Raw genomic sequence first — 57,671 nt, forward strand, 5'->3', positions numbered from 1 at the left:
GTTACTTTACCCCCACGCTTCAAACCCAATATTTCTACTACGCTTGGTGGTTGGCTACAAGGCTTCTTGGCAATTACCTTGACTGGACTTTCACCAGCTAGTATGGTCCAGCTTAGCTGGACGCACGGGGACAATGTCATCAACTTAAAAATACACAAACTGGAAAAAGTAATTTAATGAAAATTTCAAAAACATTGATTTTATTAATATACCTCTATAATTTAGTAAGGATACCTTTTAATAGGTATATCTTATAGATTATGAGGTGTTTTTTTATGAAACAAAAAAATTATTTTTCACAAGGAATAAAAATTACTAATAGACTTATTGATGATATACTATTCATGTGTGAAACAAGAAGGAAAGAAACATATTTCACAAGAATAGGGAGTAATATAATGACATTTAAAAGTATACTAATTTTTATTTTGAATTTTGTGAAAAGGAGTCTTCAATTAGAATTAGATGATTTTTTCAACGATATAAGTGGGACAAACTCTTATGTCACAAAACAAGCATTTTCAAAGGCTAGACAAAAGATATTGCCTACGGCATTTATAAAAATGAGCGCTGAAATAATCAAATGGTTTTACAAAGATACAGATTTCAAAAGCTATAGAGGATATAGGTTATTAAGTATTGATGGAACTGTATTAGAAATAAATAATACTGAAACCTTAAGAAATGAATTTGGTTATATTGAAAACCAAAGCATAAAAGTTGCTCGTGCTAGAGCTACAGGATTGTATGATGTTGAAAATGATATGATTATATCCTCAGTAATAAATCACTATAGAACAGGGGAAAGGGCGTCAGCCCAAGAACTTATAAATAAATTAGAAGATTTAGGATTTTGTAATGATTTAATTTTATTTGATAGAGGATATCCATCAAGAGATTTCATTTCCTTTATAGAAAGTAAAAATATAAAGTATTTAATGCGTGTATCAGGTGCTTTTTTAAAAGAAGTGGTTAATGCGAAAAATGAGGATCAGATAATAGAAGTAAAATATAAAAAGAAAATTATTAAAATGAGAGTGCTTAAATTCCAATTAGACTCAGGTATAACAGAAATTTTAATAACAAATATATTCGATAAAAGCTTTAGTGTAGTTGATTTTAAAAAACTATATTTTAAACGTTGGGGAATTGAAGTAAAATATAATGAATTAAAAAGTAGATTACAAATAGAAAACTTTAGTGGAGAAACTCCAATTGCAATCAAGCAAGATTTTTATGCAACTATGTATTTGTCAAATATGGTATCTCTAGCAAAACTGGATGCTAACGCAATTATTCAAGAAAATAATGATGATAAGAATTTAAAACATGAATACAAAGTAAACACTAATATTCTTATAGGGAAATTAAAAAATTCATTAGTTATTATGCTTCTAGAAAAAAGCCCTAGAAAACGTTCTAAAATTCTTAATAAAATAATGAAAGAAATATCAAGAAATATTATACCTATTCGGTCAGATAGACAATATGAACGAAGAATGACTGTACGGGCTAATAAAAATTCAATGAACACTAAAAGATCATTATAAATAAAGTATACAATTGCAATCAACAAATATTTTTAACTCAAAAATATCTGTAGGCTTATTAAGTGAACTCAAAAATATTAATAATTGCAAGATTAAATCGGCTCGCAAATCAAAATAAAATTATTAGAAGTTCAAAATAATTTAAGATAAATTATTTGAATTTGTAATTGTAAATAATTTGAATTATAAGTTGATGACATTGCGCACGGGGAATAAAAGAATGTTGCGTCGCAACATTCTTTTATATTGAAATAAATCTAATTTTTGGTTATTCCCCCTCAAGTCTACTAATGATAAACTGCTAATTCTCATCGATAATATATATAAAGTTTTATTTTCACAAAGGAGGACTTTTTAATATGAAATCGAATAGACTGGCAGCAATTTTTACAGCGTTATTTTTACTTGTCACAGCTTCAACTGCTAAAGCTGCTGTAATAAATTATACTGTTAAAAGCGGTGACTCATTATGGACAATCTCTCAGTATTATAAAACAACTATTTCCAGTATCTCAGCAATGAATAATTTGAATTCTTCAAGCTACATCTATCCTGCACAAGTATTGAAGCTGGAAGACAATAGAGTTTCAACTTCCACTTATACAGTAGTTTCTGGTGATAGCTTATGGAAAATATCCCTTAAATTCAATACAACTGTGGATGCAATTATGCAAGCAAATAATTTAACAAATACAACTATTTATATTGGACAAGCATTAACTATTCCATCTTCCAGTCCTACAACAACTTCACCAGCCCCAGCAGTTGAAACTACTAATTATAAAGTAACATCTGGTGATAATTTATGGTCAATAGCTCAAAAATTCAATACATCTATGGATGCCATACAAAAAAGTAATATGCTGGCTACAAATATACTAATGCCTGGTCAAGTTTTAACTGTTCCTGTTAACTCAACACAAATTGTAAAACCTGTAGGAATTATAATGCATAAAGCTAGAGTTACTAGCAATTATGGTGATATTTACACTTGGGAAAATGGAAGAAGATTATTTACCGTTGGTGCAACAGGTACTTTAAGAGATTTAAAAACAGGGATAAGCTTTAACGTAAAATATTATGGAGGTTCTAATCATGCTGATGTAGTTCCTCTAACTAAAGATGATACTGCTAAGATGAAACAGATATACCCTGCATGGTCATGGAGTGCTATGCGTCCTATGGTACTTAACTTTAACCAAGGAGGTACAAATCATCAAATAGCAGTAAGTGTAACTGGTATGCCTCATTCTACAACAGATATGTATGCTGCTAACGGAATTGATGGACATTTTGATATGTACTTCTATAATAGTACAAGCCATGTTTCTAACGAAATATCTCCTACTCACCAAAAGAATATTCTAATAGCAAACGGACAATAGAAAAGTGCTTCGCACTTTTCTTAAATATAGAATATAATCTCTTTCCCTCACATAATTATTAATGTTATCAATTCTGTGAGGGAAACTATTTATGAAGAAAGATAAATTCCTAAAAAATTCTATATTACTTACAATTTCCAATTCAACTACAGGAGTATTAAAATTTGTCTTTTCCATAATCCTGTCCAGGGAATTAGGTGCTGAAGGTATGGGACTTTATGCTTTGATTATGCCAATATACGATTTATTCTCCTGTCTGGTATGTGGAGGTATGCTGACGGCACTTTCCAAAGAATCCTCTTCATATCAAAGCAAAGGGGATTACACCAGTTTGCATAAATCAATACATGTTACTTTGATGTTTGATTTAATTTGGACTTTATTTATTGTAATCTTTGTTTTTTTTAATTCAAAATACATAAGTACAAATATAATAAAGGACAGCAGAAGCTTATACAGTCTCATATTCATATGTCCTGCTTTAGTTTTTGTTGCTTTATCTTCCATAATAAAAGGATATTTTTATGGAACTTCAAATGTAAATATACCAGCAATAATCGATATACTTGAAAAAGGTGTAAGAATATTTGTAACTATTTATGCAATAAGACTTCTTGCTTTTAAAGAAGTTGAAAGTACCGTATCAGTAGTATATGTAGCTCTAGCAGCAGGCGAATTTATAAGCTTTATACTTTTATATATTTTCTATAAGATAAATAAACATAAAGATTTTTCTTATAGAAATATACCTTTTTTTCCAGATGGCAGTGCTCAATTGTTATTTAATGTTTTAGTTATGGCTGTGCCTCTATGTGTAAATGGTTTTTTATCGACAGCCCTTTCTACTGTTTCAACCTTAATATTACCTAGAAGACTTTTGCTTGCTGGTTTTACCCACAGTACAGCTCTTGAAATGATAGGTAAATTTTCTGGAATGGCTTTGAGTATAATATTTTTTCCACTTGTTGTTGTAATGTCCATGTCAATAGTTCTGATTCCTGATATTGCAGAAAGTATGGAGAAAAAAGACTATTATAATGTTGAAGAAAGAATATACCAAGTTTTAAGAATTTCTTTTTTACTTGGCATTTCTACTTTAATCATTTGTTTTAGTATTCCCAATTCTCTTGGAAAGCTGTTTTTTGCAAGAGATGACCTGACAATTTATATTAAGTTTGCAGCTCTTTCTGCACCATTTTCTTATATTTCTGCTACAACCTTCAGTATATTAAATGGTCTTGGAAAGCAGGGTATTCTTCTTAGAAACTCAATAATCGTATCAGTAGAAGAAGTCATACTATTATTTGTACTAACATCTATACCTAGCATAAACATTTTAGGATACGGACTAAGCTTAATGATAACCTCTTTAACCAGTTTAGTTATGAATTTATATGAAATAAAAAAGAAATGTTATATAGCACTCTCTTTTGAAAATTTCTTTGTGGATATGCTCATAAGTTTATTAATCTATTTCTTATTAAATATTATAAACAGTATAATTCCAAACACATATTTCAAAAGTAAAACCATATTTATAATCTTCTTTGGATTTTTAGCATTCTTCTTTTTATCTTCTTTCATTAATAAAAAAATTAAAAAAGAAAGTGTTTACTAAATTCACTTTCTTTTTATTATTACTGTATTTTTTTTGAGATTACACCAGGTATAAACCTTTTTATTCTAGCTGGCAAAACTCCCATATCTTTTTGAGTAATGCCACCACTTAATACTAATCCGTACATATATGCAAATACACCTATTCCTATTGCTGCTATACAGGAAATAGCATTATTCAAATATCCTTTAGTAAAATTATTTAGTAAAGTACTAAGTCCTAAGTATGAACCATAGGCCATTATCCCCATTACACCAGAGGCCATTAAAGGCTTTGCAGCATGATAAAATATACTTAATTTAATCTTTAACGCTTTTCTGATAAAAATGTAGTTTAATACTAGCGGAATTGCAAAACATATCATATTTCCAAATACAGCCCCAACAATATTTAGCTGAGGTATACCAACCAAGAAATAATTTGCTACAATTTTTCCTATAACCCCTAATATCATAAAAAATGTAGATAAATATAATTTATTTATACTTTGTAATATTGTCATTTGAATTTGAACTACAGCAGTTAACACCAATACTATTGAACCTAAAAGCATCAGCTTCCATCCTTCTTCAAAGTCTGGAAAAATCAATTTAAAAATTGGATGACTTAAAACTGAAAGTCCAACTGCAGATGGTATTGCTACTAATAAACATAATCTGAAAGTATAATTAATTTTATTCTCCAAGCTCTTTCTATCCTTTACTGCAAAAGCTCCTGACAAAGATGGAAGGACAGACGCTGATAGTGCAGAAATCAAAGCTATTGGTACTCCTAAAAGCGCTCTATACTTTGTATATACTCCCCACTTAATATCAGTTAGCTTTTGAGTATATCCTGATGCATGAATAAGTCTACTTTTAACTATGGCTAAGTCTGCAAGTTCTCCAGCATTTTGAAGACCAACACAAATTATTATAGGAAGACCATAATAAATTATCTTTTTTAATATTTGTTTGTTAGAATATCTACTATGTTTTTCATGTTTATACCCCTTAGATACAACAATTCTTTTATTTTTTTTATAAGCTATTATTAAATAAATAACAGCACCTAAAGAACCTATGGCAGTACCAATAGTACCCCCTGCACAAGCAGCTTCTATTCCATATTTTAAAAGTACAGCTGCAAAAACTAAAGTAAAAATAGTATTTAGAACCTGTTCTATAACCTGCGACACTGCTGTTGGAGTCATATTCCCTCTTCCTTGAAAATATCCCCTATATGTAGAAACAATAGATGTTAAAAAAATTGTTGGTGCTAAAGCCATAATTGCAAGAGTTGAACTTTCACTGCTAGTTGCTAATGCAAGCGGCTTTGCAAGTACAAACATTAATACAGCCATAACTGTACCTACCGACATCATCAACATCCTGGCAATTTTAAAGCTTTTTACTGCATCTTCATACCTCTCTAATGCCATAAATTCGGACACAGATTTAGATATTGCAACAGGTATTCCTGAATTAGTAAGAACATATACAAAAGCGTAAATTCTATAAGCAGAGGAATATATCCCCCATCCTTCTTCACCTATAATTCTCCCCAAAAAAGGTATATATAGTAAAGATAATACTTTTACAATCATACCTGCCGCAGACAAAATAGCAAAACCTTTAGTGGTTGACTGTTTTTTCATAATTATAAAACTCCCCCATAAAACAGTTGAGAGTTGAAAGTTGATAGTGGGTAATTATTCACTGCTATCATCGTTGCTTCATTTTTCAACTCTCAACTTTCACTTTTCAACTCTCAATTAAAATTTAAGTACATCTTTCTTAATTTTCTTAAATATAGGCGGTAGTGTTTCTGTAATTGTTTTATTTTCCATGTAAGCTAGTTCTTGCGGACAGTTTTTAAAAACTAACTTATACGCATATAAAAACTGATAATTCAATCCATACTTATTGTTAAAAAAGCTATTTAACTTCTTGTTTCCATACTTGTCATCACCGATTATATAATTTCCCAAATGAGCAAGATGTGTTCTCAATTGATGACTTCTCCCTGTAATTAAGTCAAGCTCTAGAAAAGAATAACTTCCTACTGAATCTATAATACTAACTTCCATAGCAATTCTTTTTGTATTAGGCTTTTCAACATCAAAAACTTTAGACAGGTTGTTATCTTGATCTTTAGAAATATATGCCTCATAATGTCCTTCTTTGATCTTTCCTTTAACCAAAGCATTATAGTATTTCTTTATCTTTCTCTCTCTTATCATCTCATTCAAAAGTTTTAAGCTTTGATAATTTTTCCCAAATATAACTAATCCAGAAGTGTTTCTGTCCAATCTGTTACACGGGGCTGGGGTAAAAGTAATTTCATTTTCCGGTATGTATTCTTCTTTTTGATGTAAATAAGAAAGCACATAATCAGTTAAGGTCGGTTCTCCATTTTTTTTATCTGAATGTACTAATACCCCTGGCCATTTTTCTACAATAACCATATTCTCATCTTCATAGGTAATCTTCATGGCGCTGTAATCTACATCTTGAAACTTTTCTTCCTTTACTTTAGGTTTTGCATCAGAAGTCATATATTTTGCTTCCACAATATCTCCTTCTTGCAAGAAATAATTTTGTTTTATCTTTTTTCCATTAACCCTTAAATCGCCTTTTCTAATACCTTTGAATATAGCTCCTAAAGGCACATCATTTAACCATTTTCTAACAAATTTATCTATTCTTTGTCCTGCTTCATTTATTCCAATTTCTATTCTCATTTTATACCTCCATAATATTGCATCAGATTACGTAAAATACCAACATTTTTCGACGCAACATTAAAAATTATATACCAACAGCGTTCAATTGACAATGGACAATTAAACTCTGGGGATTATATTCTTACTCAAAGTCTTCTTATTCCATCTAAAAATGAAGATTTATCATAAAGTCAAACTTAATTATTAACATTATTTAAAAAGTTTATTACTGTTTCACAATTTATCGCTACTCCAACAGAGATGCATTCTTCATCCACGTCAAAGAAACTGCTGTGCAGTGGATATGTTGTATCTTTTTCTTTGTTACCAGTTCCTAAATAATAAAAAACAGAAGGTCTTTCCAATGAAAAATATGCAAAACTTTCAACACCCATAGTTGGTTTTTGAAGCATAACTATCTCTTCATCTTTTATAACATTTTTTGCAGCATTCTTTAAAACATCCACCATATTATCATCATTATAAAGACATGGATAGCTTTCTTGAATATTTACTTCACAGCTTCCTCTCATAGACTCTGCTACACCTTTTGTCACTTCTACAAGTCTTTTTTTCACATATTCTCTGTCTTCCAATGTCATAGTTCTAATTATGCCTAAAATCTCAACTTCATCTGGTATTATATTTTGAGTTGTGCCTCCATGTATTGAGCCTATAGTTATAACTGCCGGATTTGTTGGTTGAATTTCCCTGCTAACTATAGATTGTACTGCAGTAATAACATTTGCACTTATTGTTATAGGATCAACAGTGCTGTGAGGATAAGCACCATGTCCTCCCTTTCCTTTTATCTTTATATTAAATGGATTAGAAGCTGCATTAACTACATCTCTTTTTATTCCTATCTTTCCCACTTCCAAGTTTGGTTCTACATGCAGTCCTATTACCGCATCAACTTTAGGAGTATCAAGGACCCCTTCTTTTATCATGTGTGCTGCACCACCAGTAGTTTCTTCTGCAGGTTCAAAAATTAATTTAACATTTCCATTTAATTGTTCTTTTATATTATTTAAAACTTTCGCAGCCCCTAAAAGAATTGTTGTATGTACATCATGTCCACAAGCATGCATTCTACCTTCAACTTTAGAAGAGTAATCACATTTTCTTTTCTCAGCCATAGGAAGCGCATCCATATCTGCTCTTATGCCTATTGTTTTTTCTCCTTTTCCTCTTATGATGCCGCATATACCACTTTTGGAAGTTTGAAAATATTCTATGCCCTCTCTGTCTAAAAATTCCTTTATTTTTTCTATAGTTCTCTCTAAATCAAAATCTACTTCCGGATACATGTGAAAATCTCTTCTTATTGTTATTAATTCATCCTGTATATCTTTAGCCATTTTTAAAAAATTCATTTATCTGCCCCCATTTTATTATTATTTATCCCAAAATATTTTAATTACATCTCCATTTTTCAGTTTATCATAATACCCTGCTTTTTTATCATTTAATGTAAGAACTAAATTACCTTTTAGCACTGACAAATCAAAATCAACCTTTGTAAATATATCTACAAACACATATTCCTCTTTTCCCTGTAAAACCACTGGTTTGTCATTTACAATAACTTCAATCTGATTAACATCTTCCTTATTTATTTCATTTTCTATTATATTATTATCTCCATCTTCCATTGAAGTATCTATATTGACTTCTTCTTTCTCATTATTTATAGTCTTATCCTCTTCTTTACCTATGTATTCAGCTTTTTCTTTATATATTCTGTCTCCTTCTTTAATTACATAGTCCTTAAATATTTCTTTATCTCTTAAATAATATTTATATCCCATATTATCTTCATTAAAATACTTTATATATTCCCCTAAAGTAGAAGGAAAAATAATTTCAACCTCATCGCCTTCTTTTATGTACTCTTCCATTTCCACTATTTTATTATTTATAATACCTACTGGATCTAAATTCTGAATTATATCATTCAAATAAAAGCTTATGGAATTTATTTTCTTTACATATTCAATTAATTTAGGAACAGCATCTTTACCATCCTTGGCAAAAACAACTTCAATCTTATCTCCCTCTTTTATTTCCGTATCAATATTTGCCACCTTGTCATTTAGCTTTATAATTGCACTTTCAGCTAAAGAACCAAATGCTACTCTTTTTATTCCATTTAATACAAATCTGATATTCTTACCGTTCTTGCCTATAAGAACCTTATGATTGATTCCTGTCTGTATCATAACATCCATAATTGTATGCTTATGAGAATTAAAAAGACTAACTACTTCATTATTTAAAATAACATCAATAAAATCATTTCCTGCCTGTCTTATTCTTACAAGAGCAATACCTAAAACTGTTACTCCTATACTTCCTAACCCATTATCAGGACTTGTACAATCAATTACAGCATCTCTACCTTTTATACCTACTCTTTGAGGAGATAAATTTAATTTTTCTGCCAAGTATTCTTTTAAATTAGGAGTATGAGCTCCACCGCCTACTAAAAACACTGCATTAGGAGACTTTCCACCATTTAATTCTATAATTCTGTTAGCTACTTCTTCACATATTTTTTGAATAACAGGATTTATTGTTTTAATAATTTCTTCTGAAGAAACTTCATTTTCAAGTCCTAAAACGTCCATATACTTTACAGTTTCTTGAATTGTACACTGCTTTTTCATCACTTCAGCAGTATTAAAATCAACTAAGTAATTTTGAACTATGCACTCTGTAACCTCGTCTCCAGCCATAGGTACCATACCGTATGCACTGATAGTCTCCTTACTGCTTATAGCTATATCTGAAGTACCTGCTCCTATATCTACTAATGCCAAATTTAAAAGCCTTAACTTTTTAGGTACAGCAGCTTCCATAGCAGCAATTGGTTCCAAAGTCAAGGTACTTACAGTTAAATTAACTTTATTCATTACAGAATAAAGGCTGTCTACAACTGACCTTGGAAGAAAAGTTACAATGATATCTGCTGAAATATTCTCACCTTTTTGAGAAAGCAGATTAGATATTATATATCCATTCAAATAATAGTTTTTAACACTGTAACCCACACAATACAATTTTCCTTGAGTTTGCTTATTAATTTCCTCTTCTGCTTTCTTTACTGCCGTAAGCTCTAAACTTCTAATAATCTCTTTATCTATCTCTTTATCTTCTTCTACATCTATTTCAGCATTTACCTCTATAGTTCTTAAAAACCTACCTGCAGCTGCAATAGCAACTTCTTCTAAAGTTAAATTCAAATCTTTTTCCAGTTCCTTCTTAACTTTATTTACTGTATTAGCCACCAGAGTAATATCATGAATTTGTCCATCTACCATTGCTCTTTCATCATGTTCAAGATATTTTTCACTAATAACTTGAAATTTTTTATCCTTTATAATTCCAACAGTTCCAATAATAGAACGCGTACCTATATCTAAAGCAAAAATAATATCTTTAGGGTTTATGTTTAATAAATTCATTTTTTTCTCCCTCTTCAACACATAATATAAAGGCTCATATTCTAAGAATATGAGCCTATTAAAATTATATAATATTGTTTTACTTTATTCAATAAACTATGGAACAACTTATATTATTGTTCAACTAATTTTAGTACACCTGAGTTTTCACTTATATAAGGAAGATTTTTAATAACTTTATATACATACTTAAGTCCATCCTGTTTATTTGCTTCTTCTCTTGAAAACTCATTATAGCATAGCATCCTGCACCAAAAATCTACAAAATCGTCTTTTGTCACAAATTTAGTATTTCCTTCTTCTCTAATAACAAATCCTGTTTTATATTTTTCTATTATATCTATATCTTTAACTTCATCTTTAGAAATCATAATAATTGCATCTTCCCACATCTTTTTAAACGGAATCACTTTACCCACTCCTTATTTTAATTTCTTACACTATTTTTTCTTTAAAGTAACATTTTATTAACACTATTATAATAATAATTTAACATATATAAATCAAATGTGTCAACATTTATATGTTGTTTTCTTGAAAAATAGTATATCACATATTTATTTGTGCTTCACAATATACTTTATTAATATTTTTTATTAATATTTTCTTATTAATCCATTACTATAAATTATCATAACATCAAAAGTCCTAATAAATTTATCCTCAAACTCTATTTGGATTTTCTTTTCATCAATATATTTAATCTCACCCTTTCCAAAAGTTTTATGTACTATTATTTCTCCAGTATTATAGGTATTTTGAAATAACGAAGTTAATTTACATTCTTCAATAAACCTAGATACTTTTTTATTTTTGCCTCTTATTTCATTAGATATACATAGCCACAAATTTTCTATAGTTCTTGTAATACCTACATAAAATAGTCTTCTCTCTTCTTCTATGTTCTTATCCATATTGTTCAGGTGTGGAATATTTTCTTCATTACAATTGATAATAAATATATTTTTAAATTCCATACCTTTAACTCCATGTATTGTACTCAATATAACACTATTCTTATTATCATCTTTTTTATTATTTATTATTTCCTCTTCAACCTGATCTACATGTGCTAAAAAAGTAATTATTGTTTTATATTCTTCTGCTGCCGCTTTAAATTCTTCAACAATTTCTTCAATTTCTCCTATATCTATCTTAAATTTAGAACAATATTCTTTCAAATGATCATAGTATCCCAAATGAGTTAGAATAGTATTTATTGCTCCACTTAGAGACATTCTATTTAAACTTTGTATATCTCTTTTTAATTCATCTATACTCTTAAGCTGAAATATAGGGATATCATCTACATTCTTTAATTTTTCAAAACAATCTTCACTAGTATTATTTTTTTTCACCTTTTCAATGTTTATCTTGCTTATATATCTAAAAGGCTTATTTATTATTCTGATGAAGCTCGCCATATCTCTATTGTCTATACTTAATTTAAGATATGCTAGGATATCCTTACATATAAAATGCTGAAAAAAATTGTATTCCTTATCTAATAATTTAAATGGAATTTTTTTTCTGATAAAAGCATCAATAATACTCCTGCTTTCAACATTAGTCCTATATAAAATAGCATTTTCATTGTAGTCACATTGATTTACTTCCTTTAATTTTAGTATATTCAAAGATATATCTTCTGCTTGCATATTTTCATTATTATAATTCATAATATTTACTTTAGATGAATATTGTTTCTGTGCATACATATTTTTTTCATTTCTCATTTTATTATTCTTTATGAGATTATTAGATATTTCTACTATGCTTTGTGCACACCTATAGTTCTTTCCAAGAAAAAGCTTTTTCCCTTCTTTAAAATGCAGTTGAAAATTAACCATGCACTCAGGTTTTGCTCCTCTAAAGCTATAAATACATTGATCCTCATCACCTACTACAAAAATGGAAGTATCCTCATTTAAAAGCTTTAGTATATCTATTTGTATTTCATCACAATCTTGAAATTCATCTACCAGTACATATTTGAATAAATTTCTATATCCCATTAAAATTCTGTTATCCTGCATAAATAATTGTTTGCATCTAATCTGTAAATCATCAAAATCCAGAAGATTATTTTCACTTTTATAATTTTCATAGGTTCTATAGCATTCTATAAAAATATCTTTATCAATATTAGGATTGAATTCTTCCATACTTATATTATTAGTTTTATAAAAAGAAATAGAATTAATAGTCTCTTTTACTTTTTCATCACTAATTTGCTCCAAGTAGGTAGCTAGTACACCTTTTATCAATCTATAAGTTTTGCTGCTATCAATTATATTTATATTTCCATAAGTTCTATTTAAAATCTTATAAAATAATCCGTGAAAAGTTCCAAAAAAAGGACTGTCTTCACGTTTACTCATTTTTTTGTATCTTTCTTTCATATTTAATGCAGCTGCCCTTGTAAAAGTTATTACAATTATATTTTTAGGATTTACAGCTCTATATCCTAAAAGATAATTTATTCTTGAATTATTGTTAACTTTTTTGTATATATATTCTCTCATAATTTCCATATCTTGTAAAGATAAATCTTTAGGAATTTCCTTAGTTTTATATACATTTCCAAAAGTCACTAAATAATCTATTTTTCTAATAAGTGTACTTGTTTTACCTGCCCCCGGACACGCTATTAAGGCTAGATTTCTATCATTGTTTATAACTGCTTCTCTCTGTTCTTCATTTAATTCCTTATATCTCTCTTCAATTATCCTATCTCTAATCTCACAAAATTCCTTTGCAATATCTGAATTCATAATATACTCACCTACTTAATCACATTTATAATTTTATGCTTGCTAACTTAAATTATATACCATTTTTTTGATTATAATCACATTAGAATAAAATTGTGTAACAATTTTATTCTAGTAACCAGTGACCAGCAGCCAGTAACCAGTAGTTTAAGTTTTGCTAAGGCAAAACTTAAACTTAAGTAAAAGAAAGAACAAGAACATAGGAATTTTCTATATTCTTGTTCTTTTTTATGTTTATTTTTACTGAATTTAAATTCTTTAATTTTCTTTTCTTTTTTCTTTCTGGCTACTGGTTACTGGTCTCTGGTTACTAAAGAATGTTGTGCAGCAACATTCTCAAAAGGTGTTGTAATAATTTTAATAAGGTATTAAAATATATGTATTAAATGTATACACACTTTAAAAGTTAGAGGAGAAAAACATGACTAATAGTAATTTTTTGAATATTAAAAACGGTAGAAATCTTACGATGTTAGTTGATTTTTATGAGCTAACTATGGGAAATGGTTATTTAGATAATAATGTAGGCGATAAAATAGCATATTTTGATATGTTCTTTAGAAGAGTTCCTGACGGTGGAGGATACTGTATCATGGCTGGTGTTCAGCAGCTTATGGAATATCTGTCAAACTTGCAATTTACAGAAGAAGACATAGAATACTTAAGAAGCAAACATTACTTTTCAGAAAAATTTCTAGATTATTTAAAGAACTTCAAATTTGAATGTGATGTTTGGGCAATACCAGAAGGAAATCCAATTTTTCCTGGAGAACCTTTAGTTACTGTTAAAGGACCTATTCTTCAAGCTCAATTTGTAGAAACAATGCTCCTTTTAACAGTTAATCATCAAACTTTAATTGCAACAAAAGCCAACAGGATTTGTAGAGCTGCAGAAGGAAGACCTGTAATGGAATTTGGGTCAAGACGTGCACAGGGATATGATGGTGCTATCTATGGTGCTCGTTCGGCAATAATAGGAGGCTGTGTTGCAACCGCTTGTACAATAGCAGAGCAAATGTTTGAAGTTCCTGCTTCCGGAACAATGGCTCATAGTTGGATTCAACTTTTTGCAACTGAATATGAAGCTTTTAAGGCATGGGCTAAATCTTATCCTGATAATTGTTATTTCCTAATAGACACATATAATGTATTAAAATCAGGATTACCAAATGCTATAAAAGTTTTTGATGAAGTTTTAAAACCTATGGGCTACAGGCCTAAGGGAATAAGAATAGACAGTGGTGATATAACATATTTGAGTAAAAAGTGCAGAAAAATATTAGATGAGGCTGGCTATTCAGATGTTAAAATTGTTATATCTAACTCTTTAGATGAGCATATAATCACTGACGTACTTAGTCAAGGAGCTAAAATTGACAGCTTTGGAGTAGGTGAAAGATTAATAACGGCGCGTTCTGAACCTGTTTTTGGAGGAGTTTATAAGCTTGTTGCTGTAGAAGAAAATGGAGAAATTATTCCTAAAATTAAAATCAGTGAAAACGAAGAGAAAATAACGAATCCAGGATTCAAGAAGATATATAGATTATTTGATAAATGTACAGATAAAGCTATCGCTGACTTAATATGTATTCATAATGAAAAAATAGATGATACTAAACCTCTTGAAATATTTGCTCCTGTACACACTTGGAAAAAGAAAAAATTAACTAATTATTATGCTAAAGATTTAATGGTAAAAATATTTGATAAGGGTATACCTTGCTATAAAAATCCTCCAGTAAAAGATATTCAAAAATTTGCCCAAGAAGAAACTGAAAAACTTTGGGAAGAAGTTTTAAGATTTGAAAATCCTCATACTTATTATGTTGATCTTTCAGATAATCTTTGGAATCTAAAACAAAGTTTACTTAATAAATATTCTGATTTATACGAATAAAGTGAATAACATATAAAAGCAGAGTGACTAAAATCACTCTGCTTTTATATGTTATTCGCAATATTATAGTTAAAAAACTTAGTATAATTATTTTGTTGATATATATCCTCTAAAATGCCAACATTTCTATCTTCTAAACTATCATATTTATAGAAGAGCTTTTTACTTAACATCTTATCTGTTGAAAGAGTTTTAAATGGACAGCATCCCTCTGTATCTTGGCATTCATGAAATGGACATTCTTCAAAGCAGCTTACTTTTTTATCAATGGTTGATAAAAATGGACATCTAGACATTATAATTCCTCCCCCTGCATATACTCATGTAAATATATTATAAACCATTTTTTGTAAAAAATGAATATGTTTTCATAAACTTTCTCTTTTTTTTGATAAAATTTTTAACTTGTTAAATTTCACTAGATACTTCTCTATATACTAGGGCATACTAAAAGCAAAGAGGCATGAACAAAAATATTAATAAGAGGTGTTGTTATGGAAATAACTAGTTTTTCATTGTCCTATCTTTTTTTAGGTATTTTTTTCATATCCTTAATTTTCTTTATATATTTTAAAGTTTTAGTAGTTAAAACAGAACCAGATAACAAATCTAAGAAAAAAATTGTTGGAACTATGAAAAATCTAGATATGTGGAGAGATAAAAATAATAAGATGTCTTATGTATCAGCGTTTTGGACTGTATTATCTCTTATACTGTTTATTTATTTTAAATTCTTTTATAAAGCTAGTTTAGTTAATATAATTTACTTTTTTGTATATATAGCAGTAATAGTTCTTTCTGTAGTGCTTTTTGGAGTTAAAAACAATAATAAAATAAAAGTATGAAGACTATGCTTAATGAACTGCCACCTGTCAAGTAGACAGGTGGCAGTTCATTTAAAACATAGTCTTTATACTTTTTTTCTACTTTCTTCGTACTTGTAAATCTCTCTGCCTAAGTTGGCTAAAAAAGGCATACCAACTTTATAATATTCATATTTTCCATCATTAAAGACTTCATTCTCATTTGAATAAATTACGCTGGTAAGTAAAAACTCAATTCCCTTATCTTGATCAACAATGTATGCATTATCTATAAGATATCCATAGGCACATCCTATCTTATTGTATATTTTTATATTTTTAGAAATAGGTTTATTTGTGTCCCCAAACATAAAATACTTTACATGACTGTCTTTAAAATTGTACTTAGGATTGTTACATTCCCTGGGAAGCATACACATATACTTCCTTAGAAATTCATAATCGTCCTTATTTAAATTAAAACGTTTTTCTTCAGACACTGCTTCGGGAAGCATAACCGCTTTTAGTATTTCCTGAAGACATTCAATTGAAAAATAATTTGATTTTGAAAAATCCTTTGGCTCATTTATATATCTTCCTTCATTTATATATGCTTTACCCTTTTTAATATTCCTTATATTATTTATATAAACTTTCTTATTATATAACATTGGTTGACTGTATAGTACCTTATCTCCATTATAGAATGTAATGGGATTGGTATATCTATTTTCTTGATAACTCATTGGATTTCCAAGTCGTTGAAGTATCAATATATCCTTATATCCCTTTTTCCAAAGGGTTTCATTATAATATTCCTGCCCTAAAAACTCATATAATCTATCAAAACCATCATTATCACTTACCACAAGAACCTTTTTTATGTAATTACCTATAGTTGGAACTTTACTTTCTGAACTGTAATCCTTGTATGCTGATTTTTGAGATGGACGTCCCTTTTCTATTTTTAAAGGAGCATCTTTATTTATTCCTAAATTGTTAAGCTTCTCCAAGGATAAAGCACATGCCGAAAGCTTTACAGAACTTGCTGGATAAAAATATTTATCTTTATCTACTCTATACTTAAAAGATTTTAAGCTAGGAATGTTACTTTCCTCTCTATCTATTTGTGTATATAAAATTTGCACCTGATATTTATCTGGATTTTCTAGTACTTTTGCAAATGCTTGTGGATTCCTTTTTAAAATTTCTTCAATTAAATTATCATTCTGTTCCTGAACTTGAACAGCTTTAACCTTCATTTTAAAGGCAACTAAACTTAACATTTCTGCAATCATACATATAATCAAACCTTTTGTAATTAACTTTAAGACTTTTTTATTCATTTAAATACTCTCCTTGCTTTAACTGATATCCCCAAAGATAATGTACCCTTAATATGATTTTTTATTACAAATCTGTAAAAAATGAGACTGTTTCCTATCATCTTCTCTAAGAAAAAAAAGAAAAGATAAGGTGGAAAATATTGAAAAAGCAAAGAAACATATAGGTTAAGATTTTGTGTATTATAGAATTCTGTTATATTAAAACCTTATATTACAGATAATATAATTGAATCAGCACAATTAAGAAATGAGGGATTAATTATATGAAAGTCAGACTTGGTTATGTTGCAATTTCATTAAAGCTTCCTAAAGTAACATCATCTAGCAGCGTAACTTTTAAAACATATTCAAAATTATCTTTTAAAGAGGAACAACTAAATAAATTAAAAAAGGTAACTCTGTCAAACTTAAATGATTTATATAAAATATTACAATACAACATAAAAAATCAAATACATTTTTATAGGATAACCTCTGCATTGATTCCATTAGCAAATCATCCTGAAGTTGAAGACTGGGATTACAGAAAAATATTTAATAAAGATTTTCAAGCTCTTGGTAAATTAATTAAGGAAAATAATCTTAGAGTAGACACTCATCCTGATCAATTTAATGTTATAAACAGTGTTAATGAAAATGTTGTGGAAAATACAAAACAAAATTTATGGTTTCATGTACATCTATTTCAAGATATGAATTATGAACTGGGTAAAATGGTAATTCATATAGGTAGTGGTCAAGGTGGAAAAGAAAAAGCTATGAATAGATTCATAAATAATTTCAACAAATTTCCCAAAGAAATAACTGAAAAGCTGATACTTGAAAATGATGATAAAACCTTCACAGCAAATGATGTGTTAACCATTTGTAAAACACTTAACATACCTATGGTTTTAGACGCCCATCATCATATATGCAACAATGATAATGAACCCCTTTCTCATATACTTGAAAATATCTTAAATACATGGGATAAAGACATACTTCCACCTAAAGTTCATTTTTCCAGCCCTAAGAATGGTGAAAAAGACAGAAAACATGCAGATTACATTAATGCTGAAGACTTTATAAAATTTATTGATGAATGCAAAGTATTTAATAAAGATTTAGATGTAATGATTGAAGCAAAACAGAAAGACTTAGCTCTTTATAAACTAGTTGAGGATATTAAAGAGTTAAAAAAAGATTGGAAATGGATTGATAAAACCACATTTGAAACATAACAGAATAAAAGTGCGTGGCACTTTTATTCTGTTATGTTTTCCACAAATTTTTTAATTATAAGTGCCGTAAATCCCCATATTACATAATCACCATAAAGATAAAAGTATTGCTCAATTTTTCCTCTGCCAAATTTGTAATTTCTTCCACCTTCTATAAGATTAAAAGGAAAATTATCTTTTAAGTTTGGTCCAATTTCTAATTCATAACACATAGGTTCGTTTTCTAAAAAAAACTTGAGAGGTACTTTAAATACATGATCTACTTCTTCTTTGTTTGGTTCAAAATGGTTAGTATGTAGTTCCGCTACAAATGGATACATTATATTCCTGTAAGGACTTATAAAATAATCCATTGGACCAATTAACTCAATATCATCCCTATTCACATTTAATTCCTCTTCAGTTTCTCTTATAGCTGCTTCCATTGGGGTTTCATTTTCTTCAATAGCTCCACCTGGCAGGGAAATATCGCCTGGCTGCCTTTTTAAGGTTAGTGCCCTTTTTTCAAATATTATGTATGTTTCTCCTTCTTCTTCCATCAATAATATCATTACTGCACTCTTCTTATATTCACCTATGAGTTTAGCTTTTCTCCCAGTAAAAATACTTTTAATTTTCTCCATTTTTTACCTCCTGCACAATATGAATTTTATGTAAATTATGATTTTTTCTTTCATTTATCATCCTTTTTTTAGTTGTTCTATATATATTAAAATGGTATACTAAAATAGAATTAAAATCTATATTAAATTTAAAACTAGGAGAGATGAATCTTGAGACGTAAATTATCAACTTTATTACTTACAATGATTTTTTTACTATCATTTTCTATGACAGCATTTGCAAATAATGCTGATTTACCACAAATTTATGGAAAAACAGCTGTGGTAATCGACGCTGATACAGGAGAAATAATATATGCAAAAGGTATAGATGAATCTCCAATGTATCCCGCAAGCACAACAAAACTTTTAACAGCATTATTACTTGCTGAAAACAAGAAACCTACAGATACTATTAAATATACTCCATCTGCTGCTTCACAACCTGAATATTCTTTGTACAACCTTGTAGGGAAAAGTAAAATTAGAGTTAATGACACTATGACTGCTGATGATGTAATGAAAGCACTCCTTTTATTTTCAGCAAATGACTCAGCATATATGATAGCTGATAGTGTTGCAGGAAGCCCAGAAAAATTTGAAGAAATGATGAATAACAAGATAAAAGAATTAGGATTAAAAAATACCCATTTTGTAACGCCAAATGGATTGGACTCTGGTATAAGTGATCATTACACTTCTGCTTATGACTTAAGTGTAATAACTAGAAATGCTTACAAAAATCCATGGGTAAGAAAAATTATAGGCACTAAAAAAGATAAAATTGAGATTTCTAATGGTACTCTAGCATATGTAGACAATAGAAATAAACTATTAGGAGTTAAAATTGACACAGCTTATGCTGATAAAACAGGTATTGATCTAAATCAAATGCCTGCCTCTGATGCTATTTGTGTTGGTGGTAAAACTGGATACACTTCAAAAGCTGGAAGATGCCTTACAACTGTTTTTCAAAAAGATGGCAAGACCCTTATTGGAGTAGTGTTAAAATCAGTATATGACGCAAAGGATTCTTATGTTTTTAATGATATGACTAAAATAATCAATTGGAGTTACACTGCTAAAAAAGCTCCTCTATATAAGGCTAATACCCAATTAAAAAATATTACTGTGAAATATAAACCTCTTAAAATTATAGGTCCTGAAAAAGAAATAAGCATACCTGTAATATTAAAAGAAGATGCTTTATATTATGAAAATGAAGTTAATAAAGCCGAAGTAAAAAGTGAATTTAAAATTCCTGATATAAATATTGGAAAATTAAGTACGGATAAAAGTATAGGAACTCTTGTGCTTAAAGAGAGAGATACTTCCAAAAATTATGAATTATATCCAACAATTTCATCAAGTGATGTTATGAAACAAAACCTTCTTCTATATGTTGGTGCAGCAGTTGCTGTAATAGCAGCAATTTTAGTAATTGTTCTTTTAGTGAAGCTAATAGCTAGAAGTGGAAAAAAACGTAGAAGAAGATTTTAAAAATTACAAAACAAATTAACAGTGACTATCAAAAGAACCGAAATATGTAATTTACTTATATTTAGGTTCTTTTTTTGTTTAAGTTTTGCATTAGCAAAATATCCTTCACTATGAATTATATATTTTTAACTATTAATTAAATTTAAAATATTGTTAACCATTTGACAACTATATTCATATATTGTAATATATGAATATAGTAATTATGTGTTACTTGTGAGGTGAAAAAAATGAATAACAACTTTGAAAAATACAACGAAACAGCTGAATTATTAAAAGTAATTGCACATCCTGTGCGTTTATGCATAATTAGAGGTTTGTTGCAAAAAGGCCAATGTAATGTAACAACAATGCAAAATTGCCTTGATGTTCCACAACCTACAGTGTCAAGACATCTCCAAAAACTAAAGAACTTAGGCATCATAAAAGGTGAAAGAAACGGACTTGAAATCAATTATAAAGTATGTAGTGAAAAGGTAATTAAATTGATTAATTTATTATTTGAAGAAGAAATTTAATTCGTAGGGAGGATTTTTTATGAGTAAAAAAATAGTAATCGTAGGCGGAGTAGCTGGTGGGGCTTCAGCTGCTGCTAGACTTAGAAGATTAGATGAACAAGCAGAAATCATCTTGTTTGAAAGGGGAAATCACATTTCCTTTGCTAACTGCGGATTGCCATACTACATTGGAGGTACTATTCAAGAAAGAGGAAATCTTTTAGTATCTACACCACAGGATATGAAGGAAAAATTCAATATAGATGTAAGAATTCAAAGCGAAGTTATTAAAATAAATACTGATAAAAAAGAAGTTACTATTAATAGTTATGATAAAGGAACTTATACAGAAACTTATGATTCTTTAATTTTATCCCCTGGTGCAAAGCCAATAAAACCTTCTATTGAAGGTATAGATAATGAGAGAATATTTACATTAAGAAATATGGATGATACAGATAAAATCAAAGCTTATATAACTGAAAACAATATTTCTTCTGCAGTTGTTATTGGCGGTGGGTTCATAGGTGTTGAAATGGCTGAAAATCTTAATCATCAAAATATTAAGGTTACTCTAGTTGAAGCTGCTCCTCATATACTTGCTCCTTTTGATTATGATATGGTAACTATGGCTGAAAAAGAATTAGAAGATAATCACATAAATCTAGTTTTAAACAATGGTGTGAAATCTTTCTCAGACAATGGATATAAAGTTGATATCGCTCTAAACAGCGGTGAAAAATTAACTGCTGATATGGTTATTCTTGCTATAGGTGTAACCCCTGATGTGAAATTCCTTAAAGACACTAAACTGGAATTTGGTCCAAAAGAACACATCATAGTTAATGAACATTTAGAAACTAATATAAAAGATGTTTACGCGGTTGGAGATGCTATAGAAATTGTTGACTTTGTAAACGGAAAGAAAAGTGCTGTTCCTCTAGCAGGACCTGCTAACAAACAAGGTAGAATTGTTGCTGACAATATTAGCGGAATTAAAACTACTTATAAATGCACACAAGGCACTTCTATTCTTAAAGTATGTGACTTGACTTGTGCAAGTACAGGTAATAATGAACGAACTTTACAAAAAAATAACATACCTTATAAGGTTATATATGTTTATCCTCAAAGCCATGCTTCATATTATCCTGGTGCAATGCCAATAACCTTAAAATTAATATTCAATGATCAAGGTAAAATATTAGGCGCACAAGCAATCGGATACGAAGGTGTCGATAAAAGAATTGATGATATTGCAGCGGTAATGAGATTAAATGGTACTGTAACTGATCTTACAGAACTTGAATTATGCTATGCTCCACCTTATTCTTCTGCAAAGGACCCTGTTAATATTGTGGGATATTATGCTGAAAATATTATAACTGGTAAATCTGAAGCTGTGCTTCCACGTGATATTGATGGAAGAGATAGAAATTCTATAATTCTTTTAGATGTTAGAACAGATTTAGAACAAGAAACTGGTTCTATCGATGGTTCAGTTCATATTCCATTACAACAGTTAAGAGCCAGATTAAATGAACTAGATAAGAGTAAAGAAATTTGGACTTACTGTCAAATAGGTCTTAGAGGTTATTTAGCAGAAAGATTATTGAAACAGCTTGGATTTAAAGTTAAAAATGTTACAGGAGGATTTAAATTGTATATGTCTCAAAAATTCAAACCTAAAAAAATAAATACTTCAGAAGAGTTAGTTACCAATATTGAAAATCCTGAAGTAGCTGCTGGTGTAGTTAAAACTCTAGACGCTTGCGGTCTTTGCTGTCCTGGACCTTTAATGAGAGTTAAAGCTGCAGTTGACGAATTAAACCCTGGAGATATCTTAAATGTTTCAGCTTCCGACCCTGGTTTTTACGAAGATATTAAATCATGGTGCAAAAAAACAAATACAAAACTTATAGACCTGGGTAAGGAAAAAGGTATAATTAAAGCTACTTTAAAGAAAAATTGCGAAACTCCTTTAGTAGCAGCTAAAGAAATCACACCTGCTCCTGCACAGGATTCTCAAACTATGGTTGTATTTAGTGGTGATCTTGATAAAGCTATTGCTTCATTTATTATAGCTAATGGTGCTGCTGCAATGGGCAAAAAAGTTACTTTATTCTTCACCTTCTGGGGAATAAATATTTTAAGAAAAAATGAAGCAATATCTGTTAAGAAAAACTTCATTGAAACAATGTTTGGTAAAATGATGCCTCGCGGAAGTGAGAAATTAAAATTATCAAATATGAATATGGGTGGAATGGGTCCAAAAATGATAAGAGGCATAATGCAAAAACACAACGTAAATTCTCTTGAAGAACTTATGCAATCTGCTATAGACAACGGCGTTGAATTAGTTGCTTGCCAAATGTCTATGGATCTTCTAGGACTTAAATCAGAAGAATTAATCAATGGTGTTAAGTTTGGTGGAGTTGGCTATTACCTAGGTGAAGCTGATCAGTCTAATATAAATCTATTTATATAACACCAAAAAAATCAAGGAATAAGGTACGAGGTACTAGGAAAAGATGTTTTGCTAAAGCAAAACTGCACTCAAATAAAAATAAAGTGTAAAGATAAAATTTTTCATCTTTGCACTTTATTTTTAGTATTAAAGTTCTACAAAGAAGTCATTAAAGGGCTCTCTCGTTCTGGCAATTCTATATAAATTTCTAAAGCTTACAAACAAAATTATAATTCCTATTGTAGTATAAATAGGTATATAGAACCTTGTTACTCCTTTTGAAAAGTTTATAAGTAAAGGCATGATAATTAATCCTAAAAGATTAAAAATTCCATGTGTTAATATAGATGTCCAAATTGAGTCACTCCATGTATAAACAATGGCCAGTATAACACCTAAAACTCCTGTATAAACTGCTTGAAAAGCATTTCCATGAAATAGTCCATAAATCAAAGCCTGAATTATTATTGCAGAAAACACATCAATGTTTTCTCTTAATTTATTATAAATTATACCTCTAAACAGAATTTCTTCAAAAATGGGAACAAAAATCAACAGTCCTAAAAATCCAATAATACCCTCTTTGCTCATAGAGTATATATTTACCTCAAACTTTGATATGGGACTGAGCATTAAAGTAAACCCAATAGTTAAAAAAATTATAGGCAGAATATACTTATACTTAAATTTTCTAAAATCACAGTATTTAATTAAATCTTCCTTTTCAAATTTAAATAGCAGATAATAAACAATAAAAGTTACTATAATACTTACAGGCAGTGTTGTATAGCTGTATTTAATTACTAAATCATCAACTCCTTTTAAATCTTTTATATACAATTCTTTTTCCATGAACAAAATAGCGGCTGTAGTCACTAAAGACTGTAATAAAACATAAATAAAGAGATACTTTACAGTATAAAATACTAAACACAAAAACTTTTTCACTATATTCCTCCTAAGCTATAATATTAAAACTCATCTTAATACTTAATAATATTTTATTCATTTCATTAATAATACACCTTTAAGGATGTTTTGTAAATATTTTACATTTATTTCGTATCTCTTTTCTTATAGAACTTAAGTATTTTTAATGACCTTATTCTTATACTAAATATTTAACCAAGCTATCCTTATCAGTCAATGCAAATTTTCCCTTCTCTAATTTCCAATACTGAACTTCTTCAGCTTGCTTATCTATATACTCTACTATCTGTGGATGGCAGGTTGTTATGAAAATTTGGTTAGTTTTTGATAGTTCTAAAAGAATCTTAACCGCTTGTATAGTATGCTTCTCATCAAAATTTACAAAAGAATCATCTAATATTAGCGGGAGTGGAGGATTAATGTCCTTTATTCTACTTAGTCTTACAGCCAAAAACAACTGCTCTTTTGTAGCCCTGCTTAAAACGTCTGGAGTATTCTGAATACTTCCATCTTGCAAAATAGTTTTAAACTCTAAATTTGTTAAATCCTCCGGTGGAAGTATGTCTGTATACTCCCCTTTTGTAATTTCATATATATACTCACTAGCACCCTTAAGCAGAAAATCTTTAGTTTTTTCTATAAAATTACTTTGCAATTTTTTCAGTATATACTCTGCTGCTCTTAAAGAAGCATATCTCTTTGCCAAAGGCATTAATCCCTTTCTTCCATTGTTAATATTCTCTTCTGCAATTTCAATATTCTCTTCAGCTCTTAGAACTTCAAGTTTGTATTTTAAGTTTTGATGGATTTCCTTAAGCTTTTCTATTTGTTCTTTAATATGTATACATTCTCTTTCAGTCTTAACATATTCATCCTGAATTTCTGTGGATAATTTATAATTTTCAAATATCTTTTTATAGTCGGCATCATACTCTGGATAATTATTTATAAAAGAAGCATCAAATACACTCTTAAGTGTATTCTCAAGTATTTCTTTTTCCTTCTTTAAGTGAAATATTTCTTTAGCTTCTTCACTTTTTCGTATATACTCTTCCAAAGCTGTTAAAATTTCTTCTTCCTTATATTTATCTCCAATAACTTCAAATATCTTATCTTCCAATAACGCCTTCCTCTCTTGTATAATTTCAAATTCCTCAGCAAGTGCTATATGACTGTTTAAAGTTTTAATCATACCACATAACCTATCAGCATTTTTTATCAAATTTCCATCTAATACTTCTGTCTCATCTTTACTAAAAACTTCACTAAATTGATATATTAAGCTGAACATTGAAGTTAGTTCCTCATTAATACCCTGTCCGAATTTTGTACATTTATTTATCATTTCTTGAAGGTTTATAATTTTATTCTTACTCTCCTTAATTCTTCTAAAATACTCTTTTAGGGTCTCACCAGAGACTTCCCTCTGAAGATTTAACAAACTTCTATAATTATCAATCTTATTTTTATTATTTTCAGTTTTTTCGCATAAATCTTTATAGGTTTCTTTCTTGTTTTTTATATCATTACTTATACTTTCTGCACTAGTTCTTAAATCTTCACTGCTATCAATTTCTCCAACATAGGAAGTATACTTTATTACAGCAAACATACCTCCCAAAACGGCTCCCCCTAAAGCTAATATGATTCCAGCTCTATAGTTTAAAAATGATAACATAACTCCTAATATAATAATTATTAGGGAAATAGAGAAATATTTTTTTATTAACTTGTCTATCTCCTCATTAGTATTTTTAGAATTTGTTTTATCCATAACTTTTCTATTTACTTCTAGTGACTTTAATTCATCTTCAATTGCATTTTTTTTATATGTAAGTTTCATATATTCATCAATATTATTATTAATATCTTCCAGACTAATAATATCAGTCTTTATACTCAATACTTTATTAAAATCATCAATCCATTCCTCATTGATATCTCTTATTTCTTTTATTATTATTTCTTTTTTCTCAATACATTTTTCCTTTAATCCTTTATAATTTTTTATCTTTTCAAGTATTCCAGAAATATTGTTATAAAAATACTGAATCTTATGTTTATAATTAAAGAGATTGTCTCTTAATTCTTTATCTCCTCCAGTGCGTTTCTTAAATATAAATATATTTTGTGTATATTCATACAGTAAATCTTCATACTCCTCTTTAAGACTTATACATCGCTCTGAATCTCCATACTTAAAATTCTTAATATCCTCATCTTTCTCAAAAATCTTAATTTTAAGCTCAGTTTCCTTTAACCTTTCATATGAGCTAAAATTACTTTTGATCATTCTCAGAAGGTGAATTCTTTTTTCTTTATTTTTAAGTTTGTCTTCCTCTTTGCATATTTCTTTATCAATTTCTTCTAATTCTCTACTTTTATCGTAATACTCTTTAACATCACTTGCTGCTTTATCTCTCAACTGAATACCTTTTTTGATAAGTTTATTATATTCTTTAAATTGAGCTGTGGAAGGGCTCCCATTTTTACCACCTGTTTTTACAGCTTCTTTCTCCATCTCCTTTAATATTTGTGGAACTTGAGCAATTTCCTTAAAGCCTGCTCCTAAAAATATGGTCTGCATATCATTTACTTCTCTTAAACTTTTTACTCCTGTATTTTGCAATTCATCCAAGCTTATTGTAAAAAGCTGTTTATAAGTAAAATAATCTATATTGCTGTATATGGTATTGATTGAAACTTCTTTATCCACATTTATGCCTTTAACAACAGGATTTTTATTTCCTCTTATATCAATGTTATATATCTCTCCCCCTATAGTTTCAATATCATAATTAACCTGATATTCCACATTGGCAGGAGGCAGTTCTCCCTTATTTGAAAAGAAACCGAACCCCAAATGTCTTAGAAGCTCCATAAAAGATGATTTTCCAGCTCTGTTATATCCTCCTATTACAACTATTCTTCCACTTAATTCATCAAGCTTTTCATCTCTAAAGATACCAAAGTCCTTTATATATATCCTCTTTATCCTCAACCCTCTTCACCTTTTTCTACCAATTTTTCTATTACAATTTCCCCAGCAGCTCTAATAATTTCCTCAATAATTTTTTCATCCAGTTGAATCTTTTCCTGATTAAAATCTTCTTTATCGTACTTTTTTTCAAAGACACCACCAAAAGTATTTACTATATCTTTATTCATATTTTCATCTTGAAAAATATCCTGTATGATTTTATCTATTTCTTGAAATACCATATTAGTTTTCCTTAAGTTTTCAATATCTAAAATTTCCATTCTAGTATTAATTTCTACTGAATCCGTATACATAAATAAATTATTGTCCATGAAATGACTATTCAAAGTCTTGATTAAGTACTGACTAATATTCTCCTCGTCTTCTCTCAAAATTTCATCTATTTCTCCTCTGCCTTCTATACTCCATTGAACTACATATCCTCTGATAATTTCTGACACTGGATATGTACACTTTAAATCTTCAGGAAGATTTGGAATATTATCCAGGATAGTTTGTCCTTTTTCAAGTATAATTTCTTCAAGTTCACTAAGATTACTAGGCTTTTTATCCTTACATTCATCTATATTAAGTGTAACTTTTCTCCATACAACTGATGATGCAGGCAAAAAACTGATACTGCTTGAAAAATCCTCATTAACTTCTACAAGCAAGCACCCACCTACCCCTTCTTCTCCCATATCTCTTCCCTGAGGAATACCAGAATAAGCTATAACAGGCTTTACACAGTTTATCAGTTTGCATTTATGAATATGTCCAAGAGCCCAATAGTTTATATTTTCTTTTTCTTTTAATTCTTCCAGAGTACATGGAACATACTTTTTATTTTTAGCCTCTAATTGGGTATGTAATAACCCTATATTGTATACAGAATTATCTAAAGGTTTATAGGAGTTAACCATTTTTCTTCCCTCCCATTTGCCTCTATATGATTGTCCTAAAATTCTGGAGACTAATCTTTGATTTTTATATACTTCCAAGATTTCTGCTTCCTCACTATCAAACACATGTACATTTTGTGGTAAATTGAAAAGCCCTTCGGATTTTTCATAGGGGTCATGATTACCTCTTATCATATATACATGAATATTGTGTTCTTGTAATCTTATACACTGCTTATAAAAAAGTTCTCTTGATCTTACTGTTCTTATATCCATGTCATAAGTATCTCCAGATAAAAGCATAAAATCCACTTCATATTTAATAGCACAGCTGCATATTCTTTCAAAAGCTTCATAAACGGCATCTTTAAATATTGTCTCAAATTCTTTTATGCCTTCATAATTTGTATGCAAAACACTTCCCAAATGAATATCTGCAGCGTGAATAAACCTTAGCTTATGATTGATTAATTCTTTCATTTTTTTCTCCTTTATATTCATCCTGCCTTTGAAATTTTCTCACTTATCATAAAAAGTTCATCTTTTATTGACAAACTGTCTGTCCACTTCTCACTTATATTATCGTATCCATAATATACTCCTGCAATACCACCAGTAATTGTTCCAATAGTATCCTTATCCTCATAAATTTCTATTGACTTCAATACAGCTTCTTCATATGATTCGGTATTTAAAAGACACCATAAAGAACATCTTAAGGTATCAACTGCGCATTCTCTTCTAGTAAGTTTACTTTCATCTATATCCAATATATCTTTATACAATGGAAATTTTTTTAAAACTTCTTTCAGCACATCAATTTTATTTTCTCCTCTAATATATCTGTATACAAGTATATTATAAAGTATACATGCCTCTGAAGCAGTTTTACTGTAATGAGTTAAATTTGATTGTTTTTTTGTAATCTCTATCATTCTATCTAAATTATTATAATATAAAGCTATTGGAAGAGTTCTCATTAATGACCCATTTCCAGCACTTCTTCCACCTAACCTTAAATGAGCTTTTAATGAAGCTTTTTTCCAATCCTTATATCTTTCATATTCAGCTAACGCTATTCTAATAGTCAATCCTAAATTTTCAGGATTATCATGATAAATTTTAAGAAAAAACTTTCCTATGGAATTAGTTGGCTCTTTCGGAGACTCTATAATACCTTTTGCAGTTGCCAACATCATCCTGGTATCGTCGGTTACTTCTCCACCAATATCTTCAACAAAATATCTCTTTACACCATTATATATTTTTTTGTATCGCTCTTTATTCGGTAAATATTTCAAAAGCTTATTTAACGAGTCTCCACAAGCTGCACCAAACATTCCTCCTCTTATTCTATTTATATGCTTCATTTACTCCCCTCCTTATATAATCTAGTTGTAACAACTACTATTTATTGTATTAAAACTTCGTTGAAGTTTTTTGACAAATTGATCATTGAACAATAAATATTGATGATTGCAATATATATCAACTTATAGCAATTTTAAATTTAATTTGGATAACTTATTATGTATTTATTTTGTATAATTTATATTTTATACCTTTTGTATATTTTTAACAATATATCTATTAATTTCATTCCACTGTCTGTTATATATATATTTATTCATTATTTTATTCACATATTGTTATCAGTATCATATCTTATATATGTAGAAATAATTTCGAAAGGTGACAAACTTATGTATTTTTATCCTCTATTTAGAACAACAATGAAATCTTTTATAAGAATATTTCACGCTTCTCCCGATGCACCTCCTGTAGATGTCTATGCAAATGGTAAATTAATAGCTAGAAATTTGCCTTATAAACGTTTTACAGAATATTTAGAAGTTCCTGCTGGAAACTATAATGTTAAAGTATTTCCTGCTGGTAAAACCATTAATCCAGTTATAAATACTAACTTAACTGTTGAGCCTGAAACTATTTACACAATAGCTGCTGCAGATATGTTGGCTAATATTAAACTGCTCCCATATGTTGATTCAATTATGCCTAAAGTAAGAAATAAAGCTTATGTTAGATTCTGTCATCTGTCTCCTAATACTCCTAAAGTAGATATTACTCTTGCAGATGGCAAAATATTATTTGGTGATGTAGGCTTTGAAGATATGACAAATTATATTGCAGTAGACCCTGGAGTATACACACTTCAAGCTAGACCTGCCGGAACTGACAAAGTTGCACTAATCATACCTAACATAAGATTTAAAGAGAACAGATTCTATACAGTTTATGCAGTAGGACTTTTAGGAAAAAAACCTCCTCTGCAAGTTTTGATACCGCTTGACGGAAACACATACATTGAATTTTAAGAATGTTACGACATAAATCATAAGAGTTAATAGGTGTTTTTAGCTATCAGTTTTGGTGTAAGTCTATGCCAAAACTAAAAAAATGCACTAAAAAACAGCCACCTCAACCGGTGCCTGTTATCTAAGAAAGAATATTTTTTCGTTTATTGAAAAAATCAATAACTTTAGCATAAGTAGAATAATTAAAAAGAAGCAAGTTGACCCTTTATTCTATGAGGATCGACTAGCTTCTTAAAAGAACAGACCTTTTGACTTTCCAGTTTAGTATTTGTATTTCCTATACACAACCAACACTATAAATACCCATATGGCAGAAAAAGCCCATCCAGCAACTACATCACTCAAGTAATGTACTCCTACATATACTCTACTTATTCCAACTAGCACTGCATAAATAAAAATAAAAATACTACCAAGTACAGCTAAAACCTTATTCTTTGCCATGGATAAAATGAAATAAATAGCTAAAAGAGCTCCAGACATAGCTAACAAAGCATGTCCACTCGGAAAACTGTATTGTCCAATATGAGTATATTTTGTAATATCTACTAACCAATCTCCTTGTGGTCTTGGTCTTCTGACTATATACTTTAATCCCTGACTCATAACTGCAGCTCCCAGCATATGTGCAGCATACACTACCGCTTCAAAAACTTTATTTCTATAATATAAAATTCCAATAACACTTAAAGTTATTATAACTGCTACTACAGTATCTCCACTTATACTTAAAAATATAAACACTTTATTTAAAATTTCACTTCTAATACTGTCTACTATACTTATTACTTTATTGTCTAAACTACCTCCAACAGCTTTAAAACTATCCCCCATCTTAATTATAAGAAATCCAGACCATACGATTGCCAATACCACAAGTATATACAAATAATACATAGGTTCTCTTTTATATTCTCTATATGTGCTTCTATATAACATACTATTCTCCTTTTTAAAATTTAATCTCTTAATAGTATACTATCTTTCTATTCCTATGTCATCCAATTATTTATCCATTTTAGCTTCTGATAAAAAGTATGAGATAAATTTCAAGCTTTTTCCTTCCTCCCAAGGCTTATAAATCTTTAAAAATTCTATGCGTTCTTTTATAGGTGGATGATCATATTTCCACATCTTATATAATGGATCTGGATCAGGAATTACTATTCCATGTTTTGACAATTTGTCAAAAGCTGAAACTGCAGCTTCATTATCCTTTGTTATCTCAATTGCAAAGGTATCTGCCTGTCGTTCCATATAGCAGGAATACGCATTAGCTAAAGGAATCATAAATAGAAGGCATAAATTAATTATAATTATGGCTAATGGATATGAGGCTGTATTGCTGAACCTTCTAAATTTAAATCTTCTTTTATATTTTTTAATTAAAATCGGTGCTACCTTGCTTATTATATAAAGAACAATAAAAATCCCTATTATCTCTAAAAAAATAGATTTTTTAATATGTCCCAAAACATAATGTCCAATTTCATGAGCCATAACAAATCTCAATTCCCTTAAATTAAGTTTTTTTATGGCTGTATCCCATAAGATAATTCTTTTTGATTTTCCTATACCAGTCATATAAGCATTTATCATGGACGTATCCTTACTTTTATCTATCTGAAGAACTGTACATTCCTTTATATTAGCCTTTTCTGTTAGCTGAACCAAACTTCTTTCTATTTTTTTATTTTCTATGGGTTTAAATTTATTAAATAAAGGATCTATAATCACAGGTTGAGCTATATACATAAATATAGTTATAGGTATAATTGTGATTCCTGTATATATCCACCACCTTTTAGGATGCCTTTTTATAAATCTATAGGGTATCCAAAGAAGCACGAATATTGCCCCAGTATTTAATAAAAAATTTATAAAATAATCTCTAATCCAGCTGCTGAAAGCTTGGTGAGAAAGTCCAAAAATATGACTCTGAATATATCCACCATAGTATGCTAATGGTAAATTTGCCAAACTATCAATCAAGTTATATATAATTCCATAAATTCCTACACTTAAAAACATATTTTTCCCTATACTATTAGAAAAATTGCTCAATTTAGCAGAGAAACCTGTAAATAATATTACTGCTGGTACTAAAAAACCCATTATTATCTTTGCTGCTTGAACTACCCTATCACTTTCATAATACTTCTGTCCTATTCTCTCATATTGATTTTCTACATAAGAAATATTTATACTTTTATTCTTATCATTGGTTAACACATCATTTGTCCTCTGACAAATCGCTGTATCTCCTTCCACTGCAAGTACAGTTTGAAATTTTGAAAATTTCAAAATTCCCATAGTCAAAATAAATATAAAAAATAATATCCATACTTTACTTTTACTTTTCATTATATCTAATCTCACTCCTTTAACTTCAACCACACTGTTCTCTATTCACTAATTGCTAATTCATTGTTTCTGTTCCTAGTACCTGCTTTCTGGTCACTGGTCACTGGTCACTGGTCACTGGTCACTGGTCACTGGTCACTGGTCACTGGTCACTGGTCACTGGTCACTGGTCACTACTAAGTATACTCCATCTTCTAAAAAAAATTATCAAAATTTTCAAAGAACGTATTAACATAATACACCACAACTAATATTTATCTCATTGTTGACATAAACTATCCTATAGTATATGATAAAAATAGCGTTCAGAATATGCCTTTCGTCCCAAGATGCGGATGGGAGGCATTTAAAATATTTACATAGGAGTGAAAAATATGTCAGGAAGAGAAGTTAGAACTAGATTTGCACCTAGCCCAACTGGTTATATGCATATCGGAAACTTAAGAACAGCACTTTATACTTATTTGATAGCTAAACATGAAGGCGGGAAATTCATACTAAGAATAGAAGATACTGATCAACAAAGATATGTAGAAGGTGCTGTTGATGTTATTTACAGAACTTTAGAAATGACCGGTTTAAAACATGACGAAGGTCCAGATGTAGGTGGTCCTGTAGGTCCTTACGTACAAAGTGAAAGAAAAGATTTTTACCTTGATTATGCTAAACAATTAGTAGAAAAAGGTGAAGCATATTATGTTTTCAACGATAAGGCTGATGCAGTAGCTGAAATATGCGAAAAAGAACAAAAGCCTTATAAATATAAGGCAGAATATCATACTATTACTAATGAAGAAATCGAAGAAAAACTAGCTGCTGAAGTTCCTTATGTTATAAGACAAAAGAACCCAACAGATGGTACAACTGTTTTTGAAGACGAAATTTATGGAACAATTACTGTTGATAACTCTGAACTAGAAGATATGATTTTAATAAAATCTGATGGACTTCCAACCTACAATTTTGCTAATGTTGTAGATGATCATTTAATGGGAATTACTCATGTAGTTCGTGGTAATGAGTATCTATCATCATCACCAAAATACAACCGTTTATATGATGCTTTCGGATGGCCTGTACCAACTTATATACATTGTCCTCCAATAATGAAGGATGCTCATAACAAGCTAAGTAAGAGAAATGGAGATGCTTCATTTGAAGATTTACTAGCTAAAGGCTACTTAAAAGAAGCTGTAGTAAACTTCATTGCATTACTTGGATGGAGTTCTGGAACAGACCAAGAAATATTTTCTCTAGAAGAATTAGTAGAAAAATTTGATTACAAACATATAAATAAATCTCCAGCAATCTTTGATGATGTTAAATTAAAATGGATGAATGGAGAATACATTAAAAAGCTATCTGTTGAAGATTTCCATAATAAAGCACTTCCTTACTACGAAAAAGCATTTTCTAAGGAAAACATGGAAAAACTTAATGTAATGAAAATAAGTGAGCTTCTTCAAACAAGAGTTGAACTTTTAAATGAAATTCCTGATTTCATAGACTTCTTTGAAGCTCTACCAGAATATGATATAGATTTATATACTCATAAAAAGATGAAAACTAATCCTGAAAATTCATTAGTTACTCTTGAAAAAGCTCTTCCAGTTCTTGAAGCTTTAGAAGATTGGACATTTGACTCTCTTCACGATACAATCTTTGCTTTAATAAAAGAAATGGAAGTTAAAAACGGTGTGGTTTTATGGCCTCTTAGAACTGCCCTTTCTGGAAAAAGCTTTTCTCCAGGTGGAGCTTTTGAATTAGCTGAAATTCTTGGAAAAGAAGAATCTTTAAGAAGAATTAAAGTTGGAATTGAAAAATTGAAATAATAATGTTGCGATGCAACATTATTATAGTCCCCAGTGGCCAGTAACCAATCCCCAGTATAAAGAATAAAAGAAACAGAATTAATAAAGTTAAATAAAATAGACTTAAATATAGATTATATCTACTTTTAAGTCTATTTTTCTTTATTTTAATTTTAGTTTTGCATTAGCAAAACATCCTTCACTGGTGACTGGTTACTGGTTACTAGAATAAAATTGCTACGCAATTTTATTCTAAAGTTTATTTATCATACTTGCAAGGTATCCTGCTCCAAAGCCATTATCAATATTTACTACACTCGTGCCGCTAGAGCAGCTGTTTAGCATGGACAAAAGAGCTGATAGTCCTCCAAAATTGGCACCATAGCCAACACTGGTTGGAACTGCTATCACGGGTTTATCCACAAGTCCTCCTATCACACTGGCAAGAGCTCCTTCCATTCCTGCCACAGCAATTACTACTTTAGCCCCTCTAATAATATCCAGCTTATTAAATAACCTATGAATTCCTGCTACCCCTACATCATTGATTCTCTCTACTCTGTTTCCAAAAATCTCTGCTGTCACTGCTGCCTCTTCCGCCACAGGTAAATCTGAGGTTCCTGCTGTAACCACAGCTATGTATGTATCTGTAAGCTTTATATCTTTTTTTCTTACAGTTATAGTTCTTGCTAATTCATTGTAGTCTGCATTTTCACATACTTCCTTAATCTGCTCATACATTTCTCTATTAGCTCTAGTTCCTAGGATATTGTTGTCCTTTGTATTCATAAACCCTACTATGCCCTTTACCTGTTCCACCGTTTTTCCTGCACAATAAATAACCTCAGGATATCCAACTCTAATCTCTCTATGATTATCAATCAATGCATACCCCAAATCCTTAAAAGGCAAATCACTAAGCTTACCTACCCCTTCATCTATTGATACATTTCCATTTTTCACTTCTTCTAACAACCTCTTTATATCTTCTGAATTCATTTTTAATTTCACCCCTTTCAATGAATATTTTACTTTATTTCACATTATTTAACCACCATATATATAGCAAAACAGCACCTATTTTTAAATAGATGCTGTTTACAATAATATTCAGCTTTACTAAAAGCTTTTTTAAAATATTCCTGTCATAAATACTTTTGTTATAATTAAGCCAACAAGACCTGCTAATACTCCATAAGTCAATGCAACCTTCATATTCATTTTTATTATTTTACCTTCTTTACCAACTAATCCAACAGTTGTTAACACTGATACTACGTTATGTACGCAGATCATATTTCCTATTGCAGCACCTACTGATTGTAATGCAAGTATCGAAGTTACAGGTGCACCTACTTGTTTTGCTGCACTAAATTGAAGAGCTCCGAACATGATATTTGATACTGTTGCACTACCTGATACGAATGATCCTAATATACCAACTATTGGTGCTACAAAATACCATCCTTGTCCAGCTAATGCTGCTGCTGCTTTAGCCATTACTATTAGCATTGAATCTGAATTAGTTGCTCCACCTGCATTCATCATTGTGTATGTCATACAAAGTGCAAAGAACAGTGCTATTGCAGCAGGTTTTACCTGACCTATTACGGCCTTCCAAGACTTTACTGCTTCTTTTCTATCAAGTCCGTGCATAAATGGAATGATTAATGCAACTAACATGAATGGAATAATTCCTGGGTTATACAAAGGTGTTATACTTTTTGATAAAGACGTTCCTAAAATATTGCTCCATCCTATACTCCAAGACTTAAGAATCGGAGTAAGTCCTATCCATTTTAAACGACCTAGTAATAATAATATTCCTACTAAAATATATGGTGCCCAAGCTCTACCTGCACTCATTATATTTTTGTTATCTTCTCCAGCTACTGTTGCTGCAACTTCACCTTCCCAATCAGCTTCCCATTGGTCATGAGGTTTGAAATCCCATTTAGTTTTTGGAACAAATAAACCTTTTTTAATTGCAATTACAAATACAGGAATTCCAATTAAAGCTCCTACTAAAGCTGGAACTTCTGGTCCAGCAAAATATGCTACTATTATTTGTGGAATACTAAGTACTAATCCTCCAAATAATGCTAAAGGTAACACTTCCAAACCTTTTTTTATACTCTTATCCACAATTAACGTCATAACACATACCATTACAAGTGGAATAAATGAACCTACTAATAATTGTATTAGTCCCGCAAATGCACCTACATTACTTAAGAAAGCTGTAAAATCTCCTTGAAATCCTCCAGCCTCTACCGCAGATTTCAAACTTGCAAGTCCACCAACTATTGGTGTTCCTACGGCACCAAAACATACTGGTGTACTGTTACCTATTAATGCAACCGTAGCTGCTACTAATGGTGGAAATCCTAAACCTACAAGCAATGGAGCCGCAACTGCTGCTGGTGTTCCAAAACCTGCTGCTCCTTCAAAGAAAGCTCCCATAAGGAAACCGATTACAATAACTTGAACTCTTCTGTCAGTAGATACTGTAGCCATAGAATGTGCTATTCCATCAACCCCACCACTTTTTCTCATTATATCCAAAATAAGTAGTGCTCCATATACTATGAATAGTATATCAAGAGTATTTATAGCTCCTGAAATAACAACTGCTCCAACCCATTGTCCTGGCATTTTCCAAAAAATCATAGCCAATATTGCTGCTGATATAAAACCAACTGGCATGGCTTTTGTAGACGGTAAATCAAACTTCATCATTAAGATTCCTACTACTAAAATTGGTATTAAAGCTATTAATGCTAACATCTTATCACCTCATCTATTTAATTTTGTGGAATGAATAAAAAAACGATAGCTACCTTCTTGTCCTTCCACAGGTCTACTGGTATGATGACCTAATATCTACATCAATGTTACCATATTATTCTGAGCATTTCTACTATAGTTAATTTTTTAACACTACCTATTTATGCATATCTTTTTGTAATTGTACTCACTATCAATATTTCTACTTTTTCACCATAAATATATTTTTTTAATATAAATTTATTTGTGCATTTTTTCACAATAATTAGTTATTTTTTTAACGATTATATACATATAAATCATATTTTGTTACAAATCTCCCCTTTATTTTTCCCATTGTTTTGGACAAAAATACCAATATAACAGTATTTTATAATTTCACTTGTTAAATTTTCTTCTTATTTCGATGTTATTTTTATAACTATCTTTTCAATTTACTTATACGTATAAAAGGCATAAGGTCATACCATCAGACTTAACGTAATAAATGAAATTATATACAAATTTTATTTTTATAATTCCTTGAAAATAAAAAAATAGAATAAATAGTTTATATTGCACTATATATCCTATTTACTTAACAGTTATTGGTTATTAATTTTAATGCTTTGGTTCAGACTTCCACTTTTGTACCCTTCCATGTCTAACGAAACATATCTAAAGCCATATTCCTTCAGTGTAGCTGAAATGCTATCTAAGATTTCTTCATTAAACAACTTATGTCTTTCTTCTCCCTGCACCTCAATTCTTGCTAAGTCACTATGGCATCTAACTCTTACACCTTCAAAGCCAATACTCATCAAATACTTTTCTGCCTTCTCAATTCTATCAAGTTCTTCTATCTTAATTTCATTGCCATAAGGAATTCTTGAAAGCAAACAAGCATAAGCTGGCTTTTTCCACGTTTGAAGTCCCAATTCTTTAGATAGCTCTCTTATCTCTTGTTTTGTTAACCTGTTTTCTAATAGTGGACTTTTAATTTCAAGTTCACCCAGAGCTACAAGTCCTGGTCGATAATCCTTCGTATCATCTAAATTAGTACCATCCAATACATAGTTATATTCATTTTTATTAGCAAATTGTTTTATTTTAGTAAAAATAGCTTTTTTGCATAAATAACATCTATTATCTGGATTAAACTTGATTTCATCCATTATGGAAACCTCTATAAATTCATGTTTAATTCCAAGTTCAGCAACTATCTCTTTTGCTTCTTCTATCTCCCACTTAGGTATGTAGGGTGACACTACGGTTACAGCTGCAGCCTTCTCACCTAAAGCATCTTTTGCTACTTTTAACAAAAAAGTACTGTCCACTCCACCAGAAAAAGCAATGACTGCACTTTCTAATTCTTTTAAATAATCTAAAAGCTTAGTGTATTTTTTATCCTTCATCAGCTGCACTACTCCTTTACATTTTTCAAAACTTCATCATATATGTTCTTTAGTGGAATATTATTTTCTTCTGCTAATCTTTTGCAGTCCTCATACTCTGCTTTCCATTTAATTTTTCTCCCTTTGAAATAGGCATTTTTTACATTTACTTCACCGTATATTGTATTAACTCTTGAAAAATCTCTTTTAAGTTTAGTTCTCAAAACCTTATATTCTCTTACTCCAAAAGTAGTAGTTTCTTTTAAAAGAATTTCTACTAATTTCGTTTTATTATTATCCTCACAAATAACTCTTAACATTGTGCCAGGTCTATTTTTTTTCATCATTATAGATGTTTTATAAACATCCAAAGCTCCAGCATTAAAAAGCTTTTCCATAAGATACTGATATATTTCTGGATTCATGTCGTCTATATTGCACTCTAAAATACTACATTCATCCTTTAAGCATTCTTCTAATGTTGATTCTTCAACTTTTTTTTTTGCTAAATAAACTCTTAATACATTAGGTATATCTGTATCCCTTTCACCAACACCGTATCCAATTTTCTCAATAGTAAACTCTTTCATATCTGTAAATTCATTTACATTGGCAGCTAAAATTGCTGCTCCCGTTGGTGTCGTAGTTTCAAAAGGAACTATTCCTGATTTTACTGGAATTCCTTTTAATATTTCTACAGTAGCTGGTGCTGGAACTGGTATCAACCCATGCGCACATTTTACGAACCCTCCACCAAGCTCTATAGAAGATGCCATTATTTTATCCACCTTTAAATAATCTAAGCATATAGCTGCTCCCACAATGTCCACTATGGAATCTACAGCTCCTACCTCATGAAAATGAACCTGATATAATGACTTTCCATGAACTTTTGATTCTGCATGTGCTACCTTCATAAACATATTTAAGCTTAATTTTTTAACATTATCACTTAAACTGCTGGAGTTTATGATATCTTCAATATCATTTAAATTTCTATGTATATGATGATTGTGTTCATGACAATGCTGGTAATGTTCATGACTATCGCCATGACTATGTTGGTGGTCATGTCCATGAATGTAATCATGATGATCATGATCAACCTTTAAAATTACATCTGCCTTTGTTCCTTCAATTCCCTTTCTGATATCTCTTCTTACCTCTATTTTATATTCATCCTCTAAATTCAATTTTAAAAGTTCACTAATCAAATAATCTTTATCTACTCCTAAATCAATCATAGCGCCTAAATTCATATCTCCACTTATTCCTGAAAAACAATCATAATAAAGTATTCTCATATCTCTTTCTCCCATCTTTTGTGATTATTTTAGCTAACTTAAATTTCACTTTATATTATTTTCAACCAAAAACTCTTCGTCCTGTATAACCGTCTCATAATCATCATCTCTTATTATTCTGTGGTCTTCTGAAAAAACAATAGCTCTTTTAAATACTCCCTCTACATATTCAAAATCATGAGTAGAACAAATTATAGTTTTTCCAGAAGCATTAAGTTTTTTCATAAGCTCCTTCAAAAATTTTTTGCCCTTAGGATCTATTCCATTCATAGGTTCATCCAAAGTAATAACCTCTGGGTTCATAGAAAGCACACAGGCAATGGCTACTTTTTTCTTCTCTCCACCACTTAAATTGTATGGAGCTTCATGCTTAATTTTTTCTATATTTAAAAGTTCTAAACAATCCTGTACCCTTTTATTAATTTTTTCTTCTGAAAACCCCATCTGTCTTGGACCAAAAGCAACTTCTTCATAAACTGTAGAACAGAAAAGCTGTGTATCAGAATTTTGGAATATGAATCCCATTCTTTTATGAAAAAGCTTTGAAAAGGTACTGTTATTCAATTTTTTCTCATGAATTTTTTCTCCATCAAAAATATACTCTCCCTTTTGAGGAAAAACAATAGCATTTAAAGCCTTCAACAATGTAGACTTTCCGCTACCATTTGGACCAATAAGTGCAACTGCTTCTCCTTCCTTTATGTGAATAGACACATCATTAAGAGCAATTCTATCTTTATAGCTGTAGGTTATATTTTGGAATTCTATCATACTGTCTTCTTCACCTCGAATTTATATTCTTGTTAATATAAACACTATTATAAAAATTAAATTCATTCCTGTATACACCATATCATTTTTATTTAACTTGAACTTGAGAGTATTAGAATATTCTCCAGTAAATCCTCTACATTCCATGGCAGAAAACATTTCTTCTCCCATTTCTTTTGATTTTAAAAATAGATTACCCATAATTTTAGAAATAGAATTATATTTTCTATTATTTTTACCTATTGATCTGAGTTTAAGAGCATATAGCATATCAACAGAATGTTCACCCAAAAGTACAATATATTTGATAGTAATCTCCATAACCCATATAAACAAATCCGGAATAAATAAAAGCTTTAATGCTTTAGTTACATGATCCCATTTGGTCGTATAAGATAAAAGATTAACAGAAATTATTGTTCCTGTAACTTTAATTAATATAAGTGTACTATTTATTATATTTCCTGACAAATATGAAGGAATTAACATTATAAGTGTAAATATAGGAATTACAATACTTATTATTAAAATATTTTTCCTTTCTTCACTATCTACAGTAAAACCAAGACATAAGGCATAGATATCAAATAATACTACATAAACAAAACTTCTTGATATAGATAGGAGCATAATATTTAAAAATGTGAAAATAACCTTTAAAGTTGGATTCAATCTATATAGAAGCTTATAACTGTGTATTCCTCTTCTTCTTATTCTTGATAGTATCTTTAAAATAGAGATAATGCTTTTATCTAAAAATCGCTGCTGATCTTTTTCTGGTATATATTGTTCTTTTTCAAAAAGCCAATCTGCAGACATTTCTTCACCTGCTTTTCAATATCTTTTTTATCCCATAACTAACAATTTTAATACTCTGTGAATTAAGTTTCACTTTATTTACTATAAGTTATATGGTTATTTTGCTTTTTCCTGACTACAAATTTAATAATAACTGTTATAATTATAACTCCAGCAGTGGCTGACAGTATATATCCTAAAACTTCTGGCAGCCCTGAAACAGCATAATCAGGGATAGGAGCTTCAAAACTAAATCCCTTTTCCATTCCTTTAGGTATAAATCCTATCATATATTTCATTTCGTCTGCACCCCATTCTCCCCAAGCTGTTCCAGCAGCTAAAAGTCCAATTGGTACAAGTAAAATCATAGCCCCAATCAATCCATAAATGAATTTCACTTTTGAAGCAGTATACTCATATATTTCAGAAGGTGCTGTTTTTTTCACATAAGCATATACTGCTGCAGTAACCATTCCTTCAATTATCCCTGCCACTAATAAGTGAGGAATTAACATAGCTGGTATTGATGCTTCAAATCCATAAGGACAATAAAGCGGAAGACCTGTTGCATCCTTAAATAAGACAGGCTGAATTCCAAATTCTATTGCAGTAAAAAGAGCTGCTATGTTTAAGGATATATATCCTGCTACAAAGGCTGCAATATATTCTCCCTTCTCTCCTTTTATTACTCTGCTTATAAATCTATAGATATAATATCCTGTAAAAGGCATAATAACTGCCATGTTAAAACAATTAGCTCCAATAGCTAAAATTCCTCCATCCCCAAAAAACAATGCTTGGATCACTAGTGCAATAGTTACAGAAATGGCTGCTGCATATGGTCCTAAAAGAATTGCTGCCAGCACAGCTCCTACAGCATGACCTGTTGTACCACCTGGAAGAGGTACATTAAACATCATTATTAAGAATGAGAAAGCCGCACATATCCCTAAAAGAGGTATCTTTTTTCGTGATAACTCCTCTTTTACCTTTATTGCTGCTCTTCTCCATATAGGAACCATCACCGCCCCCATTACTGCACAAGTAGATGGACTTAAATAATTATCTGGAATATGCATAGATTATTCCTCCTTTTATATTTTCTTTTCTATTTTATATTTATTAAAGCAATAATTATACCAATATATTGAAATTATCAATATTCATTATTCTATAATAAATTTATGAGAAACTTCAACAAAGTTTTATACAATGAATAGTAGTTGTTGCAACTTATATATCAAAATAATTATTTAAAACCATATTTACATGACAAATATGCAGTAATTCTCACTGTGAGAATTTTTCATCTCAAAATGATATGAAACTAATATTTTTCTCATTTTAAGATTACCCTTAATCACCCTATTAATAAGTACAATAAATGTGCTGAACATGTTGAAAATGATATGTACATGCCCTAATTGCTGGTAATACCATGACCACTCATGATTTAGAAGGTGGATATCTTGGAACTGCATTAGGACAAGATATTTATACTCAGGAATCTATGCCGAAAAAAAACAGATGTTCAGGAAGATGATTTCCTGAACATCTGTTTTTTATTTAATTTTAGTTATCTATTATTTAACGCCCATCCATCCAGAAATTACCATCTTTTGAACTTCTGATGTTCCTTCATAAATTTCTGTTATTTTTGCATCACGCATCATTCTTTCAATTGGATAATCACTTACAAATCCATAACCACCCCATAATTGTAAACAACGTCTTGTTACATCACTAGCATTTCCAGCAGCAACCAACTTTGCCATAGCAGCTAAGTGTGAATATCTTTCACCAGCATCTACTGCACATGCAGCTTGATATACTAAAAGTTTTGCAGCTTCTGTATTTGCACGCATTTGAGCAAGTTCAAATTGTGTATTTTGGAATTTTGAAATAGAACGTCCAAATTGAATACGTTCATTAACATATTTAACAGTTTCTTCTATTGCACCTTCTGCAATACCAACAGCTTGCGCAGCAACACCAATACGACCACCATCAAGAGTTGCCATTGCAATACCAAATCCTTTACCTTCTTGACCTAAAAGATTTTCTTTTGGAACTTTGCAATTATCAAAAACTAATTCACATGTAGCAGATGCACGGATTCCAAGCTTTAATTCATGAGTTCCAACAGAGAAACCAGGGAAATCTTTTTCAACGATAAATGCTGACATACCCTTTGTTCCTTTTTCCTTATCTGTCATAGCAAGAATAACATATACATCTGCATGTCCTGCATTAGTAATAAAGATTTTGCTACCATTTAATACATAATGATCTCCTTCTAATACAGCTGTTGTCTTTGCCATAGAAGCATCAGTTCCAGCAGAAGGTTCTGTTAATGCAAAGGCACCTAACTTTTCACCTGAAGCAAGTGGTTTTAAATATTTTTCTTTTTGTTCATCTGTACCATAGTTGTTAATTGGTGTTGCACAAAGACTTGTATGCACTGAAACAATAATACCTGTTGATGCACAACATTTAGATAATTCTTCTACACATTGTACATAACTTAATGTATCCATTCCAGCTCCACCAAGTTCTTCTGAGAATGGAATTCCCATCAATCCCATTTCAGCCATTTTTGCTACATTTTCTGCTGGGAAACGCATGCTTTCATCAATTTCTTTTGCAATTGGTTTTACCTCATTTTCTGCAAACTCACGATACATTTCTTGTAATTGTTGATGATTTTCACTTAATTTAAAATCCATATAAATTTCCTACCTTTCTTTATTTCTTATTTTTATTTCAATTGTGTTTTATTAGTTATCATTATCTAATAGGTAACATACTTTACCTGGGTTCATAATAGAATTCGGATCAAAGGCCTTTTTAATGCCTCTCATTAAGTTCATATTTACTTCTCCAATACTCTCTACTAAATAACTTACCTTTCCACTACCAATACCATGTTCTCCTGAAACAAGTCCGCCACATTTTGTTGCTTCTGGGTAAATAAGATCGAAAAATTTGTCAACTCTTGCTTTAAATTCTTCTTCTTCTAAATCATTACTGCATTGGTATATGTGAAGATTTCCATCCCCTGCATGTCCAAAACTTCTAACAGTAATTCCACATTCTTCACCAGCTTTATTCACAAATTCAAGATAAGAAGGAATCTTATTTACAGGAACTACAACATCACATTCATCTAATAATTTTGTTTCTGCTATAATTGCCTCTAAGAAGCTAGAACGAGCTGCCCATGCATCTTTCATCTTTGCAGGTGTATCAGCTACAAGAACATCAATTGCTCCTGCTTCCAATACTACTTCACTAGTTTGCTCAATAAGGTTATCTAACTCATCTTCACTGCTTGCATCTAAAGTAACAAGCAAATAAGCATTTGCAGTCATTCCATCAAGTACTTGTGGAAATACACTCTTTCCAATATATCTTTCACTAGCAAGAACAATTTCTCTTTCCATAAATTCCAATGCTTGTGGATTTACGTTTGCCATTTTAATTTTAGGAACAGTAGACATACAATCATTTAAATTTTCAAAAGGAATAATCAAACTAGCAAGTACCTTTGGTGCTGGCATAACTTTCAAAGTAAGTTCTGTAATAACTCCAAGTGTACCTTCAGAACCAACCATCAAATCCACAAGGCTATAACCTGAACTTGTTTTTGATACTGTAGCTCCAAAGTGAGTAATTTCTCCTGTTGGAAGAACAACTGTCATTCCACGTACATAATCACGTGTTGCACCATATTTAACTGCTCTCATTCCACCAGCATTTGTCGAAACGTTTCCACCTAAACAAGCGAACTTTTCACCAGGATCTGGAGCGTATAATAACCCTTGTTTTGCACAATCCTCTGCAAGATCATTTAACGTAACACCAGCTTGAACATGAACAACAAAATTTTCTAAATCATAAGAAAGTATTTTATTCATCTTTGTAAGATCAATTAAAACACCACCTAAAAGTGGAACTGCTCCTCCTACAAGTCCTGATCCTGATCCTCTTGGAGTTACTGGTATCTTATATTCATTACATATTTTTACTACTGCAGCAACTTCCTCTGTAGAATGTGCTATAAATACAACTTCAGGAGCCGCCTTTCCATAAATAGGCATTTCATCATGAGAATAATCTTCATTGATATCATCACCTGTTAAAATATGTCCTGGAGCTGCCTCCTGCAATTTTGAGATTATTTCTTCTGTTAATTTATTATACTCAGCCATTATAATCATTCCTTTCTAATTTTTTATGGAATCTATCACACCTGTACGTAAAATCAAATTATACGTAATTTTATTTTCATTCCTAAGCTAAGAAGCAGAGAAACCTTTACTCTGCTTTTGCTTTCTTCATTTCTTCAATCATAACTGGAAGAATCTCAGTTGCATTTCCAACAATAGCTATATCTGCTATTTCAAAAATTGGAGCCTCTTCATCTTTATTAATTGCCACAATATAACTAGAAGCTGCCATTCCAGATGTATGTTGTGTTGCTCCTGAAATACCACATGCAATATAAAGTTTTGGTGCTACAATCTTTCCTGATTGCCCAACTTGGTGTGCACGAGAAATCCATCCGTCTTCAATTGGTGGTCTTGTTGCACCTACTACACCACCAAGTACACTTGCTAATTCTTTAACAAGTTTGAAATTTTCTTCATTTCCCATTCCACGTCCACCAGCAACAATAACTTCTGCTTCTTCTAAATTAACAGATTCAGAAATTTCTTTTACTGTATCAACAATTTTTGCCTTAATAGCATCAGCTGAAATTTCTACTTTTTTCTCTGTAACACCTGCATTTGAAGCTGCTTCTGGCTTTGAAAAACTTCCATTTCTAACTGTAACTACTGCTGTGCCTTCTACTTCGATATTTTCTAAAATTGTACCACCATAAGCCGGTCTAGTATATATAACTTTATCATCAGTCTTACTCATTCCTATTACATCACTTACACATCCTAAACTCATACGTCCTGCAATACGTGGTGCAATATCTTTAGCTAATGCTGTATTAGCTAATAGAATAAAATCTGGATTTTGTTCCTTAACAGTTTCTGATAATACTTCTGTCAAAGTATCACAGTCTGTAGCAGTATCTGTAAAAATAACTGGAATTCCTAAAGCAGCTACTGTATCTGCTGCAGCCCTGTTACCTACTACAAGAGCTGTTCCTTCTGCATCTAATGCACTAACTGCACTAATTAATTCAAGGCTTCCGCCTAAAACTTTTTCTCCATCTGTTTCAATAAACAATAATGCTTTCATACTCTAGTTTTCCCCCTTAATTAGATTGCCTTATCTTTTTTCATTTGCTCCATAGCAGCACTTACTGCCAATGCAATATCTTTCTCTTGAATTTTGATACCAGCCTCTTTCTTAGGAGGTTCAAGATATTCAATGCAACGTACTTTTGCTTGTTTTACCTCTCCAATTTCTGCTGCTGAATAAGTTGGAATAACTGCCTTACGGCTTGCCATCTTAGTTTTAATAGTAGGATAACGTGGATCATACTCTGGTTTACTTATTGTTACTACAGCTGGAGATCCTAAAGAAACTACATTATATCCTTCTTCAGTTTCTTGATGAACTTCCATCACATCATCTTTTAAATTTACTTCAATCGCTCTACTTACAAAGCCTGTTCCTATTTTTTCAGCAAGCATTGCTCCTACTTGACCAGTAATTTCATCTGTGGACTCCATTCCACAAAGAATTAAATCAAATTTTTTATCTTTATCTTTTTCAATTTTTTGAATAGCATCTGCCAAAACATCAACTGTTCCAATAGCATCTAAATCTGCATATAAATCATCTTTTACCAAAAATGCTTCTTTAGCTCCTACAGCAAGACAATTTTTTAATGTGTTTATAGAATCATCTGCTCCAACATTTAATACACTAACATTTCCTCCATTAGCTTCCATAAAACGAACTGCTAACTCTAATGCATATGTGTCAAATGCATTTGCTACCAAACTGACTCCGTTCAAATTAGGTTGTTTCTCCTTGTCCAAATGGATTTCAATAGAATCATCTGGAACCTGTTTTACACATATAAGAATCTCCATACTATCCCTCTCCTTTATACTTTTGCATTATTATTGTATATGTTTACATTATTAAACTGTTTTTTTGATAGAACCACTGTGTATTTTATTTTTTTATCTAATAATATTAATAGTATTAGATATTTTTATAATACTATTCATATTATAACTATTGTTTCGATTTAATTTCTACAAAAGTATTATTTATTGGTACTACCAATTTATATGTTATGATTTTAGCACAGTATGTTCAACATTTCTATAATAGTTATTTTATTAACATATCCTTTACGTACATTAAATTGTAATCGGTTGTAGCTGTATAAGCCTTCTGTTGAATATTTTTTGACAAATTTTTTTTCAATTATTTTGTTCAGCATACTTTTTACATTAAAGTTAGTTAAATGTCAAACTTGCATATAAATAATTACAAAATTTATTATTGTTTAAAAAATATGAATTCATTTCCATTAAATTATTAAACAACCAATGTTTTCTATATATTTAGCTATTAAGTTTTCTATTTCAATTTTTATCCTTCTGTCACTCTTGTGAATTTTCCTTCACCAAAGAATTATATATTCTCTCATGCTCCTAGTCTATAATATTTTTTCCCATTTTCTGAAGGCAATTTATCTCCCCTTTTAAGAGTTCCATTTGAAACCATTTCCTTTATCTGTTCTATAATAGTGTAAAACAATTATAGAACTTATTAGGAATAAATCCAGAAAATCACAAAAACATTTTATCTAATAATTGATGACACTATTTCGAAATATATAGAAAAACAATGATTGAAAATTACTCAAAATAAAAAATAGATTTAAATTTCAACCCAATTTCTTACAATTAGATTATGAAATTTAAATCTATGAATAATTCAGGTTAATATTGTTCTTTATAATTTTACCTTACTAACTATAACTAAAATTCAATTCTGAATTATTATTACTAATTTAATACTGGGTATTAGTAACTATTGCTATATTCTAAACGCAAGTCCCTAACACCCAGAATTCCACTTAATATTTTACTTAATTCAGAGTTTTATTTAAAAGATACCTTTCATAAATACATTTACTATAATCATTGCAAATATACCGCCAATTATTCCATATGCAAGACATATCTTAATATTATTCTTTATAATCTTACCTTCCTTACCTACCAATCCAACAGTAGTTAAAACCGCTACTACATTGTGTACACAAATCATGTTACCTGCTGCTGCACCTACTGATTGTAATGCAAGTATTGGAGTTACAGGTATTCCTATTTGTTTTGCTGCACTAAATTGAAGGGCACCGAACATAATATCTGATACTGTTGCACTTCCTGATATGAATGATCCTAGCATACCAACTATTGGTGCTACAACATACCATCCTTGACCTGCTAATCCTGCTGCAGTTTTAGCCATAACAATTAACATAGAATCCACATTAGCTGCTTTACCTGCATTCATCAGTGTATATGTCATGCAAAGAGCAAAGAACAATGCTATTGAAGCTGGTTTTATCTGACCTAATACTTCCTTCCAAGATTTTGCTGCTTCTTTTCTGTCAAGTCCATGCATAAATGGAATGATTAAAGCAACTAACATGAATGGAACTATTCCTGGATTATACAAAGGTGTTATACTTCTTGATAAAGATGTTCCTAAAATATTGCTCCATCCTATACTCCAAGACTTAAGAATCGGAGTAAGTCCTATCCATTTTAAACGACCTAGTAACAATAATACTCCTACTAAAATATATGGTGCCCAGGCTTTACCTGCACTCATTACATTTTTATTTTCTCCTCCAGCTACTGATGCTGTAACTTCACCTTCCCAATCATCTTCCCATTGGTCATGAGGTTTGAAATCCCATTTAGTTTTTGGAACAAATAATCCTTTCTTAATTGCAGTTACGAATATAGGAATTGCTATTAATGCCCCAAGTAAAGAAGGAATTTCTGGTCCTACAAAATTTGCTATTGCTGCTTCCGGAATAGTAAATACTAAACCTCCAAATAGTGCTAATGGTAATACTTCTAAACCTTTTTTAATACTCTTATCCACTACTAATGTCATAGTACAAACCATCGCAAGTGGGATAAATGATCCTACTAAAAGATGTATTATTCCTGCAAATCCTCCAACGCTAGTTAAGAAAGCTCCAAAGTCACCTGTAAATCCTCCAGCTTCTACCATAGACTTCAAACTTGCAAAACCACCAATGATAGGTGTTCCTACCGCACCGAAAGTAACTGGTGCACTGTTACCTATTAAAGCAACCATAGCTGCTACTAGTGGTGGGAAACCTAATCCAACAAGTAGTGGTGCTGCTACTGCTGCTGGTGTTCCAAATCCTGCTGCTCCTTCAAAGAAAGCTCCCATAAGGAAACCGATTACAATAACTTGAACTCTTCTGTCAGTAGATACTGTTGCCATAGAATGTGCTATTCCATCAACTCCACCGCTTTTTTTCATTATTGAAAGAATTAACAATGCTCCATATACTATAAATAGAATATCAACTGTATTTATAGCTCCTGTAATTGCAACTGCTCCAAGCCACTTTAAAGGCATTTTCCAAAATATCATAGCTAATATGGCCGCTGATGCAAAACCAATTGGCATTGCTTTTGTAGATGGCAAATCAAACTTAATCATTAAGATACCTACTGCTAAAATTGGTATTAAAGCTATTAATGCTAAGGTTCCTAAACTCATTTTCTTACACCCCTTTAGATGATTTTTTTCAAATGTTAAATAACGTAGCTACATTTTTCTTTTGTTAATTTAGAGATTAGTAGATTGACAATCTGATTATCTTACTGAAATATTATCACACAATTTAGAATATTTCTACAATAGTTATTTTATTAACACACTTTTTCTACAAACAATTTGTAATCGATTACCGTTTTTTCAGCTTTTTATTTAATTATTTTATCGAAAATTAAAAAAATAATTTTATTTTCAGGTATCTTCTCTATTATAATCTGTTAAATTTTTAACTTTTATACATGTAACGACAAAAAAGCATCATTGTTTTTAAAATATGGATTTAACACATAAAATCAGTAAACAACCAATGCTTTCAATATATTTAATCTTTATTTTTTTAGATTTTTGTTTTAATTGTTATTATTTTATACTTTTTTACAGACCAATCGTTTTAAGTAAGATTTATTCTGACTTAACCTTTGTAAGATTTTCATTAATCAATTCCATATGCATACCCATACCAATAGCTGCTTCTTGTGAATCATGCTTAGCCAGAGCACGATATATGCTTTGATGGTGATAGTCTATAATATTTTTGTTGTTTTTATTTTCTAATATTCGGAACCTTGCATCATTAATAACTGAGTCACTTAAAGTCGAAATTGTATTCAATATAGTTAATATTAATAAATTTTTTGAAGCTTTTGCTATATTATAGTGAAATTCTTTATATAGTTTGTACTTTTCATCTTCATCTTCACAATTTTTCGCTATATCCATAAGCCTTTTAAGTTCTTTAAGTTCTTCCTCTGTTATAAGTTTTGCTGTCAAACCTGCTGTTTCAACTTCTATAACTGTTCTCAATTGAAATATTTCCTGTGGTTTGCTTTTATTAAGCATGAACATAATGGAAAGGGGCTCAAATAAACTATTTTCAAGATTTTCTTTAACAAAATTCCCCTCCCCCTGTCTGCAATCTAAAAGTCCAATAACTTCAAGAGCCCTTAACGCTTCCCTGATGGATGCCCTGCTAACTCCTAACTGCGCAGACAATTCTTTTTCAGAAGGAAGCTTATCACCTTTTTTTAACTCTTCATTTAAAACCATCTGCTTTACTTGTTCAATTACTTGTTCATATACTCTTGTTGGTTTGATAGCTGTAACCATATCCTCAACTCCTCTTTAAATCCCCATAGCATATAATTTATTTTTATTCTTGGTCAACAATTTATCATTTCCACGTTTTGTTCCTCCAGTCTATATGTTTGTAAAATATATTTTTTCTCAATCTGGTATGTTGTCTTACCAGTTTATTGTTAAAATGTAGAATAATTTTTACTTTTTTAGATTTTACTCAAAATATATTCTTTCTGCAAAACCTTCTATTTTCTAATGAAAACCCCGCTACATTTTCCCTTTTCGTGTAACTGGTCTGATAATCTTTTGTCTAATCAAATGCTACCACATAATTCTGAATATTTCTACAATAGTTATTTTATTGACACATGCTTTGTATTCACAAAATGTAATCGTTTATCATTTTACAAGCTTTCCCCACAATATTAAAAAGAAAAATTTTTTTATTTTTTTCTGTTACGTATATTTTGTTAGTTAAATATCAAACTTAAAATATAAATAACAACAAAAGCATCGTTGCTTTAAAAATATAGACTTAGCCCCTAAAGTCATCAAACAACCAATGCTTTCAATATATTTATTCTTTATTTTACTCGCTACTATTCTGTCATTTTCTATAGATTGCACTAACTTAACTTTATCAAATTTTCATTTATTAATTCCATATGCATCCTCATCATAGTAGCTGCTTGCTGAGAATCATGTTTAGCCAAAGCTATATATATGCTTTGATGTTCATAATCTATATAATCTATAGCATTTTCATCATCTTTAATACTTTTATTGCTTTCATTTTTTAATATTTGAGCTCTGGCATCTTTAATTAAAGAATCAATCAATGTAGAAATCGTATTTAATATAGTTACTATCAAAAGATTTTTTGAAGCCTTTGCTATGTTGTAGTGAAATTCTTTATCCAATTTTGCCTTTTCATTCTCATCTTCACAATTTTTCATCATATCTATTAACTGTTTAAGCTTTTTAAGTTCTTCTTCTGTTATAACTTTTGCTGCCAAAGCTGCTGTTTCAACTTCTATAACTGTTCTTAATTCAAATATTTCCTGTGGTTTGCTTTTATTAAGCATAAACATAATGGAAAGAGGCTCAAATAAACTATCTTCGAAATTTTCTTTGACAAAATTTCCTTCTCCCTGTCTGCAATCCAAAAGTCCAATAACTTCAAGAGCTCTTAATGCTTCCCTGATAGATGCCCTGCTAACTCCTAACTGTACTGATAACTCTCTTTCAGATGGTAATTTATCCCCTCTTTTAAGAGTTCCATTTGAAACCATCTCTTTTATTTGATCAATTACCTGCTCATAAACCTTTGTTGTTTTAATAGCTGTAAACACATACTCGTCCCCTCTCTACCATTCCCATAGCATATAATTTTTATGTTTTAATTAAATTATATAATTTGAATTTGTTCTTGGTCAATAACAAATTGAATATTTCCCTTATATTTCCTTGTATTTATACCCCTGATAAACTCATTATAGCAAATACCATCTTAAAATACTATCTCCCCAAATTGCAGCTATAATTGCTCCTAAAGCTATATAAGGTCCAAAAGGAATATAGTCTTTTCTACTTTTCTTTTTTATAGCTATAAGTAAAACTCCAATTACAGCACCTAGTATTACAGATAAAAACAGCATCAAAAGAGTAAGCTTCCATCCTAAATACAGACCAGCTAGAAAACATATTTCAGCATCTCCCCAGCCCATGCCCCCAGTGATTAATATAATTAAAGAAATAAATCCTCCACCAATCAAAGCTCCCAGTATGTATGTCCCTATATTGTATCCAGTAAAATAATATACAACTAAAAATACTATTCCCACTATAATACCGCTTATTGTGGTTTTAAAGTATACATCTGTGGTATCAAAGTCTATCATACCTATCGCAATCAAAAAGCAGGACAATACTGCAAATTTAATAAATTCCATGGATGTTCCATAGTATTTATATATAAGCACAAATACTATTCCTGTAAATAACTCTATAAGCGGATACCTGATACTTATTTTTTCTCCGCAGTATCTGCACTTTCCCTTTAGAAAAAATATATAACTGATGACAGGTATTAAATCATAAGGCTTAATATTGTTTCCACAACTTGTACAGTGTGATGGTGGATAGGATATTGACTCCTCTCTTGGTATTCTGTATATGCATACGTTTAGGAAGCTGCCTATCAGTAAACCTATTATTAATATAAATATGTACTCCATTTTTATCATCTCCATTTTAAATTGTTAGCTGTGAAATTTTTAGTATATAAGTTGCAATAAATAATATTCATTGTATTAAAACTTCATCAAAGTTTTTTATAAATTGATCATTGAACAATGAGTATTGATAATTGCAATATATATATTTAAAATCCTACTACTAATAAAGGACATACAGGCAACTTATTTAGCTGCCTATACGTATTTAGTTTAATCTAAATTTAGTAATTTCTCAACTATCATTTTTAATCTTGCTGCTTCATTATTATAAATTTTTACTTTATTAATTATCTAAGATGTTCTAAATATGTTTTTTAATCTAAGGACGGTAATTTAACTACTTTTAAGTCATACTTATTATCTTGTGAATTATTTACTTTTACAGTACTGCTTAAAACAGTATCAACTGGAGCCTTTTGATTTATTTTATACTCTAAAATATAGTGATTTTCAAAAGTAGTACTTTCAGGTAATTGAATTTTTAATTTCTTTTCACCTGATATACTGCTTAAATCTATACTAGTTTTTTTAACACCATTAACTGATTCATTCGGAAGACTTGTGGAAATTTCTTTTCCAGCACTATCATACTGAACTTCATATACCTTAATATCACCATTTAATGGTGAACTTACCTTTCCATTACTATCAACTTTATAAAGTGTAAATTTAACCTTACTAACATCTTTATTCAAAGTTAATCTAATGTCAGGATTTTTATCATAAACTTTAAAATCAACTGCTAAATTAGCTGGAAAGCCTTGTACTATATCTGTATTGTTTTGTATTTTTTTATTTACAAACATTCCATGCTTCAATATACTAGCACTTTGACTTAATTTAAATTCTATATTTTGCTCAGCATTATCATAATCTAGATTAAATATTTTAGTATTACCACCTTCAGCAGTAAATCCACTTGGAAATTGTACTGAAACTTTATAGTTTCCTGAAGGTTGGTCAGTTATAGAATATTGTCCCAATGAAGCTGTTTGACCTTCTATAATTTTCTCACCATTTTTCTTAACAATTACAGTTATTCCTTCATAAGGTGTACCATCCTGTTTTACTACTTTAACCTTTACCTTACCAGATTTAACTGAAACATTATGAGTAGCACTTCTTGTTTCCTGTATATTATCTAAATATTTGTATACTACAGTATTTACAACCTCATAATCGCCCGCTTCCTTTATGTTAAAGCTAAATTTTTTAGTTTGTTTTTTATATTCTTTATTAATATCTTTACCAAAAATAGATACATCATGCAATTTCCAAGTTTCACCTGAAGTCAACTCCAGGCCATTAGAATTATATTGCATGGAATGCCTTATATCTTTAATAATAGTGTTTATATTTTCATCTTCATTATGAGCAACTGCCTTCAAAGTAAGATTAGCTGTATCTCCAACTAAATATTTACCCTCACCTTCCGATATTAAGTCCAATCCAATTTTATTTTTATCTATTAATTCAAATTTAACTTCTTGTATTGGATTATCGTATGATAAATCTATAGTTTTTGAATTAGCCCCTTTTACTATATACCTTTCTGGTAAATTACTAATTGAAAATGTATAACTACCTGAAGGGCAATTTTCTAATGATTTAACTCCATATTGATCAATATTAACGCTTGTATATTCTTTTCCATTTTTTATAACGCTTATTTTAGCAGTTCCAAAAGGTGTTCCATCACTGTTTACTACTTTAACATCAATTATTCCTGACTTTACTGAAATAGGATAGCTGTAATTAACTGTTTGAGTTCCCAAATTACTAAAGTTAGAATAATCATAACTTAAAGTATTTTTCACAACATAATTTCCAGATTTATTTAAATTAAATTTAAAAGTATTCTCTTGTATTTCTGGATTTGGATTTGGATTAAATGTGATATCTCCTAAAGTCCAATTACTACTTCCAACTGTTTTTATTACATTAGAGTCTTCTAAGTTATCGTATCCCATAGAAAAGTTTATATTTTGAATCTTAGTCTTTAAATTATCACTTGTTTTTTGTACAGCAGCTTGTAGTTTAACTGAAGCCACATCTCCAACTAAATATCTTTGTTCCTTATCAATACTTAAATTCAATACAGGATTTTCAAAATATTTTAGTGTATAGTTTCCATTATCTTCGGCTATAGCTCCTTTAGAATCTCTAACTACAATCTTAAGTGTAAATCCTTCTTTATTTCCTATTAAACTCTGTAATTCTCCTTTAGTTATTACTACATTTACTGGTTCATTACGCTTAATATCTCCTTCTTGATAACTTTTAACCAATTTATCATCTACATATACGTCCCCGTTTAACTTGTCACCATCTACATCATTTGCAATGAAACTAAACTCAAATTTCTCTTGAGATTTAGATATAATTTTATCTTCATCAATATTTATAACTTTTAATGTTGGAGCATGATTTGCGTTTCTTGCTGCCTTGAGTATTGTATTTATGAACATTTGATGTTCATCCACGCTGTTTGGAGTTGTGTGTCCAGTACCTGAATAAGTAATATTCCCCTTTGTGTAAGTGTAAAAATTATTTCTTCCATCATACTTATCATAATAATATCCATTATTAGCTGTTCCATTTAGCGTAAACCATGGAATAACATCTTCATCTTCTAAATTAAGTTGAAAATACTGTTCATGAGTAGTAGCAACATTAAGTTCTTTTTGAGCATTATTTGCTAAAATATAAGGATACCTAGTAAACAATCCCTCATTCAATTTATAAGTTTTATTGATAGTTGGATGACCTGAGACTTTACCGTTTTTAACATCTAAAATCCCTTTAGTAAATCCATAAGAAATTTTATTAGGACTTGGTAAAGGATCATGTACTATTTCATCAGAATAAAATTCATCATCATCATAACTTATATTATTTTTATTTTTTTGAGAATTATTATTATATCTACTTTGTCCAATAATATCTCTAAATTGTTGAGTTAAATTCTTACTTTGATTTCCATAATTATTCACATGATAACTCATAGTATCATGAGTAAACATTACACTCTGACCTGTTTTAATAAATTCTTTAATACCATTTATAGTATCAATTGTTAAATCACCATCATTAAAACTATCTGCAAATCCTAAAATAATCATGTCATAATTACCATTTAATTTTGTCTTTATAATTTTTGAATTTTTACGAATGTCATTAGGATAGTTATTATTAAATTCATCAGTTGTTAGTTCTGTTACATTAACCTTATAATACTCTGTGCTTAAAGGTACTTTCATATTCTTTATACTAAAAGTATTTCTTGGTGGTACCAACTGAAGCACTCTAATTTTTAATTTTTCTCCTTTATACGCTGGATAACCTATTTTATAA

At 30.1% G+C, this 57,671-nt stretch carries 42 protein-coding genes and 1 pseudogene (1 of these 43 running past the window's edge); 12 read left to right on the top strand and 31 right to left on the bottom strand.

The features are described from left to right. Positions 1-275: 275 nt before the first annotated feature. The 3 genes from OIO11_RS07230 (at position 276) to spoVB (ending at position 4,553) form a co-directional block, all read left to right on the top strand. A complete protein-coding gene (locus tag OIO11_RS07230) occupies positions 276-1,550 on the top strand; it encodes an IS4 family transposase (RefSeq protein ID WP_268070769.1) in 1,275 nt (424 codons plus the stop codon). A gap of 359 nt (positions 1,551-1,909) precedes the next feature. Then, positions 1,910-2,935, top strand: coding sequence for a LysM peptidoglycan-binding domain-containing protein (locus OIO11_RS07235; RefSeq protein WP_268070770.1), 1,026 nt, complete (start codon positions 1,910-1,912; stop codon positions 2,933-2,935). Positions 2,936-3,026: 91 nt separating this feature from the next. Next, on the top strand, positions 3,027-4,553 hold the full coding sequence (spoVB, locus tag OIO11_RS07240) for a stage V sporulation protein B (RefSeq protein ID WP_268070771.1): 1,527 nt from the start codon (positions 3,027-3,029) through the stop codon (positions 4,551-4,553). A gap of 19 nt (positions 4,554-4,572) precedes the next feature. Here spoVB and OIO11_RS07245 read toward each other — a convergent pair whose 3' ends face one another. The 6 genes from OIO11_RS07245 to OIO11_RS07270 all read right to left on the bottom strand — a co-directional run bounded on the left by OIO11_RS07245 (position 4,573) and on the right by OIO11_RS07270 (position 13,498). Beyond that, positions 4,573-6,189: a putative polysaccharide biosynthesis protein gene (locus tag OIO11_RS07245; RefSeq protein ID WP_268070772.1), complete on the bottom strand. Its 1,617-nt coding sequence runs from the start codon at positions 6,187-6,189 to the stop codon at positions 4,573-4,575. 117 nt (positions 6,190-6,306) lie between these two features. Further along, positions 6,307-7,275 (bottom strand): RluA family pseudouridine synthase, encoded by a 969-nt coding sequence (locus OIO11_RS07250; protein ID WP_268070773.1) that lies wholly within the window; start codon positions 7,273-7,275, stop codon positions 6,307-6,309. Positions 7,276-7,454: 179 nt separating this feature from the next. Then, positions 7,455-8,633, bottom strand: coding sequence for a M20 metallopeptidase family protein (locus tag OIO11_RS07255; RefSeq protein WP_268070774.1), 1,179 nt, complete (start codon positions 8,631-8,633; stop codon positions 7,455-7,457). Positions 8,634-8,654: 21 nt separating this feature from the next. After that, positions 8,655-10,724: a cell division protein FtsA gene (locus OIO11_RS07260; RefSeq protein ID WP_268070775.1), complete on the bottom strand. Its 2,070-nt coding sequence runs from the start codon at positions 10,722-10,724 to the stop codon at positions 8,655-8,657. 113 nt (positions 10,725-10,837) lie between these two features. Then, positions 10,838-11,134, bottom strand: a complete 297-nt coding sequence (locus tag OIO11_RS07265; protein ID WP_268070776.1) for a hypothetical protein — start codon at positions 11,132-11,134, stop codon at positions 10,838-10,840. Positions 11,135-11,320: 186 nt separating this feature from the next. Further along, positions 11,321-13,498, bottom strand: coding sequence for an ATP-dependent helicase (locus OIO11_RS07270; RefSeq protein ID WP_268070777.1), 2,178 nt, complete (start codon positions 13,496-13,498; stop codon positions 11,321-11,323). Positions 13,499-13,919: 421 nt separating this feature from the next. Here OIO11_RS07270 and OIO11_RS07275 point away from each other — a divergent pair, with 421 nt between their 5' ends. Continuing rightward, complete coding sequence (locus OIO11_RS07275) at positions 13,920-15,395, top strand: nicotinate phosphoribosyltransferase (protein WP_268070778.1); 1,476 nt, start codon at positions 13,920-13,922, stop codon at positions 15,393-15,395. A gap of 44 nt (positions 15,396-15,439) precedes the next feature. Here OIO11_RS07275 and OIO11_RS07280 read toward each other — a convergent pair whose 3' ends face one another. Next, positions 15,440-15,691: a hypothetical protein gene (locus OIO11_RS07280; protein WP_268070779.1), complete on the bottom strand. Its 252-nt coding sequence runs from the start codon at positions 15,689-15,691 to the stop codon at positions 15,440-15,442. A gap of 198 nt (positions 15,692-15,889) precedes the next feature. Here OIO11_RS07280 and OIO11_RS07285 point away from each other — a divergent pair, with 198 nt between their 5' ends. Beyond that, positions 15,890-16,240 (top strand): hypothetical protein, encoded by a 351-nt coding sequence (locus OIO11_RS07285; RefSeq protein ID WP_268070780.1) that lies wholly within the window; start codon positions 15,890-15,892, stop codon positions 16,238-16,240. Positions 16,241-16,305: 65 nt separating this feature from the next. Here OIO11_RS07285 and OIO11_RS07290 read toward each other — a convergent pair whose 3' ends face one another. Continuing rightward, on the bottom strand, positions 16,306-17,544 hold the full coding sequence (locus tag OIO11_RS07290) for a serine hydrolase (protein ID WP_268070781.1): 1,239 nt from the start codon (positions 17,542-17,544) through the stop codon (positions 16,306-16,308). Positions 17,545-17,807: 263 nt separating this feature from the next. On the opposite strand from OIO11_RS07290, the gene uvsE reads away from it, so the two are divergent. Then, a complete protein-coding gene (gene uvsE / locus OIO11_RS07295; RefSeq protein WP_268070782.1) occupies positions 17,808-18,767 on the top strand; it encodes a UV DNA damage repair endonuclease UvsE in 960 nt (319 codons plus the stop codon). Positions 18,768-18,790: 23 nt separating this feature from the next. Here the strand turns inward: uvsE and OIO11_RS07300 are convergent, their stop codons facing one another. Further along, entirely contained in the window at positions 18,791-19,390 is a 600-nt protein-coding gene (locus OIO11_RS07300) for an NUDIX hydrolase (RefSeq protein ID WP_268070783.1), read from the bottom strand. A 150-nt stretch (positions 19,391-19,540) separates the two neighbouring features. Between OIO11_RS07300 and OIO11_RS07305 the strand changes: the two genes are divergently transcribed. The 3 genes from OIO11_RS07305 to OIO11_RS07315 all read left to right on the top strand — a co-directional run bounded on the left by OIO11_RS07305 (position 19,541) and on the right by OIO11_RS07315 (position 23,854). Further along, the gene (locus tag OIO11_RS07305; protein WP_268070784.1) at positions 19,541-20,869 is read left to right on the top strand and encodes a D-alanyl-D-alanine carboxypeptidase family protein; all 1,329 of its coding nucleotides are present in this window, start codon (positions 19,541-19,543) and stop codon (positions 20,867-20,869) included. A 230-nt stretch (positions 20,870-21,099) separates the two neighbouring features. After that, positions 21,100-21,387: an ArsR/SmtB family transcription factor gene (locus OIO11_RS07310; protein ID WP_268070785.1), complete on the top strand. Its 288-nt coding sequence runs from the start codon at positions 21,100-21,102 to the stop codon at positions 21,385-21,387. 19 nt (positions 21,388-21,406) lie between these two features. Beyond that, on the top strand, positions 21,407-23,854 hold the full coding sequence (locus OIO11_RS07315; RefSeq protein WP_268070786.1) for a DsrE/DsrF/DrsH-like family protein: 2,448 nt from the start codon (positions 21,407-21,409) through the stop codon (positions 23,852-23,854). Between the two features lie 126 nt (positions 23,855-23,980). On the opposite strand, the gene OIO11_RS07320 is transcribed toward OIO11_RS07315, so the two are convergent. The 4 genes from OIO11_RS07320 to OIO11_RS07335 all read right to left on the bottom strand — a co-directional run bounded on the left by OIO11_RS07320 (position 23,981) and on the right by OIO11_RS07335 (position 30,015). Next, on the bottom strand, positions 23,981-24,781 hold the full coding sequence (locus OIO11_RS07320) for a CPBP family intramembrane glutamic endopeptidase (RefSeq protein WP_268070787.1): 801 nt from the start codon (positions 24,779-24,781) through the stop codon (positions 23,981-23,983). 160 nt (positions 24,782-24,941) lie between these two features. Beyond that, complete coding sequence (locus tag OIO11_RS07325; protein WP_268070788.1) at positions 24,942-27,764, bottom strand: ATP-binding protein; 2,823 nt, start codon at positions 27,762-27,764, stop codon at positions 24,942-24,944. Continuing rightward, a complete protein-coding gene (locus OIO11_RS07330; RefSeq protein ID WP_268070789.1) occupies positions 27,761-29,125 on the bottom strand; it encodes a metallophosphoesterase family protein in 1,365 nt (454 codons plus the stop codon). The genes OIO11_RS07325 and OIO11_RS07330 overlap by 4 nt, the downstream gene beginning before the upstream one ends. A 17-nt stretch (positions 29,126-29,142) precedes the next feature. Then, positions 29,143-30,015: an ADP-ribosylglycohydrolase family protein gene (locus tag OIO11_RS07335; protein WP_268070790.1), complete on the bottom strand. Its 873-nt coding sequence runs from the start codon at positions 30,013-30,015 to the stop codon at positions 29,143-29,145. Between the two features lie 333 nt (positions 30,016-30,348). Here OIO11_RS07335 and OIO11_RS07340 point away from each other — a divergent pair, with 333 nt between their 5' ends. Further along, positions 30,349-30,981, top strand: coding sequence for a DUF4397 domain-containing protein (locus OIO11_RS07340; protein WP_268070791.1), 633 nt, complete (start codon positions 30,349-30,351; stop codon positions 30,979-30,981). A 261-nt stretch (positions 30,982-31,242) separates the two neighbouring features. Here the strand turns inward: OIO11_RS07340 and OIO11_RS07345 are convergent, their stop codons facing one another. Both OIO11_RS07345 and OIO11_RS07350 read right to left on the bottom strand, forming a co-directional pair. Further along, complete coding sequence (locus OIO11_RS07345) at positions 31,243-31,920, bottom strand: phosphatase PAP2 family protein (protein ID WP_268070792.1); 678 nt, start codon at positions 31,918-31,920, stop codon at positions 31,243-31,245. A gap of 66 nt (positions 31,921-31,986) precedes the next feature. Next, a complete protein-coding gene (locus tag OIO11_RS07350; protein WP_268070793.1) occupies positions 31,987-33,378 on the bottom strand; it encodes a M48 family metallopeptidase in 1,392 nt (463 codons plus the stop codon). Between the two features lie 341 nt (positions 33,379-33,719). Between OIO11_RS07350 and gltX the strand changes: the two genes are divergently transcribed. Further along, positions 33,720-35,177: a glutamate--tRNA ligase gene (gene gltX / locus OIO11_RS07355; RefSeq protein WP_268070794.1), complete on the top strand. Its 1,458-nt coding sequence runs from the start codon at positions 33,720-33,722 to the stop codon at positions 35,175-35,177. Between the two features lie 231 nt (positions 35,178-35,408). Here the strand turns inward: gltX and larB are convergent, their stop codons facing one another. The 7 genes from larB to cbiM all read right to left on the bottom strand — a co-directional run bounded on the left by larB (position 35,409) and on the right by cbiM (position 43,268). Continuing rightward, complete coding sequence (larB, locus tag OIO11_RS07360; RefSeq protein ID WP_268070795.1) at positions 35,409-36,155, bottom strand: nickel pincer cofactor biosynthesis protein LarB; 747 nt, start codon at positions 36,153-36,155, stop codon at positions 35,409-35,411. Between the two features lie 132 nt (positions 36,156-36,287). Continuing rightward, on the bottom strand, positions 36,288-37,943 hold the full coding sequence (locus OIO11_RS07365) for an L-lactate permease (protein WP_268070796.1): 1,656 nt from the start codon (positions 37,941-37,943) through the stop codon (positions 36,288-36,290). 584 nt (positions 37,944-38,527) lie between these two features. Then, on the bottom strand, positions 38,528-39,337 hold the full coding sequence (gene larE / locus OIO11_RS07370; protein ID WP_268070797.1) for an ATP-dependent sacrificial sulfur transferase LarE: 810 nt from the start codon (positions 39,335-39,337) through the stop codon (positions 38,528-38,530). 8 nt (positions 39,338-39,345) lie between these two features. Next, a complete protein-coding gene (gene larC / locus OIO11_RS07375) occupies positions 39,346-40,620 on the bottom strand; it encodes a nickel pincer cofactor biosynthesis protein LarC (RefSeq protein WP_268070798.1) in 1,275 nt (424 codons plus the stop codon). Positions 40,621-40,665: 45 nt separating this feature from the next. Next, a complete protein-coding gene (locus OIO11_RS07380) occupies positions 40,666-41,391 on the bottom strand; it encodes an energy-coupling factor ABC transporter ATP-binding protein (protein WP_268070799.1) in 726 nt (241 codons plus the stop codon). Between the two features lie 21 nt (positions 41,392-41,412). Beyond that, positions 41,413-42,210 (bottom strand): energy-coupling factor transporter transmembrane component T, encoded by a 798-nt coding sequence (locus OIO11_RS07385; protein ID WP_268070800.1) that lies wholly within the window; start codon positions 42,208-42,210, stop codon positions 41,413-41,415. A 74-nt stretch (positions 42,211-42,284) separates the two neighbouring features. Then, positions 42,285-43,268 (bottom strand): cobalt transporter CbiM, encoded by a 984-nt coding sequence (cbiM, locus tag OIO11_RS07390; RefSeq protein ID WP_268070801.1) that lies wholly within the window; start codon positions 43,266-43,268, stop codon positions 42,285-42,287. Positions 43,269-43,597: 329 nt separating this feature from the next. Between cbiM and OIO11_RS17160 the strand changes: the two are divergent. After that, positions 43,598-43,705: pseudogene (locus OIO11_RS17160) on the top strand (hypothetical protein); the annotation flags it as partial. 67 nt (positions 43,706-43,772) lie between these two features. On the opposite strand, the gene OIO11_RS07395 reads toward OIO11_RS17160, so the two are convergent. The 9 genes from OIO11_RS07395 to OIO11_RS07435 all read right to left on the bottom strand — a co-directional run. Then, positions 43,773-44,915, bottom strand: coding sequence for an acyl-CoA dehydrogenase (locus OIO11_RS07395; RefSeq protein WP_268070802.1), 1,143 nt, complete (start codon positions 44,913-44,915; stop codon positions 43,773-43,775). 51 nt (positions 44,916-44,966) lie between these two features. Next, positions 44,967-46,400, bottom strand: coding sequence for an FAD-binding oxidoreductase (locus OIO11_RS07400; RefSeq protein ID WP_268070803.1), 1,434 nt, complete (start codon positions 46,398-46,400; stop codon positions 44,967-44,969). Positions 46,401-46,506: 106 nt separating this feature from the next. Then, positions 46,507-47,445 carry an electron transfer flavoprotein subunit alpha/FixB family protein gene (locus OIO11_RS07405; protein WP_268070804.1) on the bottom strand — a complete coding sequence of 313 codons (939 nt, stop codon included), beginning with the start codon at positions 47,443-47,445 and terminating at the stop codon, positions 46,507-46,509. Positions 47,446-47,465: 20 nt separating this feature from the next. After that, positions 47,466-48,248 carry an electron transfer flavoprotein subunit beta/FixA family protein gene (locus tag OIO11_RS07410; RefSeq protein WP_268070805.1) on the bottom strand — a complete coding sequence of 261 codons (783 nt, stop codon included), beginning with the start codon at positions 48,246-48,248 and terminating at the stop codon, positions 47,466-47,468. Between the two features lie 1,030 nt (positions 48,249-49,278). Further along, on the bottom strand, positions 49,279-50,946 hold the full coding sequence (locus OIO11_RS07415) for an L-lactate permease (RefSeq protein ID WP_268070806.1): 1,668 nt from the start codon (positions 50,944-50,946) through the stop codon (positions 49,279-49,281). A 459-nt stretch (positions 50,947-51,405) separates the two neighbouring features. Next, positions 51,406-52,110, bottom strand: coding sequence for a FadR/GntR family transcriptional regulator (locus OIO11_RS07420; protein WP_268070807.1), 705 nt, complete (start codon positions 52,108-52,110; stop codon positions 51,406-51,408). A 596-nt stretch (positions 52,111-52,706) separates the two neighbouring features. After that, positions 52,707-53,432 (bottom strand): FadR/GntR family transcriptional regulator, encoded by a 726-nt coding sequence (locus tag OIO11_RS07425; RefSeq protein WP_268070808.1) that lies wholly within the window; start codon positions 53,430-53,432, stop codon positions 52,707-52,709. Positions 53,433-53,573: 141 nt separating this feature from the next. Further along, positions 53,574-54,326, bottom strand: a complete 753-nt coding sequence (locus tag OIO11_RS07430; RefSeq protein ID WP_268070809.1) for a prepilin peptidase — start codon at positions 54,324-54,326, stop codon at positions 53,574-53,576. A 305-nt stretch (positions 54,327-54,631) separates the two neighbouring features. Further along, on the bottom strand, positions 54,632-57,671 hold the 3' portion of the coding sequence (locus tag OIO11_RS07435) for a DUF5057 domain-containing protein (RefSeq protein ID WP_268070810.1). 2,723 nt of this gene lie beyond the right edge of the window; the window shows 3,040 of its 5,763 coding nt (coding positions 2,724-5,763); its start codon lies off the right edge, out of view; its stop codon occupies positions 54,632-54,634.

The organism is Clostridium sp. ZS2-4 (assembly GCF_026719745.1).
Classification (GTDB): Bacteria; Bacillota; Clostridia; order Clostridiales; family Clostridiaceae; genus Clostridium_H.

Bases quoted from the DNA above. Each gene is read 5' to 3' on its own strand.
- OIO11_RS07430 (WP_268070809.1), bottom strand. From the start codon at position 54,326: ATGATAAAAATGGAGTACATATTTATATTAATAATAGGTTTACTGATA.
- OIO11_RS07315 (WP_268070786.1), top strand. From the start codon at position 21,407: ATGAGTAAAAAAATAGTAATCGTAGGCGGAGTAGCTGGTGGGGCTTCA.
- cbiM (WP_268070801.1), bottom strand. From the start codon at position 43,268: ATGCATATTCCAGATAATTATTTAAGTCCATCTACTTGTGCAGTAATG.
- OIO11_RS07290 (WP_268070781.1), bottom strand. From the start codon at position 17,544: ATGAATAAAAAAGTCTTAAAGTTAATTACAAAAGGTTTGATTATATGT.
- OIO11_RS07275 (WP_268070778.1), top strand. From the start codon at position 13,920: ATGACTAATAGTAATTTTTTGAATATTAAAAACGGTAGAAATCTTACG.
- OIO11_RS07285 (WP_268070780.1), top strand. From the start codon at position 15,890: ATGGAAATAACTAGTTTTTCATTGTCCTATCTTTTTTTAGGTATTTTT.
- OIO11_RS07410 (WP_268070805.1), bottom strand. From the start codon at position 48,248: ATGGAGATTCTTATATGTGTAAAACAGGTTCCAGATGATTCTATTGAA.
- larB (WP_268070795.1), bottom strand. From the start codon at position 36,155: ATGAATTCAGAAGATATAAAGAGGTTGTTAGAAGAAGTGAAAAATGGA.
- OIO11_RS07400 (WP_268070803.1), bottom strand. From the start codon at position 46,400: ATGGCTGAGTATAATAAATTAACAGAAGAAATAATCTCAAAATTGCAG.
- gltX (WP_268070794.1), top strand. From the start codon at position 33,720: ATGTCAGGAAGAGAAGTTAGAACTAGATTTGCACCTAGCCCAACTGGT.
- OIO11_RS07280 (WP_268070779.1), bottom strand. From the start codon at position 15,691: ATGTCTAGATGTCCATTTTTATCAACCATTGATAAAAAAGTAAGCTGC.
- OIO11_RS07395 (WP_268070802.1), bottom strand. From the start codon at position 44,915: ATGGATTTTAAATTAAGTGAAAATCATCAACAATTACAAGAAATGTAT.
- OIO11_RS07340 (WP_268070791.1), top strand. From the start codon at position 30,349: ATGTATTTTTATCCTCTATTTAGAACAACAATGAAATCTTTTATAAGA.
- OIO11_RS07260 (WP_268070775.1), bottom strand. From the start codon at position 10,724: ATGAATTTATTAAACATAAACCCTAAAGATATTATTTTTGCTTTAGAT.
- OIO11_RS07365 (WP_268070796.1), bottom strand. From the start codon at position 37,943: ATGTTAGCATTAATAGCTTTAATACCAATTTTAGTAGTAGGAATCTTA.
- OIO11_RS07310 (WP_268070785.1), top strand. From the start codon at position 21,100: ATGAATAACAACTTTGAAAAATACAACGAAACAGCTGAATTATTAAAA.
- larC (WP_268070798.1), bottom strand. From the start codon at position 40,620: ATGAGAATACTTTATTATGATTGTTTTTCAGGAATAAGTGGAGATATG.
- OIO11_RS07330 (WP_268070789.1), bottom strand. From the start codon at position 29,125: ATGAAAGAATTAATCAATCATAAGCTAAGGTTTATTCACGCTGCAGAT.
- OIO11_RS07345 (WP_268070792.1), bottom strand. From the start codon at position 31,920: ATGTTATATAGAAGCACATATAGAGAATATAAAAGAGAACCTATGTAT.
- OIO11_RS07230 (WP_268070769.1), top strand. From the start codon at position 276: ATGAAACAAAAAAATTATTTTTCACAAGGAATAAAAATTACTAATAGA.
- uvsE (WP_268070782.1), top strand. From the start codon at position 17,808: ATGAAAGTCAGACTTGGTTATGTTGCAATTTCATTAAAGCTTCCTAAA.
- spoVB (WP_268070771.1), top strand. From the start codon at position 3,027: ATGAAGAAAGATAAATTCCTAAAAAATTCTATATTACTTACAATTTCC.
- OIO11_RS07270 (WP_268070777.1), bottom strand. From the start codon at position 13,498: ATGAATTCAGATATTGCAAAGGAATTTTGTGAGATTAGAGATAGGATA.
- OIO11_RS07245 (WP_268070772.1), bottom strand. From the start codon at position 6,189: ATGAAAAAACAGTCAACCACTAAAGGTTTTGCTATTTTGTCTGCGGCA.
- larE (WP_268070797.1), bottom strand. From the start codon at position 39,337: ATGAAGGATAAAAAATACACTAAGCTTTTAGATTATTTAAAAGAATTA.
- OIO11_RS07415 (WP_268070806.1), bottom strand. From the start codon at position 50,946: ATGAGTTTAGGAACCTTAGCATTAATAGCTTTAATACCAATTTTAGCA.
- OIO11_RS07235 (WP_268070770.1), top strand. From the start codon at position 1,910: ATGAAATCGAATAGACTGGCAGCAATTTTTACAGCGTTATTTTTACTT.
- OIO11_RS07385 (WP_268070800.1), bottom strand. From the start codon at position 42,210: ATGTCTGCAGATTGGCTTTTTGAAAAAGAACAATATATACCAGAAAAA.
- OIO11_RS07405 (WP_268070804.1), bottom strand. From the start codon at position 47,445: ATGAAAGCATTATTGTTTATTGAAACAGATGGAGAAAAAGTTTTAGGC.
- OIO11_RS07250 (WP_268070773.1), bottom strand. From the start codon at position 7,275: ATGAGAATAGAAATTGGAATAAATGAAGCAGGACAAAGAATAGATAAA.
- OIO11_RS07335 (WP_268070790.1), bottom strand. From the start codon at position 30,015: ATGAAGCATATAAATAGAATAAGAGGAGGAATGTTTGGTGCAGCTTGT.
- OIO11_RS07380 (WP_268070799.1), bottom strand. From the start codon at position 41,391: ATGATAGAATTCCAAAATATAACCTACAGCTATAAAGATAGAATTGCT.
- OIO11_RS07300 (WP_268070783.1), bottom strand. From the start codon at position 19,390: ATGGAGAAAATTAAAAGTATTTTTACTGGGAGAAAAGCTAAACTCATA.
- OIO11_RS07255 (WP_268070774.1), bottom strand. From the start codon at position 8,633: ATGAATTTTTTAAAAATGGCTAAAGATATACAGGATGAATTAATAACA.
- OIO11_RS07420 (WP_268070807.1), bottom strand. From the start codon at position 52,110: ATGGTTACAGCTATCAAACCAACAAGAGTATATGAACAAGTAATTGAA.